Below are 57,671 nucleotides of genomic sequence, written 5' to 3' on the forward strand. Positions count from 1 at the left end.
TTAACGAACGAAATGAACCATGTATAACAACAAAAGATCAGCGATATACCTGCCAATAGCCTTTGCCCTGGTGCTTGTAGCCGGAATTTTCCTGGGCGCTTCCCTGGTAAAGGTCAATTCAACCGATCAGAACCTGATTCAACGTATCCACAACCGAAATTTTGACCCGGTTGACAATGTCATCACATACATTCAACAGGAATACGTTGATTCGGTGGATGTATACAAACTCAGACAATCGGCCATTACGGGCATGCTTTCCGATCTGGACCCTCACTCAAGTTTTATCACAGCCGAAGAGTTTAACGAGGTAAACGATCCGCTGCTGGGTAGTTTTGACGGCATAGGGGTGCAGTTCAGGATGGAGAACGATACGGTTTACATCATCAACGCCATTGCCGGCGGCCCTTCCGAAAAAGCCGGAATTCTGGCCGGCGACCGCATAGTAAATGTTGACGGGGAGGTGATCGCCGGGGTGAAGATGTCGACGAATGAAGTGATGAAGCGCCTGAAAGGCGAACGGGGCACCCGGGTAAACGTCAGTGTTTTCCGGAGAGGGTTTAAGGAACTCATTCCATTTACGATAACGCGTGATGTCATCCCGACCTACAGCGTCGATATCTCATTTATGCCCGAGCCAGGTATCGGATATATCAAATTATCCAAATTTTCAGCCACCACAACCGAAGAGCTGACAAAGGCGCTTCTCGGATTGAAAAATGAGGGAATGGAAAGCCTGATTCTTGACCTGAGGGGGAATTCAGGAGGTTACCTTCAGACGGCCATCACGGTTTCGGATGAATTTCTGGGAGAAGGGAAGCTGATTGTTTATACGAGCGGGTATAACCGGCCGGCCCAGTATGCCCATGCAAGCGGGAAAGGAATATTTGAAAAGGGCAGCCTGGTTGTACTGATTGATGAAGGTTCGGCTTCATCCAGCGAAATTCTGGCCGGCGCCATTCAGGACAACGACCGGGGACTGATCATCGGTCGCCGCTCATTCGGAAAGGGGCTTGTACAGGAGCAGCTATCGCTTCCCGACGGCTCAGCCATCCGGCTGACGGTAGCACGTTACTACACGCCCACAGGAAGAAGCATTCAGAAACCCTATAAAAACGGTCACACGGAAGAGTACGAGGAAGAATTGTATAACCGGATGATCAGCGGGCAGCTTGAAAGCGCCGACAGCATCCACTTTAATGATTCTCTGAGATATACTACCCCCGGAGGTCGCGTGGTTTATGGTGGCGGCGGTATCATGCCGGATATCTTTATCCCGGTTGAGAAAAATGAGAATTACCGCTATTACAATGAACTGCTTGGCAAAGGGCTGGTTTACCAGTTCACCTTTGATTATACCGATAATAACAGGCCGGGATTAAAGAAATTCAGGACTTTTGAGGAGTTTGACCGGAATTTTAACATTACTCCGGATCTTTTTAACAGAATGATAAGATTTGCTTCAGAAAAAGGTGTTGAACCTGATCAAAAGGGCATTGCCTTTGTCCGTGAAGAACTGGAGAACCTGATGAAGGCGCTGATTGCCCGAAACCTTTTTGATGAAAAGGGATTCTATCCTGTTTATCTGCGTACGGATAAAACCTACCACAAAGCGGTTGAAGAGATCAGGAAACAACAACAGTAACGTCGGTCGCGACCCGGGGCCTGACTTTTCCGGGAGAAAATGATTTCAGTTCAGAAAAAATCGTCTTTGCTGAATGATTTTCAGCAGATGGCTTCAGCCGCAATTACTCTACGGTAACGCTTTTGGCGAGGTTCCGGGGCTGATCCACGTTGCATCCGCGCATCACCGCTATATGGTACGACAACAGCTGAAGCGGAATGGTTGCGATAAGGGGAACAAGCATCTCCTCGGTTTCGGGGACTTCAATGATGTGGTCTGCCAGGGCTTTCACGGTTTCGTCGCCTTCGGTGACAATGGCAATGATCTTGCCTTTCCGGGCTTTCACTTCCTGAATGTTCGACACCACCTTTTCATAGGTCCCCTTGTTGGTGGCAACCACAACCACCGGCATCTCTTCATCGATCAGCGCGATGGGCCCATGTTTCATTTCCGCGGCCGGATAACCTTCGGCATGGATATAGGAGATCTCTTTCAGTTTGAGCGCGCCCTCCATGGCAACAGGGAAGTTATAGCCCCTGCCCAGGTAAAGGGCGTTTCTTACATCCTTGAATACTGTGGCAATCTCTATGATTTTATCGTTAACTTTCAGGGTTTCCTCCACCTTGCCGGGAATGTCATCCAGTTCATGAAGAAGTTGGTTGAACCTCGATTTGGAGATTGTCCCTTTGCTGTCGGCAAGCATCAGCGCCATCAGCGTAAGCAGGGTAACCTGTGCGGTGAATGCCTTTGTGGAGGCAACGCCGATTTCGGGGCCTGCATGGGTATACGATCCTGCATGTGTGGCCCTGGCTATGGATGATCCGACTACATTGCAGACGCCGATGATGGTTGCACCTTTCGATTTTGCCAGTTCGATGGCGGCAAGGGTATCGGCGGTTTCACCTGACTGTGAGATGGCAATTACAACGTCGTCTTCGTAGATAACCGGATTCCGGTATCTGAACTCCGAAGCATATTCTACCTCAACGGGGATGCGTGCCAGCTCCTCAAAAAGATATTCCCCGACCAGTCCGGCATGCCACGAGGTGCCGCAGGCAATGATAATGATGCGTTTGGCATTCACCAGTTTCTGCTGATAGTCGATGATACCTCCCAGCAGCACAATGCCTTCACGGGCTTTCAGGCGGCCCCGCATACTGTCGCGGATCGACCGGGGCTGCTCGTAGATTTCCTTCAGCATAAAATGATCAAACCCTTCTTTCTCCAGCGCGCTGAGGTTGATCTCCAGGGTCTGGATATACGGGGTTTTCTCGATATTGGTAATGGTCTTGATTTTTATCTCCTTATTGCGGTGAAGTATGGCAATTTCTTCGTCGTTCAGGTAAACCACCTCGCGGGTATACTCCACAATAGGTGTGGCATCCGAAGCAACAAAAAATTCATTTTCACCGATACCGACAACCAGCGGGCTTCCCTTGCGGGCGGCGATCAGCGTATCAGGGTCATTTTTATCAATGATTACAATGGCATAAGCGCCTACTACCTGGTTAAGCGCGATCTGAACAGCTTCGGCCAGACTTACTTTTTCATTGATTTCAATGTCTTCTATCAGGTGAATCAGCACTTCGGTGTCTGTTTCACTCTCAAAACGGAATCCCCTGTTTATCAGTTCATTTTTAAGCGGAGCATAGTTTTCTATAATTCCATTGTGAATGATGGCCAGATTCCTGGAATAGGAAAAATGGGGATGGGCATTCACATCGTTCGGCTCTCCGTGTGTCGCCCAGCGGGTATGGGCGATACCTATATTCCCCGAAAGGTCTTTATCTTTAACAGCTTCTTCCAAAGCTGCTACTTTACCTTTACACTTATATAACTTAAGATCACTGTTGAGCACAGCAACCCCGGCACTGTCGTATCCGCGGTATTCAAGCCGGTGTAATCCCTTGATCAGAATCGGATATGCCTGCCTCGGGCCAATATAAGCAACTATTCCACACATAATTCCTGTTTTAATTTCATTAAATCATAACGACCTGGTCAATGATACTTAATCAAATTGTTCATCGAAAGTAATCTGTTGAAACATTGATCATAAAGAGACCGGATCAGGTATCACTTTCGACGGTTTCTATTTATAAACAGCGTTTGGTCCCTGTGGTTTTACTAAGAACACCCTGGCCATTCTTTTTGCATGCGTTCAGGGATGCATGCTTCTGGTTAACGGAAGCAGGTACAAAGGTACTGCTTTAAAAAGAACAAATTCAGAAACCGGCCCTGAAATCTGTATACGAATGAGTAATTAAGAAATTTTAAAATGTAGCGTATTACTCAACAAGGGTATAATAGATCACGAGTTTAACCCGGTTGTTGCTACTGGCCGGGCCTTTGATAACCGCCCGGTTTGCGGTAAGGGAGGAACCGGCAATCACCATCATCAATCCGTGATCTTCCGCTTCCGGGTATCGCATTCTGTCCTGTACATATTTGGTGAGCCTGAAGCGGTATTCACTGTTGTTGATATATTTACCTCCGAAATAGGCCGAACCTATGTTTTCGTCGGGCAAAACAACATACGCCCCGGTGCTGCTCAGCGCCCTGATGGCAAGCTGTGTGGGCGGAGGCAGGCTGGATCCGGGATCGTCATTGGTAAATATCAGCAATGCTTCATTTACTGCAATCCGTGCGTTTTCCGGGATATTTTTAAGGTAAGGAATTCTCAGTTTTACTTTTGTTCCCGCCATTGCCTGCAGAAAAATACGGTTAGCTCCTGCTGTGGTATCTCCGGCGAGTTGCTGAAGAAGTTCCGGATCAGCCCCCGAATAATTAAAATGTTCGTAATTATTGAAACGGGCACAGGAGGCGTTGATGGGAAGCCTGATGGAGGTTGTGTCGGTATCGTTGTGATAATGGATGGTTATCCTGGAAAGGTCATCCACCAGGTCGAATGAGAGAATGGAGCCTGTTGCGGTAGTGGTGAAAGGATCCACGGTGATGTGCAGGCCTTTAAAAACCTCAAGGAAATAAGCATTTGACGAAAGGGTTTCTTCGCCGGCAGTCATGATCTTTTCAGCAAATGCCTGGGTGAGCGTGATCCGCAGGTGCGGGGCAACAAAGGCACCATCGACCGAATCTGCCTCTACCAGATTGGGAACAAAAACAGCTTCGCCGATCTGCTGGGGAATCACCGGAACGGTATTATGAGAGTAATAAGAGGAATCAACATTGATAGAGTCGGCAAGCTCGAAAACCCTTACCGTGTGTTGCGACAAAGAATCGCCGTAAATTCCTGAATATTTCAGGGTAAGCACAATGGAATCTGCAACGGGATTTTCCCCAAAGGTAACATTGTTTGTCGGCAAACGGAATTGTGTATAAATTGATGCCAGCACATTCCCGAATACAGGATCATTCATATAGCCCAAAAGGTTTGCCGACAGCTCGTCTGTGCGCAGCGAATCTTCCCTTACCGTATAGGCGATAATGGTTGAAGTGTCGGTAAAGCTCAGGTTGAGATAATCGCTGTCGGGTAAAAGATCTATCCCGATCAGGTCGGGTTCTTTGTTGCAGGAGGTGATTGACAGCGCGAAAATTATGGCCAGAATGGCCCGGTTGAAGCTGAGTTTGTGCACGTTAAAATCTGATTGAAGAAGTATTGACAAGCAATGCAAGATTAAGGTTTATTCAGATGCTGCAGGCTGGCTGCTTATGATTTTATCATAAAAAATGTTATAAGCGTCAATAAACCTGTCAAGCGGCTGATACGGCAGCATTGGTTTCCCGGTCTCGTTGATGTAATCAAGCAGCTCGGCATTAACGGTTTCACTGCCGACGATAACACCGTCAGAAAAATCGATGGCCGTTTTCATTACATTAACGTAAGTGGGCTTCTTATAGTGTTTGAGATCTTTGTTTGTTATTCCGTCAAGCTTGATTTTATTGCCCGAATCCTTGTTCCAGGCTTCTTCAAAATCATCGTCGTAGATTGACATCACCACCCTGGTGTCGCTGAATAGCGGGTTATCACGGTAGGCGCGCTTGATGTAGAGCGGCACAAGGCTGGTCATCCAGCCGTGGCAGTGGATAAGATCAGGGGCCCAGCCAAGCTTCTTAACGGTCTCTATCACCCCGCGAGAAAAAAATACGGCACGCTCGTCATTGTCTTTGTAAAACTTGTTGTTCTTGTCGCGGAACATGAACTTCCGCTGAAAATAATCCTCATTATCAATAAAATAAATCTGCATCCTGGCCGATTGTATGGATGCAACCTTAATGATAAGCGGATGGTCTGTATCGTCAATGATCAGGTTCATACCCGAAAGACGGATTACTTCATGCAGCTGATTTCTGCGTTCGTTGATATGCCCGAACCTGGGCATAAATGTGCGGATTTCGCGTCCCCTCTCCTGAATTCCCTGAGGAAGATGCCTGCCGATATAACCCATCTGACTGTCTCTCAGATAAGGTATAATTTCCTGAGAAACAAACAGTATCCTCGCTTTTTCCATAATAGAACCTGTTATTGTCGAAATAATGTGCAAAATTAGCAAATTAAATCCAATCTTTTATTTTTAACTTATTATTATTCACTTGTTAATCAGCGCAAAACAAGACTACAGCCATGATACTTAACGTTTATCTCAATTTTTATTGATTGATTTTCAGTTAGATATTAATTTATCTTCCCTGGCTGCCTGAATTTTATAATACTACATTTTGTATATGATTAGCGCAATCGTTTGCGAATCCCAGGCGCTTATTTATAATGATTCTAAGTTAATGGGTTGATAATGATTTATATAGGCATTGATTTTTCTTTACAGTTTTTAACCTGACAGCACAAATAGTTATAAATTTGCCGCGCCTGATTTGATTCAGGACAGGATAAATGATTTATCCGGTTTTACTAAAAGAGCTTTAATCACTGATAATTCTACTCAGATGCACAAAATAGAAGTTCACCCGATTCTCGAGATCAAGGAATCAGAAAAAGTAACTTTCACCTTTGAAGGAAAGCAAATCACCGGGGAAAAGGGATTTACCATTGCTGCCGCCCTTCATCAGGCCGGATATCCGGTGCATAGCCATAGTCTTAAGAACCGGGAAAGAAGTCTCGAATGTGGTATCGGAAAATGCGGTGCCTGCGAAATGCTGGTCGACGGACAAATCAGGCGTATTTGTATCACCCTGGTCGATAATGTTAAGCAGGTAAGTGAAATCCCGCATGATTTCAGTCCGGCCATGGTGGAGCCGGATAAGAAAAACCCGACCCGCGTATTCAAAACCGTCGTTGCCATCATTGGTGCAGGGCCTGCCGGACTTGCCGCCCGCGAAGAGCTGAACAGACACGGAGTGGACAATATCGTTATCGATAACAACGACCGGATAGGCGGACAGTTTCTGATGCAAACCCACCAATTCTTCTTTTTTGAAAAGGAAAAAAAGTTCGGCGGCATGCGCGGGTTCGATATTGCCCAAACTCTTGCCGGAGAAGATCATTCGGGTATTTTCCTGAATTCCACCGTTTGGGACCTGCTCGAAGGGAAACGCATCGCGGTGAAAAACATCAAAACGGATGAAATTTATTATGTCGATGCTGAATATATGGTTGTTGCCACCGGCGCCGTCCCGTTTATGCCTGCCTTTGAGAATGATGACTTACCGGGTGTTTACACCGCCGCGGTCGTGCAGAAGATGATGAACACCGAGTTTACCCTTCTCGGGAAGAATATCCTTACTGTAGGGGCCGGAAATATCGGCTATCTTACTTCCTATCAGCTGATGCAGGCTGGTGCCAATGTTAAGGCCATTATTGAAGCGCAGCCTTTCGAAGGCGGGTTCCCTGTTCAGGCAAACAGGGTGCGCCGGCTGGGAATTCCGGTGATCTTGTCGCATATTCTGCTTAAAGCCATCCCCAACGAAAACCACGACGGAATTACCGGGGCGGTGGTTGCCGAATGTAAGGACTTTCAACCTGTTCCGGGAACCGAAAAAGTAATAGAAGGCATTGATGCCATCAATATCTGTACCGGTCTGGTACCCGACGATCAACTACTGATCAAGGGCAATGAGGTTTTCGGCAGGGCCTGCTTTGGTGCAGGTGATGCCATTCGCATCGGAGAGGGAACCAGCGCCGTACTCAGGGGCAAACAGGTGGCCTTTGAAATCATGAATGAGATCGGAACCAGGTTCAGTTACGATGAGTTTCTGAATATTTCCAAGGAGTATATCGATTCTCAGCAGCATCCGGTAAGGGTGATTGAAAAACCTTTTGAACCTTCGCCTGAACGTCTGGCAGCCAAGCCTTTTGTGCAGATCGACTGCCTTTACGGATTTGCCTGTAATCCCTGCGAATTTGCCTGTCCGCATGGCGCCATCACAAAAACCTCTACCAGCACTGTTCCGAAGATTGACTTTGATAAGTGCATAGGTTGTATGGATTGTGTTTATCAGTGTCCCGGCCTGGCCATTTTCGGCTATAATACCGCCAAGGACTGGTTGTTTCTGCCCATTGAGTATCATGCAGAGGAGAAATCTGAAGTATTTCTTGTGGACAATAACGGGAAAATTCTGGGCGAAGGAATCATTGAAAAGATACTGAAGAAACCAAACAAGACCAATATCGCCAGGGTGAAGGCCACCACCATTCACGGAAATGATCTGATCGGCGTGCGGGGATTTATTGTCAGGGAAAAATATCCTGAACCTGTTACCATGACCCCTGTTGAATACAGGAAGGAGGAGGAAATGTATGTTTGTCACTGCGATGACGTTACCTTGGGCGAAATCCTTGAAACCATCGGCGACCGGAAGTTTATCTCGGTGGATGAGGTGAAACATACCACCCGTCTGGGAATGGGTGCATGCCGCGGGAAACGGTGCATACGGAGGCTGAAACAAACGCTGAGGAATTATGATATTTCGATCGTTGGCGACGCCACCCCCCGCGGGCCTTTATCCAACCAGCTTTCGATGGGAGAGCTTTATCCGCGGGATGTTCATGAAGAGGTGTTTATCAGTGGTAACGGAAAGAAACCGAAGATTGTCAAAGTTAAATCGCTGGTCGCCGGCGGCGGTATCGGCGGATCGGCCCTTTTCAGGTATCTGGCTGAAGCCGGCGAGCAACCGGTACTGGTCAATTCGGGCAGAGGGGCGTCGTGGCGGAATATTGCCGGAGGACGGCCGGCATTCAGTCTTCCCGAAATTGCCGACATCGCCCGGCATAACCTCGAAATTTTCAAAGATCTTCAGAAGATCCATGATGTGAATTTCAGGCAGATCAATTATGTGAATTTTGCCCATGATGAGGCAACCTATAAAGCCCTTGAATCGGCACGCGCCTGGTCCGACGCTTACATGGTTGAACCGAAAGACTATGCAAAAGAGATCTCTTCTTTCATCAACCCGGGACTTGATACATACATAGGAGCGCAGATAACCCGTGATTGCTGGCAGGCCACCCCCGGTCGCGTCATTGACCTGATCCGCCGGATCGGTATCCGCAATGGAGGCACCGTAAAGGAAGACTGCAAACTGATCGCGGTGCATCGCGACGGAGACACCTATAAAGTACTGGTGCAGGATCATGACAAACAATACATTGAATATCATACACAGGTTTTTGTTAACGCCCTGGGTCCTGAGGCGGCTAAGTTTGCCAATATGCTGGGCATTGAAACTGGCCTTTATCCCGTGAAACATCAGGCCTTTATCACCCGCAGGCTCCCCATGATGGGGTTGCACGGCAGTCCGCTGGATATGATCATCGACCGCAGAAAGTATAAGGGATTTGTTGCGGTATATGGTCAGCAGCTTGCCGAAACCGGTCAGATTATCGGTTGCGCTTCCCCTGCGGTTGATCCGATGGAAACAGACAAGAATTTGAAGATCAATTCGCAACAATTCCTTGAAATTGCCTCGGAGGTATTTGTCAACTGGTTCCCCAATCTCGCGTCGGTCGGCTTCCAGGCAGTCTGGGCCGGTTATTATGTTGAACCGCGCATGATTATTGATCCGGAGCTTGGTTTGTTTGTCGGATTAAGGGGGCAGGGTTTCATGCTTGGACAATACCTTGCCAAAATTTATGTGGATAAACTATTGGGGAGGCCGGTGCCTGATTATATGAAGCGGCTTGCCATGACCGGCGACGGCTTACCCGAGAAGGCCTTTAAGTAATTGCCGGATTCACGCACTATCCGGTTTTACCGGGGATTAGGTTGCGGCTGAGGAAGATAGCCGGGATTTTTTATTTGGTTATCATAATTTTAATTTCTACTTTTGCACCCCTTAAACCTGAAACAATTTAAGCAGTGGATTACCTGAAACAATTTGTAATTCCATTTGTTGGTTTAAATGCTGGAAACCACAGGTTTAGCTACGTCATTGACGATAAGTTCTTTGGATCGTTCGACTATGGGGAGATCAGGGAAGCCAGTGTTCAGGTGGACCTTGAACTGAATAAAATGGAGCGGATGCTTGTCCTCAATTTTCAGATGAAAGGAACCATCAGGGTGACCTGCAGCCGTTGTCTTGATGAATTTGATCTGCCTGTTGAGGGTAAGGAAGAATACTTTATCAGGTTTGGTCAGGCTTACTCGGAAGAAGATGACAATGTGCTCATCATTCCTGAAAATGAGACGCATATTGATATCTCATCGCTGATCTTTGATTACCTTCATCTGATGGTTCCTTACAGGGTGGTTCATCCCGTGAACGAACAGGGTGAAAGTACCTGTAATCCTGATATCCTGAAAAGGTTGAACGAGCTGTCATCCCATGGTGAAACGGATAGCCCCTGGGATAAGTTGAAAGACTTGAATTTTGAATAAATAATAACACTTAAAAAAAACCGAAATGCCAAATCCAAAACATAGGTTTTCAAAAACCAGGACAGCAAAGAGAAGGACGCATTACAAAGCAGTAGCTCCTACGATTACCATTTGTTCAAATTGCGGAGCCTCTGTTCTGTACCATCGTGTTTGCAGCGAGTGCGGTTACTATAAAGGCAAGCTTGCCATTGAAAAAGCGGCCACAGCTTAAGCTTCCGCCTCTTGCAGTCACGCTTTTCTAACCAAAACAAAGTCAGATGAAAATCGGACTCGATGTTATGGGCGGTGATTTCGCCCCGGTTGCTACTATTGCCGGAGCATTACTAGCCCAGAAAGAATTATCGCCGTCTGATCGAATTGTGCTGATCGGGGAAACCGGAATTATTTTGGGCGAACTTGAAAAGCACCATGCAGACCCGGGGCTTTTCGACATCGTTCATGCACATGATGTAATTGGCATGGGAGAACATCCCACGCATGCCATTGTGCGCAAGCCGGAATCAAGCATCAGTATCGGGTTTAAAGAGCTTAAACACAAGCGGATTGATGCTTTTGCAAGTGCCGGCAGCAGCGGGGCGATGCTCGTAGGTGCCATCTACAGCGTTAACAACATCCAGGGCGTGATCCGTCCCTGTACTTCCACTGTTTTGCCCCAGGAGAACGGAGGCCTCAGCCTGCTGCTTGACATTGGCACAAATCCCGATGCCAAGCCGGATGTAATGTATCAGTTTGGCCTGCTCGGGAGCATCATGGCCAGAAATGTATATAAGATCAATAATCCCAGGGTAGCCCTGCTGAATATTGGTCATGAGGAAGGTAAGGGAAATCTTTTGAGCCAGGCAACCTATCAGCTGATGAAAGAGGGCAAAGACTTTAACTTTACCGGAAATATTGAAAGCAGGGATCTCTTCAAATCCAAGGCTGATGTAATAGTCTGTGATGGATTCACCGGTAATATACTACTGAAAAACATCGAAGGAATGTTCAGGATGATGATGAAGCGTGGGATTACCGATGATTACTTCACCCGTTTCAATTATGAAAATTACGGCGGAACGCCGGTTCTTGGTATCAATTCCACAGTAATTGTCGGGCACGGTATTTCGAATGATGTCGCCATCAAAAACATGTTGTTGCTTGCCCGGGATGTTTACCATGCCAGGCTTTCACAAAAAATCAAGCGGGCGCTTTCCAGGGTAACTGTTGTTGTTAGAGATTAAATTAATATTTAACTGAACTGCCGATGACTAAAATAAGAGCTGCGATTACCGGAGTGGGTGGTTACGTTCCTGATTATATCCTGACAAATGATGAACTCAGCCGGATGGTAGACACCTCCGACGAGTGGATCATGACCCGCATCGGCATCAAAGAGCGCCGGATACTGAAGGGTGAAGGTAAAGGCACTTCAGATATGGGTGCAGAAGCTGTGAAGGAATTGCTCCGCAAAACCAACACAAAACCCGAAGAAGTTGATATGCTTATCTGTGGTGTGGTTACACCCGACATGCTGTTCCCTGCAACTGCAAATATTATCGCCGACAAGACCGATATCCGGAATGCCTTCGGATATGACATGAATGCCGGTTGCTCCAGTTTTCTTTACGCACTGACTGCCGCTTCAAAGTTTGTTGAATCGGGATCTCATAAAAAGGTTATTGTGGTTGGCGCCGACAAGATGTCGTCAATTGTGGATTACACCGACCGGGCCACCTGTCCGATATTCGGCGATGGTGCTGCTGCGGTTATGCTTGAGCCGGTAGCGGAAGACTACGGTGTGATGGATGCCATGCTGCAGAGCGATGGTGTTGGCCGAATTCATCTGCACCAGAAAGCAGGTGGATCGGTTAAACCGCCCACCCACCAAACCATTGATGCCCGCGAACATTACATCTATCAGGAGGGACAGGCTGTTTTTAAATGGGCTGTTTCCAAAATGGCAGATGTGTCGGTGGATATGATGAAAAAACATGGGATTACTTCCGAAACCCTGAACTGGCTGGTTCCGCACCAGGCAAATATGCGCATCATCGAGGCCACGGCCCAACGCATGGGCATAAAAAGAGAGCAGGTAATGATCAACATTCAGCGTTACGGCAACACCACTTCTGCCACTTTGCCGCTCTGCCTCTGGGAATGGGAAAATCAGCTCAGAAGGGGAGATAACATTATCCTGGCTGCCTTTGGCGCGGGATTCACCTGGGGCGCAGTTTACGTGAAATGGGCCTACGACGGCGATAAGGTGGTCAAATAGCTGGATTTTATCCGGATTCCATCTGAAAATTTACAGGGCCTGTAATCCGTTACAGGCTTTTTTTATACTTTTAATTCAGCCGGGGCATACCTCCAATCCGATTCCGGTGTTTCACAGATACTCCCTTATGCATTCCCGAATGAAAATTGTACGTTTTACTTCCGGTCAGCATGAATTTACCGCCCTTTCTCGCCGGATCAGGTATCAGGTTTTTGTAAAGGAACAGCAGGTGCCCGAAGCGCTTGAATACGATGAATTTGAAAACTCCAGCCTCCATTACCTGGTTTTTGCTGACGGCAAGGCAATAGCTACCTGCCGGCGACGCGAAACATCAAAAGGCATTAAACTGGAGCGGTTTGCCGTGGTCAGTGAAGCCCGGGGCATGGGCGCCGGTGAATTGATGGTAAGGCATCTGCTTCAGGAAGTTTTACCCCTGAACAGGCCCGTTTACCTGCATGCACAGGTGCAGGTAGCCGGTTTTTACGGGAAATATGGATTTGTTGCGGAAGGTCCGCGTTTTGAAGAAGCTGGGATAGATCATTATCTGATGATTTACAAAAGGGAAGAGAATACATGAACAAATTGTTCACCTTCACAGAAACATGGGAAAGGGTTTCAGACAATTCCAACTTCCGACCATATGCCGTGATTATACCTGCTCACTGACCTGATACCGCATTTTTTAAGCATCTCTTCAGCCTGCCCGAACAACAGGCTGATTTCAGACGGTTGGTGAGCATCGCTGCTGATGGTTACCGGGATATTTCTTTCATGAATGATGCGCAGAATGGTCTCGCCGGGGAACAGGCTGTCGCTGCGGCCTTTGTAAATCCCGCGGGTATTTACCTCAACAATCACTTCCTTTTCGGCAATCAGCGCCAGGGTTTCATTTACCAGACTGGCATACCATTTTTCATCTTCCCTGAACCAGCGGCCCTGGTTGTGCATCTTGATTTTATCCAGGTGTCCGATGATCGCGAAGGATTCATTTTCCAGCATACTGTTGATCTGGTGCCAGTAAGCGGTCACGGCCTTCCGGATATCGCCGTTATAGAACTGTTTAAGCCCTTCATCATAGGTTTCACGCTTTGGCCCGTCGATAAACCACAGGTTATCCGGATAGCTGTTCCCTACCAGGTGAACGCTTCCGATAATGTAATCAAGGCCGAGCGATTGTTTCAGCTTTTCAAATCCGGTGCTGAGCGTTGGAATATAATCGGCTTCAAGTGCCAGCAGCACCTCGATCCGGTCACTGAAAGTTTCGCGCAGTTTCCTGATTTCCGAAGTGTAAGCAGCTTCAGAACCCGGCTTCAGCGCAAAAGTGTTTTCGAAAGGAAGCACGGAATGCTCCGAAAATCCGAGTGCGGAAAATCCCTGCCGTACAGCTTCTTCAATATACTCAACCGGCGCTGATGAACCATCAGAGTAATGGGTGTGGGTGTGGTAGTTATGTAAGGTGTTCATGTGTTTAGGTGTTCAGGTGTTCAGGTGTTCATGTGTTCGGGTGTTCGGGTATTTATGTGTTTAAGTGCTTCGCAATGTTGCAATGTGGAAATATGCAAATGTGCAAATATGGAAATGTGTAAATCCTTCCTCAAGCGGGACATGTCGTGAAAATGAAATCCAGGAATTATGATGCATAATTAGCGCTTATATTACAAAAGATCAATCTGTTTAGAAATTTAAAATCAGGTTTTAGAAATTCGGCAGGTTCAGGTGTTCGGGTGCTCGGGTGCTTCGCAATGTTTCCATATGAAAATGTGGTTATGTGTAAATGTAAACCAAAGATTTCAATGTGAAATGTTGCTTATATACCTGAAAAACAATCTGTTTAGAAATTAAAAATTTGAACTTGGAAATTCCGCAGGGCCGGGTGTTCATGTGCTCTTGTGTTCAGGTGAGCAGCACCTTTTGATAAATTACCGTCCCTCGCCCCTCGTCCCTCGCCACTTTAAACGAAATCCAAAATCCAAAATCCGCAATTTTACCCTGAGCGCAGTCGAAGGGCCGCAATCCGCAATCCCACGTTCCTGCACGCTTTCCGGATTCAAAGTTTTTCAGTTTGTACCTGGAACAAGGGGTGACCGGCATCTACCACCAGGTAAACCTTATCTCCCCGCCTGAGGGTTTCGGTAACCGGTACCGAGCAATGATCGCCTTTTACCGCCTGTCCTATGGGCTTCAGTTCCACCCTGATCTCATCCGCTTTACCTTCATATGCGCCTGTAGTGGGTCCTATCACCAGGAAACTGTCTCCCACGCTCAGTGAGTGGGTTTCAATCTTGATTTCAGCAACATTCAGCTTTGCAAAAAAATTGACAACCTTACCAATGTAAACCTTTTTTTGTGTTGCCTGAGAGCCATAACGCTCCGACCATTCCCCTGTTTTTTCGCCGAGGTAGTAGCCGCTCCAGAATCCACGGTTGTAAACCTTGTTTACTTCAGCAGTCCACTTTTCAACGTTTTCGCGGGTATATTGCCTGTTTTTCCAGGCCTCCACCGCTTCATGATAGGTCCGGGTGACGGTTTTCACATATTCCGCAGAGCGGCCGCGGCCTTCTATCTTCAGCACGGTTACCCCGGCATCGAGCAAACGGTCGAGGATGGGCAGGGTCATCAGGTCTTTGGGCGACATGATGTATTTATTGTCAACTTCCAGCTCAATCTGGTTATCAACATCCTTAACATGGTAGGCCCTGCGGCAGGGTTGCATGCAGGCGCCCCGGTTGGCCGATGAATTGAAATTGTCGAGGCTGATGTAACATTTTCCCGAGACCGCCATACACAGCGCCCCGTGAACAAATACCTCAATCTGAACCAGTTCCCCTTTCGGACCTGTAATCAGCTCTTCACGGATGGCGCGGGTTATGCCCTCCATTTGCCCGATGTTCAATTCCCTGGCCAGCACCATCACATCGGCATATTTCGCATAGAATTTTACCGCTTCTGTATTGGTGATGTTGCATTGCGTAGAGATATGAATTTCCACCCCCTGGCTCCGGGCATAATCCAGCACGGAAAGGTCGGAAGCAATGATTGCACTGACGCCGCTTTTTTTGGCCAGGTCCACCATTTCGCGCATCAGGGGCAATTCCTCGTCGTAAATAATTGTGTTGAGGGTAAGGTAGGATTTCACCCCGTGTTCCCGGCAGATTTCAGTGATACGGCGGATATCGTCGGGCGAAAAATTGCTTGAGGAGCGTGCACGCATATTCAGCTGCCCCGCTCCGAAATATACCGACCCGGCTCCGCCCTGTATGGCTGCCATCAGCGCATCAAACGACCCGGCCGGCGACATAATTTCTATTTCCTGCATCCGGATTTTTTTTGCAAAGGTAGTTTAAATCCATATCTGACAGAAGGTTCCCTTGCTCCGGCAACCTGAAGGTACTGTGCTGATTGATGCGTAGCTGTCAGAAAGCGGATTTCCGGACATGCCCGGGGAGCCCTTTCCGGATAATTCATCATTAGCTGATCACGGGTTCATACAGCGAATAAAATGCTTAATCACCATTGTCCGGATAAAATGAAGAAAGAATTTGCCACAAATACACGAAGACACTAAGTATCACTAAATGAGAAAAATAAATTTGTGCAACCTGGTGCCTTTGTGCCACTTCGGCAGGCTCAGTGCATCGCTTAGTGGCGAAATATTTAAAAGTAAGTTGTATGCTGTTACAATCTTCTGAAACCAACACCTATATAGCATTCCGGTCAAATTATAATAATTTCCCCGGACAACAATGAATGCTTGATTAGTCCATTGAAAAGTCAGTCGGATTGGAATTACAAAAAAAGTCCTATAATTGCACCACGACACGCTTACTTTTAGGCTTTAAGCACATTAACAATTACTACCCGGGGTCAGTTCCTGAATGAAATGATACTGATCCGGCACTAAACCAGCTTAGAGAAGAACTTTGATGGACAATCCCCGCGTTTTTACTGATGTACCGGCAGAGGAGTTCGCAGCAATCCAATCGCTTGCGGGTATATTACAATTCAGGCATTTTTTCATTTTTATTGCCGATCGTTCGGGATCTGCAGTCAGCATCAGGGAGCTGCTTTTTCAGTATCCCGGCGGTCCTGCCTCACCGGTACCGGATGCCGGACATTTGTCGCAGGCTGTCTTTAAAGCCCTGCATGGCCCGGTAATCAATGGAAACAAAGCAGTATCCTTAAGCCTGACCGGACATTTCAGGATGCCTTTTGGCGATAGGGTATACACGGCATTGATATATCCACTGGAAGAACAGGCATCGCTGCTTTTCCTGTTTGATAACGGGGAACAGGGGATCCACGGACAGTCGCTTGAACTGTTGAGCGCTGTGTGCCGGTTGGTTTCGGTGTCGGTAAGCAACAGGGTCAGCAATTCTGCCCTGCTTTTCGAAAAAACAAAGTACAAGCACCTGTTTGCATCGGCTCCGGAAGCGATCGTAATGGTCGACGGTGAAAACAGGATACTGGATGTCAATCCTGAATTTGAACGCCTGTTTCAGTTTAAGGGACATGAAGTGCTGGGGAAAAAACTTGATGAGATGATCTCGCCCGGTCTGATGCTGGATGAAGCACTGGAACTAACACGTTCCAACTGGGAAGGCCGGAAGGTGATGGTGGAAAGTAAAAGGATGAAGAAGGATGGTTCCTGGTTTGATGTATCCATTTTGGGAGTCCCTTTCAACAATAGCTACGGTCATCAGCGGATTTTCGGAATATACAGGGATATCAGTGAGCGGGTCAGGGCCGGGGAATTGCTGAAGAACAGAATAGACTTTATAGAATACATGAGCCGGCTTTCGTCCGAACTGATCAATACGGATATCGGGAACATTGATAACATTATCGAAGGTGCCCTTGAAAAGGTCGCCCTTTTCACAAAGGCGGAACGAGCCTATCTGGTAGGGCTTTCCGACGATGAAGAATACATCCGCATCACACACGAGTGGGATGATGACATCAGGCAGTCGCACCGTTCAGGGCAATCTTCCATCTTAGTCAGGGATTTAAAGGAGTACTTTAGCAGGCTCAGGGCCGGCGAAATATTTCAGCTTTCCAGGGAAGAGGCCGGTATTGCTGAAGGAACAGAAGAACTCCCGTTTTTTTTCGATTTGCTGAACATTGAATCCTTGATCAATATTCCGCTCTTTGTCGGAAGGGAATTTATGGGTTACATCGGGTTCGATACCTATAGCCGGCCGATTCAGTGGGATGAGCAAAGTGTCAATATTTTCAGTTTAACCGGTCAGATCCTGGTGAATGCACTGTCGAGGAAACGGACCGAGGAGAAGCTGAAAAATGCGCTGATGAGCGCGGAGGCTTCGGATAAGCTGAAATCGGCTTTTCTGGCAGGGATATCCCATGAGGTAAGGACCCCGATGAATCATATCATGGGATTTATTGATGTCATTAACGAGGGAGATCCCGGCCCTGATGAACGCAGAGAATACCTGCAAATCATGAAAAACAGCGGCACGCATCTGCTCAGGCTGATTGATGATGTAATTGAACTTGCCATGATTGATTCCGGCCAGGTTCATTTAAGGGAAAATATCTGTGAGCTGGGCCGGTTTATGCAGTCGCTGAAGGTTGAGTTCGAGAATATCCGCAACTCAATGGGCAAAGCAACGGTTGAAATGAAACTTGAAACGCCTGATCAGTATCCCGACCTTGTTGTTCAGACCGATGAATTCAAAGTCAGGCAGATTCTCTGGAACCTCTTGTCGAATGCAATTAAATTTACGCCTGCCGGTACGGTAACTTTCGGATTCAACATTACAAATGACAAAAAGCGGATTGAGTTCTTTGTAAAAGATACCGGAATCGGAATTGATGCTGAATTCCATAAAGTGATATTTGAGCGGTTCCACCGCCTGGATTCCGGGATTTCACGCCAGTATGGCGGTGTAGGACTGGGCCTGCCGATCAGCCAGGGACTTGCGTCTCTCTTTGGTGAGCGGATACAGATAGATTCAGTTCCCGGTCAGGGAACTACTTTCCGGTTCAGAATTCCGCTGAAATTGTATAAACCGGAAAGTACCGGTGGTGTTTCAGTGAATGAAATCCGGAAGGTTTATAACTGGAAAGACAAGACCATACTTATGGTTGAAGACGATCCGGTAAATATGCGTTTTCTGACGGTTTTGCTCACCCGTACGGAAGCAAACCTGCTCTATGCTTCAGATGGCAGGGAGGCCGTTGAAATGATCGCAGAAAATGAAGTGGATCTTGTGCTTATGGATATGCAACTCCCGGTGATGAATGGTTACGAAGCTACCCGGAGGATCAGGGAGATAAAACCGGCTTTGCCTGTAATAGCGCAAACAGCCAATGTGCTTGCTGAAGACAGGGAAGAATGTATCGAGGCCGGCTGTAATGATTATATCCCCAAGCCCATTGATAAAAATGTGCTCTACCGGAAAGTGAACGGTCTGTTGTTCAACCCGGGCGTTGAATCAGCGGATTGAAAGGGATCAGTTGTCGCCGGCAACCCATTCGGCATAGGAGGTTACCGTTTCACGAAGCCTGAGGCTATGCAGGTTTACACCTTCGGGCAGTGAGTTTTTAAGTCTGTCAGCAAAATCCGATAACAGGTTTTCGCTGGTAGGCTGGTAATCAACCAGGATCAGCCTGCCCACAAAATCTTTCATTCCGCTGAATTCTTCCGGGGCTGTAGCCCTGTGAAGCACCAGGGAATGGTCAAATTCATCTACAATCTTTCCGCGGACAATCTCTTTCAGTTGCCTGAAATCCATGACCATGCCATAGTGGGGTGAGGCCGGATCCCTGATCGGTTCTCCCTTTATGGTGACATACAACTCATAGGAATGACCGTGAATATGGCGGCATGGCCCGTCATAGCCGGGCAGTGCATGTGCCATCTCGAATTTGAACTCTTTAGTCAGACGGATAACAGACATGGCTGAAACAACTTATTTGATGATTTTGGCATAGGCCGGCAACTTGCCGGGCTCCTCTATTGCAATGAAATATATCCCGCGGTTAAGCATCGAAGTGTTGACATTTACGTTAAATCCGTCAGCGGTATAATCTGTGGTATATTGTTTACCGGTGATATCCGTAATGGTAATAGTAACAAACTGAGGCTGGTAAAATCCATTGTGGTCAACTACGCAGAAATTCTCAGCCGGTACCGGATATACCCTGATTTGCCGGTTTATTTTATCAGCATAAATTCCGGTAGGGTCACCCCAGATCTGCAGGGCAAACTCAGGGTGATCGATAAACGGATTGCGGTTCTGCTGGTAAGCATAAACGGCATTGTTTCTCTCCGTTTCCTTGGTACTAACCGGATCGTTTTGGTGCCATTCCAGCATCATGGCCAGCGCCCAGGGCCTGAGCTGCGCCCCTATGGTCATATCGCTGCCGGGCCAGTTGCTGTCCTCGTTGTAATAACGCACCGACATATAGAAATAGGTTCTGGCAAAGTCCCCTTTATATTCACTGATGGGCTCAAAAACCACCCCTGAATATCCAGGATAGGAGCAATTACCGAGTTTACTTCCGTTACCTGAAGTATATGTCGGCGATGAAACAGTGCCAAAGGGATAATTGCTGCGTTTGTTGTTTACCCAGCCATCGGTCGGATAGATATGAAACAGGTCGGAGTTCATCGGTGCCTGATCATCAAACCAGCTCTTGGGCCATGAATGTTCACGGTTGTAGCAGTCGCACTCACTGTTGTAATTTCCGCACTGATCAGCGCCAAAGGTCCATGAGCAATTGGAATACATGTCCCATACCTGACCATTGGGCTTGTCGTCCGTTGTCTCGAAAGCGGTCCACAGCCCGGAATAGCTGATTACATTGTGATTGTCAATAATACTGTGCAACGCAGCCTGCAGTGCTGTACCGGTTAACCCGGAAGCATTGTTGTAGTAACCTGCCGGAGGCTGGGCAACAGCGGCGCCAAACAGGGGAAGCAGAAAAATGAAAAGAGCTTTTTTCATGAAGTTTAGAATAATAAGAGAATAAACATGCGCAATGAAAGTATCATAATTACCACCCCTGAGGCTAAAACCATATACCTTACACCGGGCCTCAGGCCTTTCCTGGCGCCAAAGCTTAAACCGGCGTAAGATCCGAGCACTGAAATCAGAAAAAATACGGCCAATGCTGCATAACTGACGGCAATACCCAGTCCGGCTCCCGCTCCGGCCAGAAAAACGCTGAAACTTCCCGCAACCGACCAAAGCAAAAGTGTGGTGAAATTATCAACCAGTATTATCTTCTCTTCAGGGTTAAAGCGGAAAGTTTCCATGGATATTTTCAGCCCTGTAATAAAAATCAGGATAAGGCCGAAAATGATCTTGTTGTCATTAATAAACGGGCTGATGGCTGCTCCGGCAAAAAATCCGGCCATCATCACCAGTGACCTGATCAAAGCCAGGACAACAGGCATTGCCGCCGGTAAAGGTTCGTCAAGTTTCCTGTGCAACGCACCGGTATACCACGATCCTGCAAAGCCTTCTGCCGATAATGCTGCAACAAGAATAAAGATTTCTGCCTGTGTCAAGATGACCCTGATTTGAGCCTGCAAAAGTAATAAAAAATGGGTCAGGTCTGATGGCTGCCGGCAATCTCCTTGTTTCAGATTATCAGCGGTGTAGTACCGTATGGAACCCAAAGATTTCGTGCAGAATATTTTCACAATCGTGAGAGGGGAAGGTTCCTTTAATTGATTAAATTTGTTGTAGATCAATTATAAGCTATGCGAAAGACCAAGATTGTTGCAACCCTCGGGCCGGCGTCCATTGCAGAACCCGTCCTGCGCAGCCTGATGCTGGCAGGTGTAAATGTATTCAGGCTGAACTTTTCACATGGCTCACACGAGGTTCATGCTGCTTCGCTGGAAACCATTGAAAAGCTTAATGCCGAACTCGGGCTTCATGTTGCTGTGCTGGCAGATCTTTCAGGGCCTAAAATAAGGACGGGGGAGGTTGAGTATGATGCGATGGAACTCATGGTTGGCGATGAGGTGACAATCACCTGCAAGGGGGAGCTTTGCCGCAACGGATTGATCAGTGTGAATTACACTGATTTTGCCCGCGATGTAAGGGCAGGAGAAGATATCCTGCTCGACGACGGCAAACTGTTGCTCAGGGCGGTTGAAAGTGATGGTGAAAATACTGTGCGGGCAAAAGTTGTTCAGGGCGGGATTTTAAGTTCCCGGAAAGGGGTTAATTTACCCCGGACCAATCTCAGCCTGCCCAGCCTTTCCGAAAAGGATCTTTCGGACCTGGATTTTGTTATGAAGCACAATATTCATTGGGTAGCGCTTTCGTTCGTGCGCTCTGCCGCTGATATTGAGGAATTGCGTCGCCGGATTGCAGGGTATCCCGAAGCCCGTTCGCTCCGGATTGTGGCAAAAATTGAAAAGCCGGAAGCCGTTGAGAATGCTGAGGCGATAATCCGGGCTTCCGATGCCGTTATGATCGCCCGTGGTGACCTGGGGGTGGAAATTCCCCAGGAGCAGGTTCCCATTGTGCAAAAGAAGTTCGTACGCATGTGCATTGCTGCCTCCAAACCCATTATTATAGCCACACAGATGATGGAAGGCATGATCAACAGCATGCGTCCTACAAGGGCAGAAGTCAGCGATGTTGCCAATTCGGTACTCGACGGCGCCGATGCGCTTATGCTCAGCGGGGAGACCTCCGTGGGCAAATATCCTGTTCAGACGGTGGAAACCATGAACAGGATCATTTCTGATGTGGAATCCGGCGGTATGTATTTCCCTGAAATAAAATATGAAGAAGCTCCGCCTGAGCGAAGGATATCGGATGCGGTTATTATGGCGGCTGCAGATCTTGCCGGAAAAGTTAATGCCAGGGCCCTTATAGCCATGACGCACACCGGTTACTCTGCTTTCAGGCTTGCCAGCCATCGCAAGGGCGCAGGGATATATATCTTTTCGAATAACCGCCGGTTGCTTTGCGCCCTCAGCCTGGTCTGGGGTATAGAGGGGCTTTACATTGAAAAATATACCAGTACCGATGCCGCCATGCTTGATATGCGGAAAGCGCTGATTGCAAGAGGCTGCATTACACAGGGCAATTACATTATTTATGTTTCAAGTATCCCTATCGGAACGCCCGGAAAAACCAATATGCTGAAACTCAGTATTGTCTGAGGACTACTTAACTGCACAGGCGATGGAGGCCACGCTGATGCTGATGCCCGGCACCTGCATCAGGGCATGCCCCGCTGCTTCAAGGGTCGAGCCCGTAGTAATCACATCATCAACCAGTAACACATGTTTGCCGGCCTGTCTGCCCGCATCTGTAAGCCTGAAAATCTCCTTTACATTCTCCCACCGTCTGAATCTCGATTTCCTGGTCTGGGTTTCAGATGCATGTGAGCGGATCAGGGTGCTGGTATCCAATTCTATCTCCATGGATGTGGCCAGGCCGCGCGCGAACCATTCAGCCTGATTGTACCCCCTTTTTTGCAGCTTTCGCGGGTGCAAAGGCACCGGAATTACAGCAGAAATCCCTCCGAAAAGCGGTGATTTGAGCAATTCATTGCCATAAAGTTTCCCGATGTATTCACCGATTTCTTTAAAGCCCTTATACTTAAGCTGATGCACCAGGTGCTGTACTTTACTCCCTTTGGTAAAATAATAGCAGGAAGCTGCTGAAGTAAAATTGATCTTTCCCCAGAATTGTCTGGCCACAGGATTGTCATCCATCAGGTGAAAATTCGTTTTTGGCAGATGATAAAGACAGGAAAAGCAAAGGATGTTTTCCTTTTTGTAAAGTATATTTCCGCATGACATGCAAACCCGGGGATAAATGAGGGAGATAAGGTCTTCGGCAAAACCGGTTATAATTTTCATCTGTATAATGTATTATCTATAGCGAATCCAAACCCGGTAAAATTTATAAACGGCATGCAAGGGCAAGGCCCGGTATTCAATGATATTGGTGCAAATCTTCAGTTTTTCAGGACTACCTTTTTCTAATTATGCAGATGGGCCCTGGTTGAGATAAATGTTAGAATAATTTTCAGTTATTGGTGATGAATGATTATCTGACTTCCGGTATTGTCAATGGGTTACAATTCCTGAGAAACGTACGGAATGTAATTTCTCCGTGGCAGCAATCAATTGACTGGTGGCACATATATAACAGAAGGTTAAAAATAATGAAATTATGGCAAAACCGGATGCCTGCGCATAAAAATATTTCAAAAAAAAGGCTTCCGGTCCGGAAGCCTTTTGAACTATTTCTGTTTCAGATCAGAAGAACATCAAACGATTGTCTTCTATCTCTGCCTTGCGTTTCAAAGCTTCAGTGGCTTCACGCTGGGCGCGGGTACGGAAAGCGTTCTGCAGCATGCGTTTTTCCGTGGTAAAATCGTCTTTGGGAGGAGCGGCGACAAGTTCGTCGTTCACGACAATAAATACGGCCTGGTTTCCTTTTACCGGTTTCGACATCTGACCTGCATCCAGGGTGAAGAGTACGCCGATTACTTCATCTTCCTTTCCATAACCGGGAAGGTTTGAGGCGGCAAAGGCAATTTCATTGGTATCGGCTTTCATCCCGAGCGCGCGGTAGCCTTTGTCAAGGTCGGCAAGGGTCTTGATCTCTTTGTTGATCTCAGCGATCAAAGTCTCCGCTTTCTTATCCCGTTTTACAAGGGGTTCTATAAATTCCCTGAGCTGCTCAAGAGTCGGTACGCCCTTTTCACGGATTTCTTTCAGGTTGGCAACGAGGTATCTGTCGTCAAGGTCAAAAACGGGGGAGATGTCACCAATTTCCCTTTTGCTGTCGAATGACCACCTGACCACTTCACGGGCCTGCTGAATGCCGGGGATGGAGTTCTGATCCTTGCTGATGCGCTCGGCCAGGCGTTTGGTGTAGCCTTTTTCCTCAAGCAGTTTGTTGAACCCTTCGGCATCCTTTGATTCGATGGCAAACTGACTGGCCTGGGTATATACATCCTGCATGGTCTTTGAGCTGGGTTCAATGGCCAGTTTTACCATGGCAACACGCACTTTTTTCACCGGAGCCGTCTTGCCGGTAATTTTAATCACATGATAGCCAAACTGTGTCTCAACTACGGTGATGTCACCGGTTTTTCCGTTCAGCACGGCATTGTTGAATGCAGGAACCATGGCGCCATCAGCAAACCAGTTCAGGTCACCTTTTGTCTTAGCGGCGGTCTGGTCGTCATTCATGGTTTCTGCCAGTTCATCAAATTTGGCGGCACTTGCCTTTACCACATTCAGGATGCTGTCGGCTTTGGCTTTAGCCTGTTCTTTTGTTAAGGTAGTTGCCGGATTAACGTTGGTTCCTTTGTAAGTAACCAGGATATGGCTGGCCTTCAAAGAGTCGGGGCGCGACTGTACATCTACCAGTCTTGCCATGTTATAGACATTGTTTTCGATATACGGGCCGAATGTTGTGCCAACAGGTGAATTAAACATCAGGGAGTCAAGCTGATAGGGCAAGGATCCCTTTTTCATCCAGGTACTGTCGTAACGCTCATCGGAAGTCGCGTTCACAAACGAAACCACATTTTCGGTGGTGGTTAATTCATCGTAAAGTTTTCTGGCCTGCTCGGTGACCTTGTCGCGGTCTTCCTGTGAAGGCAGGATCTCAAAGGCTACATATTCAATATCCCTTGATGCTTCCTGCTGGTATTTGTGTTTATTTTCCTTGTAAAATTTCTCAAAATCTGCGTCTGTAACTGTTACCACGCTGTCGGCAATACTGGTGTAAGAAGCGCCGTAGTAGCGGGCCCTGGCTTTGGTGTTGCGTGCATCATAGTCGCGTTTGGCAAAAGCGGCGGGTACATAGAAACCTCTTGCAATCAGGTTGCGGTATTTGGTATTCAGCCGGTCTTCCTTGATGGCTTTTTCGATGGTAAGATAGCGCTGTTTCATCTGCGGATCAACGTTATCGAGGTTCTGAAGGAAACTGATGACGTTGGCAGGATCGAAAGCGCCGGTTTCGGGGTCGCGGAAACTCTGCTGAATGTAAGTATGCGGATTTTTTCCCCTGATCTGATCGTCAAGTTCCTGGGTGGATACAGTCAGGCCAAGCTGATCAACTTCTTCAAGCAACAGGGCTTCGTTAATTACCTGTTCCCAGGTGGATTGCCTGATCTGGAACTGCTCGTCGGGAGTCAGGTTTTCATTGCCTGTATTCAGTTTCCTGGCTTCAATGTTTTCATCCACACGCTGGTTAAAATCAGTAGCCAGTATCTGTTCTCCGTTTATTTTGCCAATGGTGTTGATGCCACGCCTGGGGCTGCGGTTCGACAAAAGGTCACCCAGTACAAAAGCAGCCAGCGCCACACCGATGATGATAACGAGTAATCCTGAACGTTTACGAATATCTCCGATTAAAGCCATTTTTTAAGTTTTTTATAAGAGGGTGCAAATTTACAATAAAAGTTTAAGGATAAAAATTATTTTGTCCATTGGCTAAAATTATGTAAATAAACAGTATAGCCTTATCCGGGCTGGTAAAATCAAAAAGGGCTTCAGTATGTATCAGGCGGGGTTAACTTTGAGCAAAACCTCTTCGATGCGGGTTTCGGAGGCACGCATAATGGTAAAGAGGAAATTGCCGGCACGAATCTCCTCGTTTTCGGCCGGAATGCTTTCGTGGTACGAAATGATAAATCCGGCAAGTGTTTCATAATCATCCGATTCCGGAAGGCCCAGGCGGTATTTCTGGTTCAGGTAATCAATTTCATGACGGCCCGAGAAGAGGTAGGTATTCTCGTCGATCTGTCTTTCGGCCAGCTCCTCAACATCATATTCATCGTCAATTTCACCGAAAATCTCCTCGATAATATCTTCAATGGTCAGCATGCCTGCAGTACCGCCGAATTCATCCACCACAAGCGCCACACTCCTGCGCTCGCCCATAAACTTATTCAACAGGGTGCTTGCAGGCATGGTTTCCGGAACAATCATCACAGGTTTTGTGATTTCCCTTATGGATGCCGGTTTTCTGAAAAGATCATAAGAGTGGGTGTAGCCGATGATATTATCGATGCTATCCTGGTAGATAAGCACTTTGGAGTGCCCCGACTCAATAAACAATTCATTCAGTTTGTCAATGGATTCATTCTGGTTCAGCGCGATGATCTCATTACGGGGGACCATGCATTCACGCAGTTTGATATTTCCCAGATCCCTCGCATTCTGAAACATCTGTATTTCCTGATAATCGTCGCTCTCCTCAGGCTTGCTGGCGGTGGATTCGCTCAGAAAGTGGTCGAGGTCAACCACTCCGAATGCATAGTCAGGCTGGGTGATATTCACCTTGAAGAGATATTTGAGTATCAGTTCTGAAAGCCCGATGAAAAAGAAGATGACCGGATAAAAGAGAATATAGAACAGGTAAATGGGGATGGCAAAAAAACTCAGTATGCTGTTCGGATTGATCCTGAAAAGAACTTTTGGCAGGAACTCTGCAAACAGTAAAATAATCAGGGTCGATACAAGCGTCTGTGCGATCAGCAGCACTGCATCTGCCCCGGCTACTGAGGGGAGGAGCTGCCTTATCGGTTGTTCAAGGATACGGGCAATATAGATACCATAAATTACAAGGGCAATGTTGTTCCCGAGGAGCAGTGCACCGATAAAACGTGAAGGTTTTTTAACGAATTTGGAGAGTATCCTGGCCGGAAGAAAATCCTTGTTTTTGTCAACCTCTATCTTCAGCTTGTTTGCTGTAACAAAAGCTATCTCCATACCGGAGAAAAATGCCGAGAAAAGAATTGTAATTACAACAGGAATGAGTAATTCCATCTGGATTATAAAACAGTTTTATGCAAAGTTAGTAATTATTGGAAGTATTTCCTCATCAGTCTATTGGTCTTCATTGATATACATCTCTCCCCTGGGCTTTTTGATTGTCCAGCTGTAGAATTTTTCATCTGCTTCCATGCCCTCACCATAAAGGATTTTATCAGGGGTGGTAATGGAAACCATCTTATCCGAGTTCACCCTTTTCGTCTGCTGGTTCCAGATAAGATGTTCCGTATTCAGTTTTTCATTTTTAAGGTAATTGGTCACCACCACATTGCGCCGGGCTTCCATTGTTTTGGCCATTTCGTTGTTAATGCCGTAATCGGCGGTGATTTCCGTCCTGACCTTTTCCGGATTCAGCGAATCGTAAAAAATTACCCTGAATCCTTCCGGAAACCTGATCACGGCGCCTTCGGGGGACTCGTAGCGACGGAGCACGGGGGCGGTGAGGGTATATTTGATCCTGCCTTGTTCGCTTTCCGAGATGCTTACTTCTTTTGCGTACATTGTTGCGCTGGTGTCAGGCTGATTGAGCCGGGCGATTTCACCCGGGTCGTTTTTACAGCCAAAAAGCGCTGCCACCAGGATGAAGGTGGCAACGCTTCCGGGCGTAATTTTAATAAGGGTTTTACCTGAAAAGGATTTCACAAATCAAGACTTATTTGGCTGCCCTGATGGTAGTGGATTCGTTAATCCAGCATCCGACTGTATAGGAACCACCTTCGTTCAGGTCGCGGAAGAACAGGTCGCTGGCCGGCGGGAAGTGTCTTGAGTACTGGCCGATCTTATTGTTTGCTTCTGCTTCGACCGAAGGATCAACGCTGCGGGCTTTCACATATTTATCCACTGCAGCCCAGAATACGGTTTTTCCACCCATGTCATCCTCTGTACACATTGAGGAACTGGCAGCATAGAGATCGCCGATAAGGATGTAGGCTTTGCCGTAGTTGGGATCAAGCTGCAGTATTTTCTGCGCGTTGGCACGGGCCTGTGAATAATTGCGCTGGTTGAAATTGATGTTGGCCAGCAGGTTCAGCGCCTTGATCTTGTCGGTATTGTCTTCGAAAAGATTGGCGGCCTCCTGCATATATTCAGCGGCTTTGGAGATGTTGTTCTTCTCCAGGTTCAGGCTGCCCATCAGGTAAGCCGACTGGGCGCTGGGCTGCAGTTTATGCAGCTTTTCTGTGGCCTTGAAGAATAATTCCGAATCGGTGCACTTTTTGCGTTCAAGCACATTGGTGATCTTGCTCAGCAATTCAATATCATCCGGTTTCTCGGTGAATTTTTTATCATAAATACTGATCAGATCCGGGCAGGTTGCAAACGGTTCGAAGGTTGATTCGACGTTGGCCTTAATGTTTTCCCAGTTGGCCAGTTTTTTGGGATTGTCCTGATTCAGTTTGAGGTTATGATCAATGATCTCACTGATCTGATCGTAGCCGTCAACAATGGCTGATTTATCCATTTTCTGAAGGTCAACCATGGAGATGATGGCCCTGAAGTAATAGACCAGCACAGCGCCTTCCGACTTCTTCCCTGCCAGTTCTACCGACTTCTTCAGCACAGGATAAATCTGTTCTGTTTTATCTGTACGGTAAGTGAAAAGATCGATGCCTTTACGGCCGAGCACATAGCCTTCGCGGTTGAAATACCGTATACGCTGGTCATAAACCATCATCAGGGTATCGATCAGTTTTTCGCGCAAAGCAGGATCTTTGCATTCATCAACCTTAGTGCTGATGATTTTGGCACCATCGATGTAAGTATTCTGGCTGGCAATGGGGCAGTTGAAAAACACCCAGCGCCAGTGCGGCAAGGCATCTTTATAATTTTTCTGCTTATAAAACTCCCGGTATAATGACAGGTGCATTACACAGGTGGCTGAATCAGCACCGTATTTCGGACCGGCAGCTGTTGCCTTTTCTTCAGAATCATCATCGGTCTGCGCCCTGGATACCCCGGTAAAACCAAGGCTGATCATCAGGAGGAAGATTAATGCTTTTACACCCTTTTTCATGACATCGTAATTTTTATTGTTAATCATATTTCCTGATAATGAACCACCGTTCAAAGATGGAAAGACCCAAGGTGAAACGGACAAAGTTCTCTTTTATCAGATTTTCAGTTGTTGTACCCCTTGTCCCGATCTCCGCAGCAAGGTTGATTGTGGATCTGGTACGCGGGAGTGGTAGTCCAAATCCAAAACTTATGCCAAACTCATCAATCCGTTGATTTCTCAGTTCCAGGAAACTGTTTGAATACCTGAAACCTGCACGGTAAGTAATACGTTGAAAATAGTTTGAGACTGTTGAGACGGAAGGAGTGTACTGCCCCCCGACAGAGAACCTCATACTGTTTTTCAACGAGTCCGGTTGATCAAAGTAACGATATTTTTCCCACAATTGCAACTGGTAATCAGCCCCGACAAGCCATTTATCGGTTTTTGCCAGCGAAAATCCGAACCCTATATTGGCAGGAAGCAGAATATCCCCCTTCACGGAAGGTTCGTTCAGTACGGTATCAATCACATTGTCCACGCCTGCACTGGTAATAAAATAGCGGTATCCCAATCGGTTCTCGGTAGCACTGATTTTACTGTTGTTTCCGGCGACCAGTCCGGCACCCAGCTGAATCCCGTTACTGAAATTGTATTTGTAATACAGACCGTAATTCAGCATCAGGTCATGTATTTTGGTGGATGTCGAGATTTTATAATTCATCCTGTATGCTGAATCAGGGAAAGTGGTCGCGCTGAATTTCTCTATGGTTCCGAAAAGATAAGTCAGGTTAAATCCGGCGCTCAGCCTGCGGGTGATTGAGATGCTGTTTCCCCAGTAAAACTTGTTGATTCCTCCGCTACCCTCGTACTCACGGGAATAACTTCCCAAAACATCGTCAACCTGCTTGTCAATCATTTGATACCCGGTTCCGCTGTAAGGCAGCAGGCCGAGGCTGCTTCTCCACCAGCGGGTTACCGGAAACCCGAACAAGAGGTATCCCAGAGAGGTAAAATTGGCCGTTTGACTCAGGTTCTGTGTGATCAGTTTCGATTGCCGGGTGTAAGCCCCGATGTCAAATACAAATGACAGGGTGTCAAACGAAGTGTAGGTCGCAGGGTTGGCAGTATTGACAAAGAATGGAGAACTTACCCCATAGGATATTCCGCCCATTGCCATGTTATAAACACTGCTGTTGGGCATCAGGTCGCCAATGCCAAAGCGGGAATACGGGGAACTGATCCGGTTCTGCCCTGAGGCCTGAATGATGCAGAGGAGTAAAATCAGTGTCTGCAGCAGTGTAATAGCGCGTTTACTTTTCAAGATTGTAGTCGAGTATTTGTTTCAATCCGGTAATCACCAGATTGGGGGTTGCAAAGATGTTATTTTTCAGTTTTTTTTCAAAATAAAACATATCCCCTCCTGAAAGAATTATTTTTAGTTGGGGATACAGATGTAAGTATTCTTCAATGATACCGTCTGTTTCAGCCCTGATGCCATTGATTACTCCGGACAAAATAGATTCATCAGTTGTCCGCCCTGTCAGGTAATTGATTTCTACAGGGTTCAATAACGGTAAACGTTTTGTAAAATTATGCAGTGCCCTGAAACGGGTGGTGAGTCCCGGAGATATTGCCCCACCCTTGTATTCGCCCTGCCCGTTGATGAAATCAAAGGTTATGGCAGTGCCCATATCTATTACCAGCAGGTCGGAGCCCGGAAAAAGGTGCCTCGCGCCGGCAACCAATGCAATCCTGTCCCTCCCGAGCGTCTCGGGTGAAAGGTAGTGGTTTGTGAATGGCAGCGGGGTATCGTAGTCAAGGTTGATCCACCTGAAATTGCCCAGGGCCTTCATGTAAGGTCCGGGATCTCCCGCAACGGAACTGATAATGGCGCCCGACGGGATGAACTGTTCCGGAAGCAGCGCCTTAAGTTTTTCAGGATCCGGGTTTTCTGCTGTTTCGAGTAAAACTACGCGCCCGCCTTCATAAACAGCCAGTTTTGCCCTGGTATTGCCAAGATCAACGATGAGTCTGAAGGAATTGTCCTGAAGGCCTGAATTCATGCTGTTTTTTTGGTGATCAGCACAATGGGTGCCGCGCTCGTCGCAAAATATGGTGACGGGTTGCAAAATTACCTGATTTTCAGGCGAGGGAGAGAATTTTTTTTAAAATATTTGTTAAATTGAATATTTCTTGCTTACCTTTGCAGCCTCAAAACGGGGTATCGTAGCTCAGTAGGTAGAGCAACGGACTGAAAATCCGTGTGTCGCTGGTTCGATCCCGGCCGATACCACCGAAAGAAACCGGCGAAAGCCGGTTTTTTTGTTTAACGCGGTTTCTTTCTTGCCCCATCCCCTGGTGTTTCAGACAGCGCAAGCCACAATTGGTTATTGAGTAATGCCAGGTAAAGCGTTACTTTTTTTCAGGTCCTTTAAATCAGCACTGCTGGTGCCGAAGCCGTTGAAAATGGTGGAGAAGTGAAATACCGGATCTGTTTATTGTAACATTAAGCAAATCAGTCAGCCAGAATCAGTATTTTGTTGTTTTGTACCTGAAGGGTCCCCCCGTTGATTTCCAGGTATCGGATATTCTTGTCAGGGTCCACAATTTTAATCTTTCCCTTTTTCAGTGTTGCAATCATAGGCGCATGGTTGTGCATGATCTCAAATGATCCTGATTTACCAGGCAGTTGCACCAGGGTAACTTCGGCGTTGAAGAGGGTGGTTTCGGGGGTAATGATTTCGAGTTTCATAAACAGCAGCTTGCAGAAGCGAATTTATTTGGCTTCCATCATTTTCTTACCCTTTTCAATCGCTTCTTCAATGGTTCCGACCAGGTTAAAGGCCGCTTCGGGATATTCGTCCATCTCCCCGTCAAGGATCATTTTAAAGCCCTTGATGGTATCTTCAATGGCAACAAAAGTTCCCGGGATTCCGGTGAACTGGGTGGCCACATGGAAAGGCTGCGAAAGGAACCGCTGAACACGGCGGGCGCGGGAAACCACGAGTTTATCTTCATCCGAAAGTTCGTCCATTCCCAGGATGGCAATGATATCCTGGAGTTCCTTGTACCGCTGAAGGATTTCCTTCACCCTGAGGGCGGTGCGGTAATGATCTTCGCCAACAACATCGGGCGAAAGGATGCGTGAGGTGGAATCGAGGGGGTCAACGGCAGGATAGATACCCAACTCGGCGATTTTACGGCTGAGTACGGTGGTGGCGTCAAGGTGGGCAAAGGTGGTGGCCGGTGCCGGGTCGGTAAGGTCATCAGCAGGCACGTAAACCGCCTGCACCGAGGTGATGGAACCGCGTTTGGTAGAGGTAATGCGCTCCTGCATAATGCCCATTTCGGTTGCCAAGGTGGGCTGGTATCCCACCGCCGAAGGCATGCGGCCTAAAAGTGCTGACACTTCAGAACCTGCCTGGGTAAAGCGGAAAATATTATCTACAAAGAAAAGGATGTCGCGGCCGCCGGTTTTTTCATCTCCGTCGCGGAAATATTCAGCCATGGTAAGTCCCGACAAGGCAACCCTTGCGCGGGCTCCGGGAGGCTCATTCATCTGTCCGAACACCAGTGTCGCCTGCGATTTCATCAGTTCCTCGCGGTCAACCTTGCTGAGGTCCCATCCGCCTTTTTCCATATCTTCAAGGAATGCGTCACCATAACGGATAACGCCCGATTCAATCATTTCACGGAGCAGGTCGTTACCCTCCCGGGTACGTTCGCCTACGCCCGAAAAGACCGAAAGGCCTGAATAACGTTTGGCAATGTTGTTGATCAGCTCCATGATAATCACGGTTTTACCAACGCCGGCGCCACCGAACAAACCGATTTTTCCACCCTTTGCATAAGGTTCTATCAGGTCGATCACCTTGATGCCGGTATAAAGCACCTCACTCTGGGTGGTAAGGTTCTCAAACTTCGGGGGTTCACGGTGGATGGCATAGGTCTCCTGTCCGGAAACCGCGCCAAGTCCATCAATCGGCGCACCGATTACATTGAAAAGCCTGCCTTTCACATCTTCACCCACCGGCATTGAGATGGGCTGTCCCTTCGAAACCACCTTCATCCCGCGGTGCAGGCCGTCGGTTGAGTCCATGGCAATGGTCCTGATGGTGCTTTCTCCGATATCCTGCTGACATTCCAGCACGATCACGTGCCCTGTGTCGCTGGTGACTTCAAGGGCATCGTAAATATTCGGTAAAACGGATTTCTGATCAAAGGACACATCCACTACGGGGCCAATAATCTGTGATATTCTGCCAATTACGGGTTCGGCCATGATTTGTTTATTGAAATATTGAAAGTGAGCAAATTTAACAAACAATCGATTTATACAAATGTTCAGGGATAAATTATCCGGGACTCAACACCGGAAATGTCCCGGCTTTGATTCAGGCCAATCTCAGGGAATACCGGTTACGGACGGGAAGATGCGCGCGTTTATAATTTTTGGAAGGTGGTAACGTTTTAATTTTTTGTATTTTGGCTGCCCGGTCTCAGATAATGACGAGGTTTATTTTCCTGATCAGGCCGGTACTACAGAAATTTTATCAATAAATCATCATATCTATGCGAAAAAACAGTTTGAATGCCTTGCTTGTTGTGGCGGGGCTATTGTTGGCAGGCCCCCTTTTGGCCTGTACGAATTTCCTGGTGACCAAAGGTGCCAGTGCCGATGGTTCTACCATGATTACCTATGCTGCTGACTCACATGTGCTTTACGGAGAGCTGTATTTCAGACCGGCAGCAGATTATCCCGAAGGTACCATGCTTGATGTATATGAATGGGATACAGGTAAATATCTCGGGAAGATAAAACAGGCAAAGCATACCTGGTCCGTTGTAGGTAATATAAACGAGCATCAGGTGGCCATCGGTGAAACCACCTATGGCGGATTGCCTGAACTGGTTGATACTACCGGAATCATTGATTACGGCAGCCTGATGTATATCACCCTCCAAAGGGCAAAAACCGCACGTGAAGCCATCCGCATTATGGGCGAACTGGTTGCCGAATATGGTTACTACAGTTCGGGAGAATCCTTCTCGATTTCCGATCCCAATGAAGTGTGGATCCTTGAGATGATCGGCAAGGGGTCGCCTCAGGTGGTAAAGGACAAAAGAGGGCGCACCCGTACCGTTCATAATAAAGGAGCCGTGTGGGTAGCCATGCGCATTCCTGACGGGTACATCTCGGGCCATGCCAACCAGGCACGTATCACCACTTTCCCGCTGAATGACCCGGAAAATTGCATCTACTCACCGGATGTTATCAGTTTCGCTAGAGAGAAGGGCTATTATACAGGCGCCGATCAGGATTTCAGTTTCTCTGACACTTATGCGCCCCTCGACTTCGGAGCCGCCCGCTTTTGTGAAGCAAGGGTCTGGGCCGGTTTCAACCAGGTGAGCAGCGGAATGGATAAATACGCGGATTATGCCAAAGGACATGACCTGAAGAACCGCATGCCGCTCTGGGTTAAACCCGACAGAAAACTTACCGTAAGAGATGTGATCGGTATGATGCGGGATTATTATCAGGGAACTGAACTGGATATGACAAAGGATGTCGGGGCCGGGCCTTATCAGTCGATCGTCCGCTGGAGACCGATGACCTGGAAAGTGGACGGGGAAACCTATTTCCACGAAAGGGCCATCTCTACCCAGCAGACCGGCTTTTCCTTTGTTGCCCAATCGCGCGGATGGCTGCCCGATCCCGTTGGCGGCATTCTTTGGTTCAGTGTCGACGATACTTACAGCACCGTATATGTACCGATGTATTGCGGAATTACGCAAGTGCCTGAAACATACGCTGTTGGCAATGGCAGCATGATGGAGTTTTCCGACAATTCCGCTTTCTGGGTTTTCAACCAGGTTTCGAACCTTGCCTATACACGCTACAAAGACATGATTGCAGACATTCAGAAGGTGCAGTCGGCGCTCGAAGGTAAATTCATCTCCTATACGGATGTGGTCGACAAAGCGGCGGTTGAATTGTATCAGAAAGATCCTGCCAAGGCACGTGAATTCCTCACGGATTATTCCGTAAATCAGGGAAACAGCACGGTGATGCGCTGGAAAGAACTTTACCGCTACCTTTTTACCAAATATCTCGATGGAAATGTAAAAGTTAAGGACGGAAACAATCAGAATCCGAAAGTTAAATTCCCGGGTTATGATGAGTCCTATTACCGTATGATCATCGAGAAAACCGGTGATAAGTTCAAATACCAGGGGGGAAGCCATTAATAAATAAAGGTACCGCCGATTTATCTGAAAAGGGGGATATTTCCTATAAGGATTTATCCCCCTGTTGTTTATCGTGTTTAACCCATAAAATAAAATATGCGGAATCTCTTTAAAATCTGTAATTTTGCACACGGTTTTACGTTCCTTAATAAGGAATCAACTTCAAGGATGATCTGCAATAAAACTGCTGAAATATGGACAGTATGAATGATATCAACGTTGGCAACAAAAGCCGCAACAAATCATTGATCATTATCGTTATACTTCTTGCCGCGCTGGCATTGCTGACCTGGCTTTATCTTTCGACCCGTTCGCGCCTGGGTTCATTGCTCGAGGAAAAAGAAAAGCAAAGGGTTGAATTGCAGCATGAACTTGACTCCCTCATCACAGAACACAACAATATTAAGTTGGAGTACGGGACTTTCTCTGATTCACTGGTGGCCAAGGATAGCATTATTCAGGCGAACGCATTGGAAATCAGGAAACTGCTTGATACCCAGTATGAGTTCTACAAAGTCAAGAAGAAACTCGATCGGTTACGCTCGATTTCTCAGGGTTACCTGAAGCAGATAGATTCGCTCTATACGGTAAACCAGGAACTGAAAGCCGAAAATGAACAAATCCGTTCGAGCTATCAGATGGAACAGCAAAAGAGCAGCTCGTTGCTGAAGGACAAGGAAGCCCTTACCGAAAAAGTGACCATGGCCGCTGTGCTCAGGGCCTACAAGATAACAGCGTCGGGAGTTCGCGGCAGTGGCGACAAGGAACGTATAACCGATAAGGCCAAGCGCGTGGAAAAGATCAAGGTTTGCTTTACCCTTGGCGAAAATCCCCTGCTTTCGGCCGGGGCCAAAGATATCTACGTCCGCATCGCGCGGCCCGACAAAATAATCCTTGCCAGGGGCCGGGGTGATGATTATTCGTTTAGTTATAAAGGGGAAATCCTCCAATATACCATGCGCGAAACTGTAAATTACCAGAACCAGGCCATGGATATCTGCACATACTGGATTAACCGCTCCGCAAAAGAAAACCTTCCCGAAGGAGTATATGTGGTTTCGGTTTATGCTGAAGACTTCGAGATCGGTCAAACCAGTTTTGAACTCAAATAGAAATTTCTGCATACTTATCAGTTTCTCAGATGCCGGCTGTTTTGTCCGGCATTTTTTTTGATCCCGGATTCAATCAACCTCCCTGAAGCCGGCAGGCCAGATCAAGCGGTAAGCTGGTCGTGCATTGATTTCAAAGTTTTCGGAGAGGTTGGCACCGGAAGACAACATCCGGCAGCATATTTTACCTACCTGTCTTTGCCATGCAAGGAGTATGTTATCCGTTCAGACTTTCATAGTCTTGCTATTGTTTAATCAGGGCTTTTCAAGATCGCGCCCATCCATGGCAATTTACCCTTCTTTAAAATGCCCGGTCCCGTTCATCCCTTGTTTCCATCCGTTCATCTGATAAAATATTGTATTCACCGATAATAAGTTTAACAGTTTTTCGGGCTGAAATACTTTTGTTCCGGAAAACAACAGGACGAACGAACAATCTACACGCGGAAACGTTTAATGACACTTATGTTTCCTGACAATTCCAAAACCATTGATGCCATGGATGATAAACTGCTCACGATTATTGATGCTTCCGGGATGCTTTTCCGTAAATACGGAATCCGCAGCATTTCGATGGACGATATATCAAGGGAGCTGGGCATGTCAAAAAAGACGTTGTATCAATATGTTGACAACAAACCCGATCTGATTGAAAAACTGCTCAGAAGGCAGGTTGAGTGCAGCAATGCGTGTGTTGTAGATTCTGCCGGAAGCATGAATGCAATTGATATTCTGTTGCATGTAAGCGTGAAGATCAGCGAAGAAATCAGGGAGATGAACCCGGTGATTGCTTTTGATCTTGAGAAATACTATCCGGCATTGTACAGGGCTTTTGTGCAGGCCAAGCGCGATCATGTTTACCTCAAAATCAAGGAGAATCTTGAGCAGGGGGTAATGGAAGGCATCTATCGCGATGACCTCAATGCCGACCTGGTTGCAAAACTGTATGTTCAGAAACTGATAGATGTTCATGATCCTGAGTTTTTGTCTTCTGTTGATTTTTCACAGGAAAAGGTCTTTCAGGTAATGTTCGACAACCACATCCGGGGCATTGCCAATGCTGATGGACTGGCCTACTACGAAAAGAAGAAAAGTGAAATGGGTCTTTAACTATATAAACCACAACAACTCAAGCCTGTGAAATGAAAAAGATGAAGATAAAAACCTCTGTTATTTTACTAATGGGGTTACTGCTGATGTCAGGAATTCCGGCAACAGCGCAGCAAACGGTCACCCTGAGCCTGAAGCAGGCCCGTGAGATCGCCGCGGAGCGGGCCTTTACCGTGAGGCAGTCAGACGCGGATGTTGAAACAGCCAGACAGCAGGTAAAGGAGCTGACGGCTACCGGTCTGCCTCAGGTAAACGCAAGTGTCGGATACAACGACAACATTGGCCTTCCTGTCCAATTGGTACCCGGTGATTTTTTCGGGCAGCCGGGGCAGGATATAGAAGTGCAGTTTGGCACGAAATACAGCGGAAATGCCGGCCTAAGTGTAAATCAGCTGATCTTCAGCGGTTCCTATCTGGTTGGATTGCAGGCTGCACGCACTTTTCTTGCAAAAAGCGAAGAAGAGCGTAAAAAAAGCGTGGTGGATATAAAGAAGACGGTTTCGGAAGCCTATTTTCTGGTTCTTGCCACCCAGGAAGGGATCAGGATACTGGATTCTACCCTGGCCATTACAGAGAAACTGGCCGGCGAAACCAGGATTATATACGAAAACGGACTTACGGAAGAAACCGAATACGATCAGCTTCAGCTGATGGTTTCCGAACTTCAGGTAAACAGGGCCAATGCCCTGAATCAACTTTCGGTTGCGCGGAGTTTTCTGAAATATCACCTTGGGCTTCCGGGAAACAGCGAAGTAATACTTACCCAGACCATGGGTGAACTTATTGACGAAATGGCTCCGGCCGCCTTGCTCGACAGGTCATTTACTCCGGGCGGCAATATTGACTTCCGCATACTGAAAAAGCAACAGGAACTGGCCTATCTGGACCTCAGAAGACAAAAGAGCCTTTACCTGCCTTCCGTTTCGGCATTCCTGAATTACCAGACCCAGGCGCAGCGGGCAGAATGGGATTTCTTTGATCCGCTGGGCAAATGGTACTCAAGTTCGGTCTGGGGGATAAATATGAACATCCCCATTTTCAGCAGCGGGGAGCGGATGGCTAAAGTCAGGCAGGCCAGGGTTCAGGTGGAAAAAACACATATTGCCGAGGAGCAGGTGGGCAGCAGCCTCAGAATTCAACACGAGAATGCGGGAAGCGAATTGCGGAACGCCCTGCTTACCTATGGTACAACAAAGCAGAACCGCGAACTCTCGGGGAAAATATACCTGCGTACAAGTATTAAATTTCAGGAAGGGATGGCCGGCAGCCTCGATCTGATGAATGCCCACAATCAATACCTGAATTCACAATCACAATACATCAGCGCTTCTCTCAATGTGCTTAACAGAAGCGTGGCGATGGAAAGCCTGCTTGAAAATCCGGAATAGAAAAGCAAAAACCCTGAAATATCCATGAAAACAAAAATCTTCAAAATATTACCTCAAATGAAAAAAGTCATTTCACTCATCGCCATTGCAGGCATGCTGGTAGTATCATCCTGCAGACAGGATAATAGTCCTGAGGCCCTGCGGAAACAACTCGATGCCTATCACAAAGAATCGAAGGAAATCGATATCAGGATCAAAGAACTGGAAAAACAACTGGCAGGGCTGGAGAATGGCAGTGATAAAGTCAATCGTATCCCCGTTGTGCTTGAGGAGGTTGCTCCCGGCTTGTTTGAACATTATGTCGAAGCCGGCGGGAATGTTGAAGCGGTGCGCGAAGCCTTTATCAGTCCGGAAATCAGTGGACAGATTACAACGATATATGTGAAGGAAGGCGACAAGGTTCAGAAAGGTCAGCTACTGGCTCAGCTCAACACACAGGTTACCCGTAAGTCGATAGAGGAGGTTCAGACCTCCCTGAAACTGGCCACCGATCTTTTTCAGCGTCAGCAGCGGTTATGGGATCAGAAAATCGGCTCAGAGATGCAGTACCTGGAAGCGAAAAATAACAAGGAAAGCCTTGAAAACCGCCTTGCAACCCTCAACGCTCAACTGGATATGGCGAGGGTGGTATCACCGGTTTCAGGGGTGGTTGAGCGGGTTGCACAGAAAAACGGAGAGCTGGCCATGCCCGGCATGACCATGATCCATGTGATCAATCTTGACGAGCTCTTTGTTAAAGCAAATGTCTCTGAAGCGCTGCTGCCCTTCATCAGGAAAGGTGATGAAATAGTGCTGAAGTTCCCCTCATATCCTGAAGTTTCCAGAAAACTCAGGGTCGACAGGATTGGCAGCAACATCAATCCCGGCAACAGGACATTTGAAGTGCAGGTGAAGTTTGACAATACTGACGGAACCATCAAGCCCAATATGATGGCCTCACTGCTGATCAACGATTACCGGAACGAACAGGCATTGATTATCCCTTCGCGCCTTATCAAGGAAGACCTGAAGGGCAAATACATCTATACCGCGAAAAGCAACAGCCCTGATTTCGTCGCGCAGAAGGTTTACATACAGGCCGGAAGAAGCTTTCTTGGCCGTACCGAAGTCATCTCGGGACTCAAAGAGGGTGATAAGATCATTCAGGACGGATTTAACCGGGTAAGTGACGGGGTATATCTTTCTGTTGACTCAGTAAAAACGGCAAAATAATACTACAATGTCAGAACAAAACAGTAAACCCAGGAATTTCGGACTGACTACCTGGGCGCTCAGAAATAAGAATACGGTATTCCTGCTGATGTCAATTCTGATGTTTTTCGGGATATACTCCTACACTTCGCTGCCCAAGGAACTTTTTCCCGATATCGTGATCCCGACGGTAATGGTTCAGACCATATATCCCGGGAACCCGCCGGTGGATATTGAGAACCTTATTACCCGTCATCTGGAGAAGGAAATCGAGTCTGTTGACGGCATCAAAGAACTATCCTCCACTTCAAGCCAGGATGTATCAAATATTTTTGTTGAATTCAACACGGATGTGGATATCAAAACCGCGCTTCAGGATGTTAAGGACGCTGTTGATAAGGCAAAAAATGACCTTCCGTCGGATTTGCTGGAGGATCCCATGGTTACGGATATCGACTTTACCGAGTTTCCCATTATAAACATCAACCTCTCGGGCGATTACAGCATCAATGAATTGAAATCCTATGCCGAATATCTGGAAGATGAAATAGAAACATTTCAGGAGGTTTCAAAGGTTGAGATCAAAGGTGTAACGGAAAAGGAAATTAAGGTACAGGTGGATCAGCACAAGCTGGATGCCATGGAATTGAGTTTCGGGGATATAGAAAGCGCGATAAAGAATGAGAATGTTTCCATGTCGGGCGGCGATGTCAGGGTAGGCCGCGATCGTCGTGCTTTAAGGATAGCCGGGGAGTTCACTTCGGTGGAGGAAATTGCCGGTATCATCATCAAGCATGAGGATGGCAACATTGTATATCTGCGCGATGTGGCCGATATAAGTTTTGGCTTTGAGGACCCTGACAGTTATGCAAGGCTGAACAGGCAGCCGGTCGTTTCGCTGCAGGTAGTGAAAAAGGGCGGTGAAAACCTGCTGAATGCAACGAAAAAGGTTTTCGAACTGCTCGACGATGCCAGGGCTTCCAAAGCCATTCCCCAGGACCTTGTCATTACCATTACCAACGACCAGTCGGAGGAGATCCGCAACCAGCTGAGCAACCTCGAGAACAGTATGATCATGGGAATTATATTCGTGATCGGTATCCTGTTTTTCTTCCTGGGAACCCGGAATTCACTCTTTGTGGCATTATCCATTCCGCTTTCCATGTTTATCTCATTCATGGTCATGGGCCTGATGGACTTCCGGATCAATATGATGGTGCTTTTCTCCCTGATCCTTGCCCTGGGTATGCTCGTCGACAACGCCATCGTGGTTATTGAAAACTTCCACCGTTTTACCGATGAATTGGGTTTAAAGCCTTTTGAAGCTGCCCGCAGGGCTGTAGGAGAAATTGCGGTACCCGTCATCACCTCAACGGCCACTACCCTGGCCGCATTTTTTCCGCTGATTTTCTGGGATTCCATCATGGGTGAGTTTATGAAGTATCTTCCGCTGACCCTGATCATTACACTTACTGCTTCCCTGTTTTCGGCCCTGGTAATTATACCGGTGGTAGCAATGGTTTTCTATAAAAAAGAGGACATTAACGACCGACCCGAGGTACGCAGGACGCTCATTGTGGCCGGTGCCATGACCGGTGTTGCCATTCCGCTTTACATTGCAGGCTTAAATATGCCGGCAAACCTGCTGGTATTGTTCGCCCTGATCGGAATAGCCAATTTGTTGTTTCTCAACCGCCTTGCACGCTGGTTTCAGACAGTGCTGCTGGTGTGGGTCGAGAACTTGTATGCAAAAACACTGGCATTTGCCCTGAAACGGAGGAATGCCCTTTGGGTATTCACCGGCAGTTTTGTATTGATGTTCCTGACGATGGGCTTTTACTTCGGCAGCAATCCCAAAGTTATCTTCTTCCCTTCCGGAGAACCGAAGTATATCAACATTCTGGCTGAACTTCCCCTGGGAACTGATATTGATTTTACCGATTCACTGATGAATGTAATTGAGAATGATGTTGACAGGATTCTGGCGCCGGAAAAAAAGATCATTAAATCAGTGCTCACCAATGTGGGTAGTGGTGCTGTTGGCGAAAATGAAGGTTTTTCAGGCAGGGGGGGAGGCCCCAACCGCGGACTGATAACGGTAACTTTCCTCGATTATAAGGACAGGGCTGGCATTCATACCGACGAACTGCTGAAGCGCTTGTCAGACAGCCTGCTGGGGGTATATCCGGGTGTGGTTATGACCATAGAGAAGCAGAATGAAGGGCCTCCGGTCGGGAAAGCCATCAACATTGAAATCGCAGGAAGGGATTTCAACAAACTGCTTGATGTTACCGATGAGGCCATCAACAGGATGAACGCCTCCCGCATTCCCGGCATTGAGGGTCTGCAGATTGACCTTGATCTGGGTCAGCCTGAGATGAATGTGACCATTGACCGTGAAAAGGCCCGCCGCTTCGGTCTATCAACCGGGCAGATCGCTTCAACCATACGTACGGCTGTATTCGGCAGCGAAGTTTCAAAATTTAAACTGGGAGAGGATGATTATCCGATACAACTCAGGATGAAAGATGAATACCGTTACAATGTGGCTTCAGTCCTTAACCAGCGCATTACCTTCCGCGACCAGGCTTCCGGAAAAATCGTACAGGTGCCGGTGTCCGCGGTGGCCGATGTTTCACTCAGTTCTACCTATGGTTCGGTTTTGCGCAAGGACCGGAACAGAGTGATCACCATCTGGTCGAATGTGATCGAAGGGTACAATGCCACTGAGATCAACGATCAGTTGAAACCTATTCTGGCCGATATGGATTTCCCCGAAGGGTACAACTACCGTTTTACAGGCGAACAGGAAGAGCAGGCGGAATCCATGGCATTCCTCGTCAGGGCGCTGCTGATTGCTGTAGCCGTTATTCTGCTGATCCTGGTGGGACAATTCAACTCTGTGGTAAAGCCATTCATCATCCTCATCAGTGTGCTGCTGAGCACCATCGGGGTTTTCGGCGGTTTGGCCACCTTCGGAATGAACTTCGTGGTGATCATGACAGGTGTCGGTATCGTATCTCTCGCCGGTGTGGTGGTGAATAACGCCATCGTACTGATTGATTATATCGGCTTGCTGAAAGCCAACAAGAAAACGGAAATGGGCATTGCCCTCAGCGATGATCTCCCGGTAAAGGAATCCATCGCCTGCGTGATCCAGGCCGGCAGAACCCGACTCCGTCCGGTATTGCTTACCGCTGTAACTACCATTCTCGGACTTATACCGCTGGCCGTAGGATTGAACATAGATTTTGAGGGCCTTTTCGCAAGATTTGACCCGGACATTTATTTCGGAGGCGACAACGCAATTTTCTGGGGGCCGCTCTCCTGGACGGTCATCTTCGGGCTTACCTTTGCCACTTTTCTTACCCTCGTGGTCGTGCCGGCCATGTATCATCTCTTTTATATGGTCCGGCTTAAAGTAAGGGCTTTCGCTGGCAGAAAAGCTTAGTTTTGTCAGTTTTTACTTTAAACGGGATGCATTGGTCATCCCGTTTTTCCGTTTTTATAAGCCGGCGCCGGGGAAGGCTGATTAAAATCCTGACCCATACAATAAAATCTGCAAATTTTTTGTTGATATATGTAAATAGTAACATGTGAAGCGGCCTGAGCTCCCGCTTCTGAAAACCTGAAATTATGTTCAATACCACCCGGATGGGGAAACGCAGGTCATACCTTGCATGGATACTGGTATTTTTGCAGTTTTTGCTGATCGGACTGATACTGCTGACCAGTCCTGTCACCAATCTGAAGTTGTGGGTCATTGGGTTTATCCTTGCCGGCATCGCGTTGGGGCTTTATGCCATTTATACCATCAGAATCGGAAATTTTAACATCAGCCCTCATGTTAAACCACACGGAAGGATGGTTGCCCACGGGCCTTACCGGCTAATGCGCCATCCGATGTACACGGCCATATTACTGACCATCTGGCCAATGGTAGCCGGGCATTTCAGCTATATCAGGCTGGCGTTCGCCATTGCCCTGACCATCGTGCTTGTTGTGAAACTCCACATCGAGGAAGATTACCTGAAAAAAGCCTTTATTCCTTACCGGGAGTATACCCGGAGCACCTTCAGGCTGATTCCCTTTATCTGGTAAAAAGCGGAGCGGTGTGGCGGGTCGCTTAAACCGCCCGCCAGCCGCCTTTCCCGGATAAAGATTCTATCCGATTTATGGATTAAGCAAATGTTTTCTCCCTGATGCGCAGGAAGAACTGTTCGATCAGTTTCGACAGCAGGGTGCCTGCAATAATTGTAACTGCCAGATAAAGCACCCCTCCGGTTTTAAGGTTCAGCACTTTTTCGATGAAATCGCTGAGCAGCAGGTGCCACACGTAGATAGAGTAAGAGTAAATACCGATGGATGAGATCATCCGGATCAGCCAGCCGGCCGGCCTGAACTTGCCGATGGCCGCAGTCAGGTCACCTTTGGCAGCATAGGCGGTGAAGACGGCAAATCCTAAGTGAATAACGTTAAATCCCAGGGTGTTGAAAAACATGCTCCCTGCCCTGACAAAAAACAGGGGGCTGATCAGCGCGAAACCGGCAATCAGCAAAACGGGCTTATACTTATGGGTAAATGCGTGAAAGCCTTCAGTAAAATGAAACAGGTACGACAGCAGAACGCCCAGCAGCAAACCATCCATCCGCAGGTGAGTGTAGTAGATTTCCAGGTAGGGCTCGTGACGGTGGACGAAGAAGTAATGCATCCGCAACAGCGTAACAAGCAGAATGGAAGATATGAGTATTCCGGTCATCAGCCTGCGGTTATCAAGCCATTTTGCCCGCAGCATCAGAAAAACGAAAAGGGAGAGCAGCAGGTAAAAGTGCTCTTCAATGGCCAGCGACCAGGTGTGCATAAAGCAGCCCTGAAGATAATTCTGCAGGAAAAGGACTTCCGCCAGCATGTCCTTCATTGGGAACGTATGGCCGTTGATCCATGCATTGAAGAGAAAGGCGGTTATCAGGAATACATAAAACGTGGGATAGATTTTAAATCCCCTTCTGATCAGAAAGCGTCCGATCCTGACCCTGCCATACTTTTTGAATTCCGAAAAGAGCAGACCTGAAACCAGGAAACCGCTGAGCACAAAAAACAGGTCAACGCCTGCCCAGCCGGCACGGGCAAAGTTATTGTACCAGGCCGAATGCCTGAAAAGTACTCCCAGTATGGCGAGGCCGCGAAGAAAATCAAGATCGGGAATGCGTTTGCCCGCCATGCGCCGGTTTCATTGGTATGGTATTGCAGATAACCCTTAAATACTGATTATTTCAGTCTATTGCCAGGCCGATTCAAACTGCTGCAGAAAACGTACATCGTTTTCGGAGAACATGCGCAGGTCTTTTACATTGAAAACCAGGTTGGTGATGCGTTCGATGCCGATGCCGAAGGCGAAGCCTGAATAGACTTCCGGGTCGATGCCGCAGTTTTTCAGCACATTGGGATTCACCATGCCACAGCCGAGGATTTCCACCCAGCCGGTGTATTTGCAGAAGCCGCAACCTTTACCGCCGCAAAGGTTGCATGAAATATCCATTTCGGCCGATGGCTCGGTAAACGGGAAGTAAGACGGCCTCAACCGGATACGGGTATCGGGGCTGAACATCTCTTTGGCAAAATAGAGCAGGGTCTGGCGCAGGTCGGCAAAGCTTACATTCTTATCCACATACAATCCTTCCACCTGGTGGAAGAAGCAGTGGGCGCGGGCCGAGATGGCCTCGTTGCGGTAAACCCTTCCGGGGAAGGTCATACGGATGGGCGGCCGGGTATTTTCCATCACCCTCACCTGAACGCTCGAGGTGTGCGTGCGCAGCACCACATCAGGGTCCTTTTCAACAAAAAAGGTGTCCTGCATATCGCGGGCCGGGTGTTCCGGGGCAAAGTTCAGGGCTGAGAAGTTGTGCCAGTCGTCTTCAATCTCCGGCCCTTCGGCCACGGTATACCCGATGCGCGAAAAGATGTCGAGGATGCGGTTGCGGATAATCATCAAAGGGTGACGCGAACCAGCATCGCGGAAATTCACCGGCAGGGTAAGATCCTGCTCCGGAGTTGAAGCAGCATGCTGTTCTTCAAGACTTTCGCGCAGGCTGTCGATTTTCTGCTGGATTTTGCCCTTCAGCTCATTCAGCAACACCCCCATTTCGCGGCGCTCCTCTGCAGCCACGTTTTTAAAGTCGGCGAACAGATCATTCAGTATGCCCTTTTTCCCTGAATATTTGATCCTGAACTGTTCCAGTTCATCTTTTGTTTTGGCTGTAAATAGATCAATTTCAGCCAGGTATTGATTGATTTTTTCTTTCATTCAGTAAAATATTTGCCGTTAAGGCATCGGGGTATGAAGGTTCACGAAGTAAGCGGAACCGGCCGGAAATAAATTATTTGATTACAGTGATTTTCATTTTCACATCTTTTACCGGCTTGTCACCGGGGCCGGTCTGCACGGCGGCGATTTTATCCACCACTTCAAGGCCGGAGATTACTTCGCCGAATACGGTGTAATCATCGTCGAGGTGAGGGGTTCCGCCAACGGTTTTGTAGGCGGCGCGCCTTTCGGGGCTGATTACCCTGTTGGTCTGTTTCTGGTACATATCCAGTTGCTGATCGTTCAGTTTCTGACCCTGGACAATGTAAAACTGCGAGCCGGAAGAGGCTTTCTTGGGGTTTACCTGATCGGGTTTACGGGCTGCTGCCAGCGCTCCCTTTTTATGGAAATATTTCGGAACAAATTCGGCGGGAACGGTATAACCGGGGTCGTTCATCTTGCTTTCCTGTCCGCCGCCCTGAATCATAAACCGGTTGATCACCCGGTGAAAGATGGATCCGTTGTACCAGCCCTGCTTCACCAGTTTCAGGAAGTTGTCGCGGTGCTGCGGGGTTTCGTTGTACAGAATGGCGGTCATATTACCGTATTCGGTTTCTATAAGTACTTTCGTTTGTTTTTGCGCGCCGGCTGCGGATTTTGGGGACTGAGCCATACACAGGGCAACTGAAAGCAAGGTGAAAGAAACAAGTAAACTCAGTTTTTTCATGGTTGTGATTTTTTACGGGTAATAATTTTAACGGTCATTGGAATATCCTGCAGTGGGCGGTCGTTTCCGTCCCTTTTTTCCGTGGCAATGGCATCAACAACTTCCATGCCGCTGACGACTTCGCCAAAGATGGTGTACCTGCCGTCGAGGTGGGGAGCGCCGCCCACAGTGGTGTAAGCTTCACGTGCGGCTTCGGAAAGCCTGAATACTTTATCGCCGGTAAACTCCCTGTCGATCATCTGGTTAAGGGTGTCGAGCAGAAACCGGAAATGGGCGGTATCGCTTTTTGCATCGGGCGAGAAGAACTGATTTCTCAGCGTCAGATTTTCAGGCCGGTCCATGATATCGACAAATATCCGCTGTTTGGCCAGGGAGTTTTGCTCCTTTTCGAGCATATCGAGCTTTTCTCCAGTAAACACTTTTCCCTGAACGATGTAGAATTGTGAACCGGAAGAGAGTCGGGCCGGATTGACCTTATCCTCTTCGCGGGCCGCAGCCAGCACCCCCCTGCGGTGGAAATGCGCGGGGGTGATTTCGGCAGGAATGCTGTATCCGGGGCCGCCGTTGCCCAGCTCAATGCCCGGTGCGGCACCCTTCGAGTCGGGATCGCCGCCCTGTATCATAAAGCCGTCAATCACCCGGTGAAACAGGGTACTGTCGTAAAAACCCGCGCGGGCAAGCTTCAGAAAGTTATCGCGGTGTTTGGGGGTGTCGTCGAACAGCCGCAGGGTAATGTCGCCTTTGGGGGTCGATATCACTACCAGCTCTTCCTGCCCGGCCGGCTGCGCAGATGCCCCGGGCGCAGCCACAAACAGCGCAAACATCAGCGAAATAAGCATATAACAAGACTTATGAAGCATATTTCTTCAATTCAGGAAGTTGCAAAACTACAAAAAAGTGAGGTAACTGCTGCAGCGCAATTTGCATGTCACAACCGTAAGGCTATTTCCCGCGGGCTTTGGTGAAACATTCCCTGCAAAGCGGTTCATAACTCTCGGTTTCGCCGAGCATCACCAGTTTTTCATCGGCGGTCTTGCGGTGGGAGTAATGGGCCAGATTGCCGCACTGCATGCAGATGGCGTGCACCTTGGTCACATATTCGGCGGTGGCCATCAGATCGGGAATGGGCCCGAAAGGCTTTCCGGTGAAGTCCATATCGAGACCGGCAACGATTACCCTGATGCCGCTTCCTGCCAGTTTATTGCAGACGGAAACCAGTTCATCATCAAAAAACTGGGCTTCATCAATACCCACAACATCCACATTATTGGCATAAATCAGGATTTGGGAAGAGGCCTGCACAGGTGTGGAGGTGATGGAATTTTCGTTGTGTGATACCACATTGGTTTCATCGTAGCGGGTATCAATCGAGGGTTTAAAAATTTCCACCCGTTGTTTTGCGATCCTTGCCCGGTTCAGGCGTCGGATCAGCTCCTCCGTTTTGCCCGAAAACATGGAGCCGCAGATGATCTCAATCCAGCCCCGGCGATGCGATGGGTTTATGGCGCTTTCTAAAAACATTCAGTGCTTGTTCATTTTTCTATTACCTTTATCCACGCAAAACGGCATGAATCAGGGATTATGGACTTTTATGCTTCCGCGCATAACCGGCGGCCGTTCACGTACAAAAATACCATGATTCGGCGTTTTACTTCCTGATTTTTTATTTTTTTACTAACATGAACGATTTAAAGATTGAGATCAGCAACTTACTGAAGGAGCTGAACGGACGATTTGAAAAAATCAATGCTTCAGGCGAAGCGGTGCCTGCCATAGAGGCGGATATTGTGCTTTCCTTATTGCGTCAGCTTTATGTAAAAACGGAGCAGTTAAAGGATCCGTTGGTCCGTGAGGTGGTGGTGAAGGCGGAACCCGTTCAGTACCAGTCTCCGGTGGCCGAAACCCCTGTAAAAGTTCCGGAATTTACCCCTCCGGCTCCGCCGCATATCCCGGAACCGCCCCGCATGGAGGTGGAGCCTCCCCGGTATCAGACCCCGGAACAACCTGTTCCTGCTGTCCCCGAGCAACCGGTAGTTGCCGCAGTGCCTCCGGCAGAATTCTTTCATGTACCGGCGCCTGAGCCTCCGGTCCCGGCTGCACCCACCCAGTCACCCAGGCGCCCTGAAGGCCTGCCCGACCTGTTTGGCTCAGCCACCGATGATAAGCATAAAACCATTGTCCCCTCGGTGAATGAACGCATACAATCAGGCAAGAACGACCTTACCCTCTCTGATAAAATGAGCCTGAAACCCATTGCCGACCTGAAGGCCACCATCGGTATCAACGAAAAGTTTCAGTTTGTGAATGAGTTGTTCGACGGCTCCACCGAAATGTACAACCAGGCCATTGCCCTGCTCAACAACTGCTCCGGCCAGGCTGAAGCTACCTCGTTGTTTGCCGGACTGCAGCAGCGGAACGGCTGGGACCCGGAGAACCCGGTTTTCTTAAGACTTCTGGAATATGTAACAAGACGTTATATTACTTCAGGCTAGGCAATCATCCCGGCAGGTTAATGTAAGTGATCTTTATAGCTTAAAAATGAAAAGCGTACTCTTATTTCTTACCGGCATTTTATGCTGCCTGGCAGGTCCCGGAAACGGGGCCAAAGCACAGGAGGTGGATTATGCCAGATATGTCATGGATACCCTCTCTGCTCCGGGCCTTTATGGCCGGGGTTATGTGAATTTCGGCTCACTTCAGGCTTCCCAGTTTATCACAAGGCAGCTGTTCGATCTGGGAGTCCGGCCATTTACCGACAGTTATTCCCGTGAGTTTACCCTGCCGGTAAATACTTTTCCGGGAAGCATGATGCTGAATATCAGCGGCAGGGATCTGATGCCCGGGGTTGAATTTGTGGTGCGGGCCGACTGTCCTCCGGTGAACGGCGTATTTAAGATTGTTTTCCTTGATTCTGCTGATTTTGCAAATCAAAGGAAACTGGACAAGATCCTGCGTAAAGACTTGAAAAACAGTTTACTATCATTTGATAAAAGTTTGCTTGAAGGGGCAGCATCCCGACAGGCAGATTCCATGTTGCGTACCAATTACCCCGGTGCCGGGGGATACCTGATGGTGAATCAGGGCGAAAAGCTTATCTGGAGTGTATCTCCGGGCTTCAGGCAGCTGGACTATCCGGTTGTTGAAGTGCTGGGGGAGGCGCTTCCGCGAAAACCTGAAAATGCGGCTATCATTGTGGATGCGGAGTTTTATCCCGCTTACCGGGTGATGAATATTGCCGGTTATCTCGAAGGGAAGAAATTCCCGGATTCCATGCTGGTTTTCACCGCGCATTATGACCATCTGGGGATGATGGGAAGGAATGCGCGGTTTCCCGGTGCCAACGACAATGCCAGCGGGGTGGCCATGATGCTGGACCTCGCCCGTCACTTTGCCGATTCCGCCAACCGGCCTGACTACAGCCTCGCTTTTCTGGCTTTTGCCGGAGAGGAAATGGGCCTGAAAGGCTCGGAAAACTTCGTTGAAAATCCTGTATTTCCATTGGATCGGATTAAATTCCTCGTTAACCTGGATATGGTAGGGACCGGAAGCGAAGGCATTACGGTGGTGAACGGAACCATTTTTCCGGAGTATTACCGGCGGATGGTGCGCATCAACGCCGATAACGAGTATATCCTGAAAGTAGCCGAAAGGGGGGAAAGCTGCAACAGCGACCATTGCCCTTTTTACCGCAAGGGCGTGCCCTCCGTGTTCATTTACTCAATGGGCAAGGAACACAGGGAGTACCACACAATATACGACCTGTCGCAGCGGGTTCCCTTTTCGGAATATGAAGATATTTTCAGGCTGCTGCGCGATTTTATACTGACATTCTGAGCCTTATGTCCAAGCTATATCTGGTACCGACACCCCTGGGAAACCTGGAAGACATGACCCTCCGGGCCATCCGCGTGCTGAAGGAAGTGCAGCTGATCCTCGCCGAAGATACCCGTAAAACCGGCTTGTTGCTGAAGCACTTCGGCATCGGAACACGCATGCAGTCGCACCATATGCACAACGAACACCGCACGGCCGAAAGCATTGCCGCCCGTATTGCAGGTGGCGAATCCGTAGCTTTGGTCACCGATGCCGGCACACCGGGGATTTCTGATCCCGGGTTTTTTCTGGTGAGGACCTGCATTGGCATGGGTATAGAGGTGGAAACCCTCCCGGGAGCCACCGCTTTTGTCCCGGCGTTGGTCAACTCGGGCCTTCCCTGCGACCGGTTTTATTTCGAAGGATTTCTGCCCCATAAAAAGGGGCGGCAAACAAGAATTGCCTTCCTGGATGCTTTGGCTTGTACTTTTGTTTTGTATGAATCACCTTTCAGGCTGGTAAAAACACTTGAGCAACTGGCCGAAGTGATGGGCGGCGACCGGAGGGCCTGCGTATCCAGGGAACTCACGAAATTTTTCGAAGAAAACCGCCGCGGGTCATTGTCAGAGCTGGCAAAACACTATACGGAAAACCCTCCCAAAGGGGAAATCGTGATTACCGTTGGTGGTAAAGATCAGGTAGATGCTGCCATAGCGGAGGAGCAGCAGGACTGATTTCCCTTTTTTTGCCGGTTTGCAGTAACCTTTTTGTTTTCTGTCCGTCTTAAGGTTGTTTACGTTCGTTTCCGGACATTCGCCCTTTATTTCCGGACGTTGGTATTTCACAATTGGTTTTTAATCAACTAATAATCAATTCAATGCGATTTTGGCACGGAATTGGCTAAAAACCTGCTATCAAATATTCATTACGATGAAAATGAACATGCAGATACCATTGGTGATGGTTGTTAGTCCGGAAGGATGCAGGTCGATGTTTGCCGCTTCGGAATACCGCAGTTTCAGGGAAGAAATCAGCAGAACCATTTTTTATCCTGATTTTGCGCGCAGGAGTTACCTCGAGGGTGTGGTGAATGTTGAACTGATGACCGACAATAACGGGAATATTATGGTGAAGGAAACCAATGCCACCCATGCCGGGTTGCTTGATTATGTGATGGGACGCATCCATAGCCTGATGGTATCTGATCATGAATCCATGGGAAAGCAGTTCAGGCTGATGCTGAAATTTATGATGTATTGATGAAATAAAAGGAATGGTCCGGGCAGAATCTCCACAATTTTGCCTGTGATTATAAAAACATATCCAGGGTTTGTGCCGGATATGGAATTTTTTTCAGTGTGTGTGTGAAAGCCCGGGTTTCCGGGCTTTTTTGTTGAAAGGAAGTATAAATAAACTTTATAGAGCAATCCATTCCGCAAATGGTAGCTTTCAGGGCCATTATGTATCGGATTTCCGGTTAATTTAGCAAAAAAAAAGATATGTTTACCTACCCCTATCCCCGTCCGGCCGTTACCGTTGATGCCATTGTATTCCGGATGGGCAAAACAGCGCCGGAAGTGTTGCTGATCCGTAGAGGGCATCCCCCGTTTGAAGGGATGTGGGCAGCGCCGGGAGGTTTTCTGGATATGGAAGAAACGCCCGAAAAGGCGGTTGTCAGGGAACTGGAAGAAGAAACGGGCATCAATGGCGTGGCGCTTTTTCAGGTTCACACCTATGGCGCCGTGAATCGCGACCCCCGTCACCGGACGATATCCATTGCCTATGCGGGCATGCTCAGTGATACGGGCGCGCAGGCAAAAGCAGGCGATGATGCGGCTGCCGCGGAATGGCATCCGGTCGGTCAGCTTCCGCCCCTGGCTTTCGATCACGACAAAATAGTGGAAGACGCGATTGCCTTTGCCCGTGAAAGGGGATGGTTTTAGGTTCTCCTTACTTCAGCTCAGCAAGTATGGCTTTTACGATATTTTCGGCCCCGTTGGCAATATCCACAATGCTGGCATCGAGCATATAGCAGGGGGTGGTAAACACCGGGCGGTGCGGGTCGCGTACCACTTCACCATGGCCGGTATTCACGTGCGTGGCTCCGGCCTTTTCAACGCCGGCGGCGGTTGCAGGATCATTGCCAATGGTAATTTCAACATTCCCAAGTACCTTGGCCAGCAATACCGGTGAAATGCACAGGGCGCCTATGGGTTTTTTCATGGAAGTCATCTCCCGGATCACTTTTTCCACATCGGGGTTTACCTTGCAGGCGGGGCCGTCGAAAGCCCAGGTGCAGAGGTTTTTGGCCACCCCGAATCCCCCCGGGAAAAGCAATGCGTCAAATTCCCTGACATTGAGCTGTTTCAGGTCCCTGATCTTCCCGCGGGCAATACGGGCGGCTTCTACCAGTACATTGCGGGTTTCGTTCATCTCCTTTCCCGTAAGGTGATTGATCACATGGTGCTGGGGAATGTCAGGTGCAAATATTTCATAATCAGCGCCATGCTTTTTGATGGCCAGCAGGCTTAAGGTGGCTTCGTGAATCTCGGCGCCGTCGAAGACGCCATTTCCGGCAAGGACTACGGCAAATTTTTTCATGTTACAATGGGTTTATGATGTACAACAATGATCGTATGTGTAAGGTTGAAAACCCTTTCCGTGAAGCGGGATTCACGGGCCGGGTCAAGGGTTATTCAAATTCAAAAATAAGCATTCCGGACCAGATTACCGTTATATCCGGCAGGAATCCTTAACTTTATCCCATAATTCAGACAGTATGTGCGGCAGGTTTTCACTTACCACCGAAGAGCAGCGGCTCAATGAATTCTTCCGCCTTGCGGGAGGGGAGGAACCCTATGTGCCCAGGTACAACGGGGCGCCTACGCAGAGCCTCGCGGTGATAACCGGAGATGAACCTTCAAAACTCCGCTATTTCAGGTGGGGGCTGATCCCCTTTTGGGCGAAGGAGTTGCCCCGCAGCAGTCCGGTGATCAATGCCAGGGCAGAAAGTGTGGGTGAAAAGCCCATGTTCCGCAGGTTGATTGCCGGGCAACGTTGTCTGGTCCCCGCCGATGGTTTTTACGAGTGGGTGAGGGCCGGCAAAAAACAGCCTTTCCGTTTTGTGATGGCCGACGGCTCGCCCTTCGCCATGGCCGGCCTGTGGGATGCCTGGAAAAGTCCGGAAGGCAGCCTTATCCGGTCCTTTACCATCATTACCACCGAAGCCAATAAACTGATGGAGCCCATACACGACCGCATGCCCGTAATCCTGGAAAAGGAACATCATGAGGCCTGGATGGGCGAAAAAGATGAAAAGCTGCTGCGAAAACTGCTGCGGCCCCTCCCGGGCAATAAGATGCAGGTTTATAAGGTTTCTGACCTTGTCAATAAAGTATCCGCCGAAGGGCCTGAACTGATCCGGCCTGTCGGACAGAATGATCTTTTTTCGCTACCTTAGCCGGGGATTGGCAGAATAAATTTCCCCGTTATGTAATGCGGCACAGCTTTTGCGCGTTATTTTTTTCATAATTGTTTTTCAGCATGAACAGATTCAAGGTTTTTCTGATTCTCCTCCTTCTGACGCAGTTGTTGTTTTCGTGCAAAAAGTACGAGGAATACCCGCCCGAGCCGCAGATTGAGTTCCTGGATTTTCTGTTGCTGCGCGACGCCCAGGGCATTGATCAGCGCGGGGTGCTGCGGTTTTCATTTACCGACGGCGACGGCAACATCGGTCTGTATGACTATGACACCTTGCCGCCCTACGATTACAACCTGTTCGTCAGGTACTTCGAAAAGCAGAACGGTAGTTTTCAGGAAGTGTTTCTGGTGACCCCGCGGTATATCAACGACACCACCATTGTTTACGATACGGCCACCTTCAATGGGCGCATCCCCATCCTGACCCCGGCAGGGAAAAACAAGGCCATCAGCGGCGAGATTGAAGACACCCTGTTTATAAACAATCCGCTTTCAGCCTTCGACACCATCATGTTTGAGCTGTTTATCAGGGACCGCGACCTGAATGAAAGCAATGTGATACAAACCCCGCCCATTGTGGTGAAAAAGCAATAAACCCCGAAACCACCGGATTGCAGCCCATGAAGAGACGAACCGGCTTTTTCAGAAGATTGATCAGGATTTTGCTGCCGGCCGGTGGCATCACGTTTTTGCTGCTGATAGTGCTTGCCTTTACCACCCTGCCGTTTCATGCCTACTACCGCCTGGCTACCAAAGGCAGCAGAATGAGCGAAAAACCGGTAACCATAGTGATGCTGGCCGGTGCAGGTATCCCCAGCGAGAACGGGCTGATCAGGGCCTGGTACACGGCCTGGCTGGCAAAAGAATCTCCGGAAGCAAAGGTGATTGTGGCTGCGCCCGGCAAGCTGAACGACAGTACCGGCGATCCGCTTTCCATTGCCGGGGAGCTGATCCTCAGGGGCGTGAAGGGGGATAATATCCTCCACGAAACCGAAGGAAAAAACACCCGGGGACAGGCGCGCAACATCGCTGCCATGATCCCTGCATCAGAACGCAACCGGCCGCTGGCCATCGTTACCTCGCCCGAACATATCCGCAGGGCGGTGCTGAGTTTCCGAAAAGCCGGATTTACCAATGTCAGCGGCTTCCCGGCCTTTGAATCCTCCCTCGAGGCCGACCTTGTTTTCGACGACAGGGACCTGAAGGGAAACCGCCTGGCGCCACCCATAGGAGAAAACCTGCAGTTCCGCTACCAGTTCTGGAACCACCTGAAATATGAGGTGATCGTGCTCAGGGAGTATTTTGCGCTGGCTTATTATAAACTCAGGGGGTGGATATAGCCGGTGAAACCCTGTTATGACACAATCAAAGAATGTTTAATACATAACGATTTACCGACCCTAACAGATATTTTGATAATTGCAAAATCATTCGACCCCGCCGGGGTCGTATTTTTTCTATGCTGATGCCTTTCTACAGACATGTGACTCCTCCGGAGTCAAAGTCTTTATACAAGTTTATGGTTTTAAGCTGTATTTAAACCCCATTTTGCCTTTCGTTTCCGTTGCAGGCAGGGTGCATAAAGCCAATAAACTGAAACGGTTGTATGATATTTCCAGGACAAATCCACACATTACCGGAGATGCAGAATTCATAAGGATTTACTGACCCCAGCGGGGTCAAATGTTTATAGAAAAATGGAATGCAGAAATATTTATCGACCCCAGCGGGGTCGTACTATTTCTTCAATTGATCTCCTTCTATAGACATGTGACTCCTCCGGAGTCAGGGTCTTGATACAAGTTTAGGTGTTTTACCCGGATTAAGCTTCTCTTGAACCAATTATTCCCGCAGTAGGCAGGGTGCATAAGCCAATAATCTGAAATGGTTATATGACCCCAGCGGGGTCGCATGTATATCATGAAAATTAAAACCCGGGTGCAGATACCCGGGTTTTAACGTATTTCCTTAATAAACAGCTTGAAAATCAGTTTACAAACTGTTCGGCGTAGTATCTGGCCGTGAGCTTTTCTCCGGTGGCCTTTTCAATCATATCGTTCCAGTACCACTGTGCGCCGGGCCTGAAGACCTTATCGGTGAGGTATTGTCCGGTTTCCTTGCTTCCGTAGAAGCTCTGATACCTGAAATCATCCGAACCTATGATGTTGGCAGTGATGTAATGGTTGAGCTGTGATGCCAGGAGTTCGCCCAGCAGGTAGTTGTGGTAATAGCAGGGCACGGTGGCGATATGGATTTTGCTGGCCCAGTCGGGTTCGTTGCGTCCTTCGGGTTTACGGATCATCTGATATTTCTCAGCCAGGTTCCACCACAGGGCGTTCAGGTCCTGATCCGGATTTTCGTACATGGCTTTTTCGAAGCGGTACATCACCTGCGCCCAGCGGCTGAAGGTGAGCTGCTCGAGGCGGAGCACCCTGTAGGTATCTTCCGCGATGGTGGCGCGTTCTGTGGAATCGATCAGCCCCATGTCCTGCATCCAGGCCGGGTTGGCGGCCATACGCCCGAAAATCATGGCAATAGCCTCAGTGGTAAATGTATGCGCCGGATTCCGCAGGCTGAACGGCAGGTCGCGGTCGATGTACTTATCGTAAACACCGTGGCCGAACTCATGCAGCATGGTGTTCATCCAGCTGTAGTTGGGCTTAATGTTGCAAAGCACACGTACATCCCCGGCATTGTCGATGTCGATGCAATAGGCATGCTGGTTCTTTCCCGGCTTTTCGTAGAGATCGCTGTTGTTCAGGATATCAGAAATATCGAGCCCGATGCTTTCATAGTATCCGGCCGTGAGCGCTTCAATGTTCTGATCCTTGTAGTATTTATCCATA

The 57,671-nt window shown here is 48.2% G+C and carries 48 protein-coding genes and 1 tRNA gene (1 of these 49 only partly in view); 25 read left to right on the forward strand and 24 right to left on the reverse strand.

The genetic code is table 11. The annotated features are described in order from the left end of the window. Positions 1–19: 19 nt before the first annotated feature. Positions 20–1,645, forward strand: coding sequence for a S41 family peptidase (locus TBC1_RS00165; RefSeq protein WP_062036779.1), 1,626 nt, complete (start codon positions 20–22; stop codon positions 1,643–1,645). 103 nt (positions 1,646–1,748) lie between these two features. On the opposite strand, the gene glmS is transcribed toward TBC1_RS00165, so the two are convergent. The 3 genes from glmS to TBC1_RS00180 all read right to left on the reverse strand — a co-directional run bounded on the left by glmS (position 1,749) and on the right by TBC1_RS00180 (position 6,093). After that, a complete protein-coding gene (gene glmS / locus TBC1_RS00170; protein ID WP_062036782.1) occupies positions 1,749–3,587 on the reverse strand; it encodes a glutamine--fructose-6-phosphate transaminase (isomerizing) in 1,839 nt (612 codons plus the stop codon). Positions 3,588–3,912: 325 nt separating this feature from the next. Further along, positions 3,913–5,217 (reverse strand): DUF4270 domain-containing protein, encoded by a 1,305-nt coding sequence (locus TBC1_RS00175; protein ID WP_236695620.1) that lies wholly within the window; start codon positions 5,215–5,217, stop codon positions 3,913–3,915. A 48-nt stretch (positions 5,218–5,265) separates the two neighbouring features. Then, positions 5,266–6,093: a glycogen/starch synthase gene (locus TBC1_RS00180; protein ID WP_062036788.1), complete on the reverse strand. Its 828-nt coding sequence runs from the start codon at positions 6,091–6,093 to the stop codon at positions 5,266–5,268. Between the two features lie 433 nt (positions 6,094–6,526). On the opposite strand from TBC1_RS00180, the gene TBC1_RS00185 reads away from it, so the two are divergent. The 6 genes from TBC1_RS00185 (at position 6,527) to TBC1_RS00205 (ending at position 13,244) form a co-directional block, all read left to right on the forward strand. Beyond that, positions 6,527–9,760: an FAD-dependent oxidoreductase gene (locus TBC1_RS00185; RefSeq protein ID WP_062036792.1), complete on the forward strand. Its 3,234-nt coding sequence runs from the start codon at positions 6,527–6,529 to the stop codon at positions 9,758–9,760. Positions 9,761–9,894: 134 nt separating this feature from the next. After that, positions 9,895–10,413, forward strand: a complete 519-nt coding sequence (locus TBC1_RS00190) for a YceD family protein (RefSeq protein ID WP_062036795.1) — start codon at positions 9,895–9,897, stop codon at positions 10,411–10,413. A gap of 25 nt (positions 10,414–10,438) precedes the next feature. Further along, entirely contained in the window at positions 10,439–10,624 is a 186-nt protein-coding gene (rpmF, locus tag TBC1_RS17360) for a 50S ribosomal protein L32 (protein ID WP_082189414.1), read from the forward strand. Positions 10,625–10,670: 46 nt separating this feature from the next. Further along, positions 10,671–11,633, forward strand: coding sequence for a phosphate acyltransferase PlsX (gene plsX, locus TBC1_RS00195; protein ID WP_062036798.1), 963 nt, complete (start codon positions 10,671–10,673; stop codon positions 11,631–11,633). Positions 11,634–11,656: 23 nt separating this feature from the next. Continuing rightward, positions 11,657–12,667 (forward strand): beta-ketoacyl-ACP synthase III, encoded by a 1,011-nt coding sequence (locus TBC1_RS00200; protein WP_062036801.1) that lies wholly within the window; start codon positions 11,657–11,659, stop codon positions 12,665–12,667. Between the two features lie 139 nt (positions 12,668–12,806). Beyond that, a complete protein-coding gene (locus TBC1_RS00205) occupies positions 12,807–13,244 on the forward strand; it encodes a GNAT family N-acetyltransferase (protein ID WP_062036804.1) in 438 nt (145 codons plus the stop codon). 38 nt (positions 13,245–13,282) lie between these two features. Here TBC1_RS00205 and TBC1_RS00210 read toward each other — a convergent pair whose 3' ends face one another. Together TBC1_RS00210 and TBC1_RS00215 are read right to left on the reverse strand one after the other, a co-directional pair. Then, positions 13,283–14,131 carry a histidinol-phosphatase gene (locus tag TBC1_RS00210; RefSeq protein WP_062036806.1) on the reverse strand — a complete coding sequence of 283 codons (849 nt, stop codon included), beginning with the start codon at positions 14,129–14,131 and terminating at the stop codon, positions 13,283–13,285. Positions 14,132–14,714: 583 nt separating this feature from the next. Then, the gene (locus TBC1_RS00215; protein ID WP_137305313.1) at positions 14,715–15,989 is read right to left on the reverse strand and encodes a peptidase U32 family protein; all 1,275 of its coding nucleotides are present in this window, start codon (positions 15,987–15,989) and stop codon (positions 14,715–14,717) included. 601 nt (positions 15,990–16,590) lie between these two features. Here TBC1_RS00215 and TBC1_RS00220 point away from each other — a divergent pair. Beyond that, positions 16,591–19,131, forward strand: coding sequence for a response regulator (locus tag TBC1_RS00220; protein ID WP_062036812.1), 2,541 nt, complete (start codon positions 16,591–16,593; stop codon positions 19,129–19,131). Between the two features lie 6 nt (positions 19,132–19,137). Here TBC1_RS00220 and TBC1_RS00225 read toward each other — a convergent pair whose 3' ends face one another. The 3 genes from TBC1_RS00225 to TBC1_RS00235 are packed head-to-tail and all read right to left on the reverse strand — an operon-like array spanning position 19,138 to position 21,200. Further along, entirely contained in the window at positions 19,138–19,584 is a 447-nt protein-coding gene (locus TBC1_RS00225) for a 6-pyruvoyl trahydropterin synthase family protein (protein WP_172668782.1), read from the reverse strand. 12 nt (positions 19,585–19,596) lie between these two features. After that, complete coding sequence (locus TBC1_RS00230; protein ID WP_062036815.1) at positions 19,597–20,634, reverse strand: endonuclease; 1,038 nt, start codon at positions 20,632–20,634, stop codon at positions 19,597–19,599. A 5-nt stretch (positions 20,635–20,639) separates the two neighbouring features. Next, the gene (locus TBC1_RS00235) at positions 20,640–21,200 is read right to left on the reverse strand and encodes a hypothetical protein (protein ID WP_137305316.1); all 561 of its coding nucleotides are present in this window, start codon (positions 21,198–21,200) and stop codon (positions 20,640–20,642) included. 195 nt (positions 21,201–21,395) lie between these two features. On the opposite strand from TBC1_RS00235, the gene pyk reads away from it, so the two are divergent. Then, a complete protein-coding gene (gene pyk / locus TBC1_RS00240; protein WP_062036821.1) occupies positions 21,396–22,817 on the forward strand; it encodes a pyruvate kinase in 1,422 nt (473 codons plus the stop codon). A gap of 3 nt (positions 22,818–22,820) precedes the next feature. Here the strand turns inward: pyk and TBC1_RS00245 are convergent, their stop codons facing one another. The 7 genes from TBC1_RS00245 to TBC1_RS00275 all read right to left on the reverse strand — a co-directional run bounded on the left by TBC1_RS00245 (position 22,821) and on the right by TBC1_RS00275 (position 31,517). Then, positions 22,821–23,522: a ComF family protein gene (locus TBC1_RS00245; protein ID WP_062036824.1), complete on the reverse strand. Its 702-nt coding sequence runs from the start codon at positions 23,520–23,522 to the stop codon at positions 22,821–22,823. Between the two features lie 402 nt (positions 23,523–23,924). Next, complete coding sequence (locus TBC1_RS00250; protein WP_062036826.1) at positions 23,925–26,045, reverse strand: peptidylprolyl isomerase; 2,121 nt, start codon at positions 26,043–26,045, stop codon at positions 23,925–23,927. 141 nt (positions 26,046–26,186) lie between these two features. Then, positions 26,187–27,455 carry a hemolysin family protein gene (locus TBC1_RS00255; RefSeq protein WP_062036829.1) on the reverse strand — a complete coding sequence of 423 codons (1,269 nt, stop codon included), beginning with the start codon at positions 27,453–27,455 and terminating at the stop codon, positions 26,187–26,189. 60 nt (positions 27,456–27,515) lie between these two features. After that, entirely contained in the window at positions 27,516–28,103 is a 588-nt protein-coding gene (gene lptC / locus TBC1_RS00260; protein WP_062036832.1) for an LPS export ABC transporter periplasmic protein LptC, read from the reverse strand. A 10-nt stretch (positions 28,104–28,113) separates the two neighbouring features. After that, entirely contained in the window at positions 28,114–29,472 is a 1,359-nt protein-coding gene (locus TBC1_RS00265; protein ID WP_172668783.1) for a tetratricopeptide repeat protein, read from the reverse strand. 19 nt (positions 29,473–29,491) lie between these two features. After that, entirely contained in the window at positions 29,492–30,775 is a 1,284-nt protein-coding gene (locus TBC1_RS00270) for a hypothetical protein (protein ID WP_062036838.1), read from the reverse strand. Further along, complete coding sequence (locus tag TBC1_RS00275; protein ID WP_137305318.1) at positions 30,765–31,517, reverse strand: type III pantothenate kinase; 753 nt, start codon at positions 31,515–31,517, stop codon at positions 30,765–30,767. The genes TBC1_RS00270 and TBC1_RS00275 overlap by 11 nt, the downstream gene beginning before the upstream one ends. A gap of 157 nt (positions 31,518–31,674) precedes the next feature. Here TBC1_RS00275 and TBC1_RS00280 point away from each other — a divergent pair. Continuing rightward, positions 31,675–31,747, forward strand: a tRNA-Phe gene (locus TBC1_RS00280). Between the two features lie 222 nt (positions 31,748–31,969). Here TBC1_RS00280 and atpC read toward each other — a convergent pair. Beyond that, positions 31,970–32,206, reverse strand: a complete 237-nt coding sequence (gene atpC / locus TBC1_RS00285) for an ATP synthase F1 subunit epsilon (protein ID WP_062036844.1) — start codon at positions 32,204–32,206, stop codon at positions 31,970–31,972. Positions 32,207–32,230: 24 nt separating this feature from the next. Further along, complete coding sequence (gene atpD, locus TBC1_RS00290; protein WP_062036847.1) at positions 32,231–33,736, reverse strand: F0F1 ATP synthase subunit beta; 1,506 nt, start codon at positions 33,734–33,736, stop codon at positions 32,231–32,233. A gap of 290 nt (positions 33,737–34,026) precedes the next feature. On the opposite strand from atpD, the gene TBC1_RS00295 reads away from it, so the two are divergent. From TBC1_RS00295 to TBC1_RS00325, 7 genes are all read left to right on the forward strand, one after another. Further along, complete coding sequence (locus TBC1_RS00295) at positions 34,027–35,703, forward strand: dipeptidase (protein ID WP_062036849.1); 1,677 nt, start codon at positions 34,027–34,029, stop codon at positions 35,701–35,703. Between the two features lie 194 nt (positions 35,704–35,897). Next, a complete protein-coding gene (locus tag TBC1_RS00300) occupies positions 35,898–36,815 on the forward strand; it encodes a hypothetical protein (RefSeq protein ID WP_062036851.1) in 918 nt (305 codons plus the stop codon). A gap of 462 nt (positions 36,816–37,277) precedes the next feature. Further along, positions 37,278–37,922, forward strand: a complete 645-nt coding sequence (locus TBC1_RS00305) for a TetR/AcrR family transcriptional regulator (protein WP_062036853.1) — start codon at positions 37,278–37,280, stop codon at positions 37,920–37,922. Between the two features lie 32 nt (positions 37,923–37,954). Continuing rightward, positions 37,955–39,310 (forward strand): TolC family protein, encoded by a 1,356-nt coding sequence (locus tag TBC1_RS00310; RefSeq protein ID WP_082189416.1) that lies wholly within the window; start codon positions 37,955–37,957, stop codon positions 39,308–39,310. Positions 39,311–39,367: 57 nt separating this feature from the next. After that, the gene (locus tag TBC1_RS00315) at positions 39,368–40,522 is read left to right on the forward strand and encodes an efflux RND transporter periplasmic adaptor subunit (protein ID WP_172668784.1); all 1,155 of its coding nucleotides are present in this window, start codon (positions 39,368–39,370) and stop codon (positions 40,520–40,522) included. A 7-nt stretch (positions 40,523–40,529) separates the two neighbouring features. After that, positions 40,530–43,952 carry an efflux RND transporter permease subunit gene (locus TBC1_RS00320; RefSeq protein WP_062036863.1) on the forward strand — a complete coding sequence of 1,141 codons (3,423 nt, stop codon included), beginning with the start codon at positions 40,530–40,532 and terminating at the stop codon, positions 43,950–43,952. Between the two features lie 185 nt (positions 43,953–44,137). Beyond that, entirely contained in the window at positions 44,138–44,602 is a 465-nt protein-coding gene (locus TBC1_RS00325; RefSeq protein WP_062036866.1) for a methyltransferase family protein, read from the forward strand. A gap of 79 nt (positions 44,603–44,681) precedes the next feature. Here the strand turns inward: TBC1_RS00325 and TBC1_RS00330 are convergent, their stop codons facing one another. From TBC1_RS00330 to TBC1_RS00350, 5 genes are all read right to left on the reverse strand, one after another. After that, on the reverse strand, positions 44,682–45,722 hold the full coding sequence (locus TBC1_RS00330; RefSeq protein ID WP_062036869.1) for an acyltransferase family protein: 1,041 nt from the start codon (positions 45,720–45,722) through the stop codon (positions 44,682–44,684). 57 nt (positions 45,723–45,779) lie between these two features. Next, positions 45,780–46,805, reverse strand: coding sequence for a phenylalanine--tRNA ligase subunit alpha (gene pheS, locus TBC1_RS00335; protein WP_062036872.1), 1,026 nt, complete (start codon positions 46,803–46,805; stop codon positions 45,780–45,782). Between the two features lie 73 nt (positions 46,806–46,878). Next, the gene (locus TBC1_RS00340; RefSeq protein ID WP_082189417.1) at positions 46,879–47,532 is read right to left on the reverse strand and encodes a peptidylprolyl isomerase; all 654 of its coding nucleotides are present in this window, start codon (positions 47,530–47,532) and stop codon (positions 46,879–46,881) included. Further along, the gene (locus tag TBC1_RS00345) at positions 47,529–48,371 is read right to left on the reverse strand and encodes a peptidylprolyl isomerase (protein WP_062036875.1); all 843 of its coding nucleotides are present in this window, start codon (positions 48,369–48,371) and stop codon (positions 47,529–47,531) included. The genes TBC1_RS00340 and TBC1_RS00345 overlap by 4 nt, the downstream gene beginning before the upstream one ends. A gap of 103 nt (positions 48,372–48,474) precedes the next feature. Beyond that, on the reverse strand, positions 48,475–49,053 hold the full coding sequence (locus TBC1_RS00350) for a thymidine kinase (RefSeq protein ID WP_062036878.1): 579 nt from the start codon (positions 49,051–49,053) through the stop codon (positions 48,475–48,477). Between the two features lie 158 nt (positions 49,054–49,211). Between TBC1_RS00350 and TBC1_RS00355 the strand changes: the two genes are divergently transcribed. From TBC1_RS00355 to TBC1_RS00375, 5 genes are all read left to right on the forward strand, one after another. After that, a complete protein-coding gene (locus tag TBC1_RS00355) occupies positions 49,212–50,024 on the forward strand; it encodes a hypothetical protein (protein WP_062036881.1) in 813 nt (270 codons plus the stop codon). Positions 50,025–50,070: 46 nt separating this feature from the next. Then, the gene (locus TBC1_RS00360; RefSeq protein WP_062036884.1) at positions 50,071–51,366 is read left to right on the forward strand and encodes a M28 family metallopeptidase; all 1,296 of its coding nucleotides are present in this window, start codon (positions 50,071–50,073) and stop codon (positions 51,364–51,366) included. 5 nt (positions 51,367–51,371) lie between these two features. Continuing rightward, positions 51,372–52,079: a 16S rRNA (cytidine(1402)-2'-O)-methyltransferase gene (gene rsmI / locus TBC1_RS00365; RefSeq protein ID WP_062036887.1), complete on the forward strand. Its 708-nt coding sequence runs from the start codon at positions 51,372–51,374 to the stop codon at positions 52,077–52,079. Positions 52,080–52,275: 196 nt separating this feature from the next. Beyond that, complete coding sequence (locus tag TBC1_RS00370; protein WP_062036890.1) at positions 52,276–52,605, forward strand: hypothetical protein; 330 nt, start codon at positions 52,276–52,278, stop codon at positions 52,603–52,605. A 239-nt stretch (positions 52,606–52,844) separates the two neighbouring features. Continuing rightward, a complete protein-coding gene (locus TBC1_RS00375; protein ID WP_062036893.1) occupies positions 52,845–53,288 on the forward strand; it encodes an NUDIX domain-containing protein in 444 nt (147 codons plus the stop codon). 7 nt (positions 53,289–53,295) lie between these two features. Here TBC1_RS00375 and elbB read toward each other — a convergent pair whose 3' ends face one another. Next, positions 53,296–53,946: an isoprenoid biosynthesis glyoxalase ElbB gene (elbB, locus tag TBC1_RS00380; RefSeq protein WP_062036896.1), complete on the reverse strand. Its 651-nt coding sequence runs from the start codon at positions 53,944–53,946 to the stop codon at positions 53,296–53,298. Between the two features lie 178 nt (positions 53,947–54,124). Between elbB and TBC1_RS00385 the strand changes: the two genes are divergently transcribed. From TBC1_RS00385 to TBC1_RS00395, 3 genes are all read left to right on the forward strand, one after another. Further along, positions 54,125–54,805, forward strand: a complete 681-nt coding sequence (locus TBC1_RS00385; RefSeq protein ID WP_062036898.1) for an SOS response-associated peptidase — start codon at positions 54,125–54,127, stop codon at positions 54,803–54,805. A gap of 83 nt (positions 54,806–54,888) precedes the next feature. Further along, positions 54,889–55,419: a hypothetical protein gene (locus TBC1_RS00390; RefSeq protein WP_062036901.1), complete on the forward strand. Its 531-nt coding sequence runs from the start codon at positions 54,889–54,891 to the stop codon at positions 55,417–55,419. A 26-nt stretch (positions 55,420–55,445) separates the two neighbouring features. Further along, a complete protein-coding gene (locus tag TBC1_RS00395) occupies positions 55,446–56,165 on the forward strand; it encodes a YdcF family protein (protein ID WP_062036904.1) in 720 nt (239 codons plus the stop codon). 647 nt (positions 56,166–56,812) lie between these two features. Here TBC1_RS00395 and TBC1_RS00400 read toward each other — a convergent pair. Next, positions 56,813–57,671 carry the 3' portion of a M2 family metallopeptidase gene (locus tag TBC1_RS00400; protein ID WP_062036907.1) on the reverse strand. Its footprint extends 830 nt past the window's final position, so only the last 859 of its 1,689 coding nucleotides appear in the window; its start codon lies off the right edge, out of view; the stop codon is at positions 56,813–56,815.

This window comes from Lentimicrobium saccharophilum, assembly GCF_001192835.1.
GTDB classification, from domain to species: Bacteria; Bacteroidota; Bacteroidia; order Bacteroidales; family Lentimicrobiaceae; genus Lentimicrobium; species Lentimicrobium saccharophilum.

What these genes read in the sequence shown, in the direction of transcription:
- TBC1_RS00180 (WP_062036788.1), bottom strand. Translation starts at nt 6,093, where the DNA reads ATGGAAAAAGCGAGGATACTGTTTGTTTCTCAGGAAATTATACCTTAT.
- TBC1_RS00200 (WP_062036801.1), top strand. Translation starts at nt 11,657, where the DNA reads ATGACTAAAATAAGAGCTGCGATTACCGGAGTGGGTGGTTACGTTCCT.
- TBC1_RS00250 (WP_062036826.1), bottom strand. Translation starts at nt 26,045, where the DNA reads ATGGCTTTAATCGGAGATATTCGTAAACGTTCAGGATTACTCGTTATC.
- TBC1_RS00255 (WP_062036829.1), bottom strand. Translation starts at nt 27,455, where the DNA reads ATGGAATTACTCATTCCTGTTGTAATTACAATTCTTTTCTCGGCATTT.
- TBC1_RS00315 (WP_172668784.1), top strand. Translation starts at nt 39,368, where the DNA reads ATGAAAAAAGTCATTTCACTCATCGCCATTGCAGGCATGCTGGTAGTA.
- elbB (WP_062036896.1), bottom strand. Translation starts at nt 53,946, where the DNA reads ATGAAAAAATTTGCCGTAGTCCTTGCCGGAAATGGCGTCTTCGACGGC.
- atpD (WP_062036847.1), bottom strand. Translation starts at nt 33,736, where the DNA reads ATGGCCGAACCCGTAATTGGCAGAATATCACAGATTATTGGCCCCGTA.
- TBC1_RS00275 (WP_137305318.1), bottom strand. Translation starts at nt 31,517, where the DNA reads ATGAATTCAGGCCTTCAGGACAATTCCTTCAGACTCATCGTTGATCTT.
- TBC1_RS00390 (WP_062036901.1), top strand. Translation starts at nt 54,889, where the DNA reads ATGAACAGATTCAAGGTTTTTCTGATTCTCCTCCTTCTGACGCAGTTG.
- rsmI (WP_062036887.1), top strand. Translation starts at nt 51,372, where the DNA reads ATGTCCAAGCTATATCTGGTACCGACACCCCTGGGAAACCTGGAAGAC.
- TBC1_RS00265 (WP_172668783.1), bottom strand. Translation starts at nt 29,472, where the DNA reads ATGAAAAAGGGTGTAAAAGCATTAATCTTCCTCCTGATGATCAGCCTT.
- TBC1_RS00310 (WP_082189416.1), top strand. Translation starts at nt 37,955, where the DNA reads ATGAAAAAGATGAAGATAAAAACCTCTGTTATTTTACTAATGGGGTTA.
- TBC1_RS00350 (WP_062036878.1), bottom strand. Translation starts at nt 49,053, where the DNA reads ATGTTTTTAGAAAGCGCCATAAACCCATCGCATCGCCGGGGCTGGATT.
- TBC1_RS00340 (WP_082189417.1), bottom strand. Translation starts at nt 47,532, where the DNA reads ATGAAAAAACTGAGTTTACTTGTTTCTTTCACCTTGCTTTCAGTTGCC.
- TBC1_RS00210 (WP_062036806.1), bottom strand. Translation starts at nt 14,131, where the DNA reads ATGAACACCTTACATAACTACCACACCCACACCCATTACTCTGATGGT.
- TBC1_RS00230 (WP_062036815.1), bottom strand. Translation starts at nt 20,634, where the DNA reads ATGAAAAAAGCTCTTTTCATTTTTCTGCTTCCCCTGTTTGGCGCCGCT.
- TBC1_RS00300 (WP_062036851.1), top strand. Translation starts at nt 35,898, where the DNA reads ATGGACAGTATGAATGATATCAACGTTGGCAACAAAAGCCGCAACAAA.
- plsX (WP_062036798.1), top strand. Translation starts at nt 10,671, where the DNA reads ATGAAAATCGGACTCGATGTTATGGGCGGTGATTTCGCCCCGGTTGCT.
- TBC1_RS00220 (WP_062036812.1), top strand. Translation starts at nt 16,591, where the DNA reads ATGGACAATCCCCGCGTTTTTACTGATGTACCGGCAGAGGAGTTCGCA.
- TBC1_RS00360 (WP_062036884.1), top strand. Translation starts at nt 50,071, where the DNA reads ATGAAAAGCGTACTCTTATTTCTTACCGGCATTTTATGCTGCCTGGCA.
- TBC1_RS00245 (WP_062036824.1), bottom strand. Translation starts at nt 23,522, where the DNA reads ATGAAAATTATAACCGGTTTTGCCGAAGACCTTATCTCCCTCATTTAT.
- TBC1_RS00385 (WP_062036898.1), top strand. Translation starts at nt 54,125, where the DNA reads ATGTGCGGCAGGTTTTCACTTACCACCGAAGAGCAGCGGCTCAATGAA.
- TBC1_RS00330 (WP_062036869.1), bottom strand. Translation starts at nt 45,722, where the DNA reads ATGGCGGGCAAACGCATTCCCGATCTTGATTTTCTTCGCGGCCTCGCC.
- TBC1_RS00295 (WP_062036849.1), top strand. Translation starts at nt 34,027, where the DNA reads ATGCGAAAAAACAGTTTGAATGCCTTGCTTGTTGTGGCGGGGCTATTG.
- TBC1_RS00375 (WP_062036893.1), top strand. Translation starts at nt 52,845, where the DNA reads ATGTTTACCTACCCCTATCCCCGTCCGGCCGTTACCGTTGATGCCATT.
- TBC1_RS00205 (WP_062036804.1), top strand. Translation starts at nt 12,807, where the DNA reads ATGAAAATTGTACGTTTTACTTCCGGTCAGCATGAATTTACCGCCCTT.
- TBC1_RS00165 (WP_062036779.1), top strand. Translation starts at nt 20, where the DNA reads ATGTATAACAACAAAAGATCAGCGATATACCTGCCAATAGCCTTTGCC.
- TBC1_RS00225 (WP_172668782.1), bottom strand. Translation starts at nt 19,584, where the DNA reads ATGTCTGTTATCCGTCTGACTAAAGAGTTCAAATTCGAGATGGCACAT.
- atpC (WP_062036844.1), bottom strand. Translation starts at nt 32,206, where the DNA reads ATGAAACTCGAAATCATTACCCCCGAAACCACCCTCTTCAACGCCGAA.
- TBC1_RS00185 (WP_062036792.1), top strand. Translation starts at nt 6,527, where the DNA reads ATGCACAAAATAGAAGTTCACCCGATTCTCGAGATCAAGGAATCAGAA.
- pyk (WP_062036821.1), top strand. Translation starts at nt 21,396, where the DNA reads ATGCGAAAGACCAAGATTGTTGCAACCCTCGGGCCGGCGTCCATTGCA.
- TBC1_RS00305 (WP_062036853.1), top strand. Translation starts at nt 37,278, where the DNA reads ATGTTTCCTGACAATTCCAAAACCATTGATGCCATGGATGATAAACTG.
- TBC1_RS00370 (WP_062036890.1), top strand. Translation starts at nt 52,276, where the DNA reads ATGAAAATGAACATGCAGATACCATTGGTGATGGTTGTTAGTCCGGAA.
- TBC1_RS00355 (WP_062036881.1), top strand. Translation starts at nt 49,212, where the DNA reads ATGAACGATTTAAAGATTGAGATCAGCAACTTACTGAAGGAGCTGAAC.
- pheS (WP_062036872.1), bottom strand. Translation starts at nt 46,805, where the DNA reads ATGAAAGAAAAAATCAATCAATACCTGGCTGAAATTGATCTATTTACA.
- TBC1_RS00320 (WP_062036863.1), top strand. Translation starts at nt 40,530, where the DNA reads ATGTCAGAACAAAACAGTAAACCCAGGAATTTCGGACTGACTACCTGG.
- TBC1_RS00325 (WP_062036866.1), top strand. Translation starts at nt 44,138, where the DNA reads ATGTTCAATACCACCCGGATGGGGAAACGCAGGTCATACCTTGCATGG.
- TBC1_RS00345 (WP_062036875.1), bottom strand. Translation starts at nt 48,371, where the DNA reads ATGCTTATTTCGCTGATGTTTGCGCTGTTTGTGGCTGCGCCCGGGGCA.
- glmS (WP_062036782.1), bottom strand. Translation starts at nt 3,587, where the DNA reads ATGTGTGGAATAGTTGCTTATATTGGCCCGAGGCAGGCATATCCGATT.
- rpmF (WP_082189414.1), top strand. Translation starts at nt 10,439, where the DNA reads ATGCCAAATCCAAAACATAGGTTTTCAAAAACCAGGACAGCAAAGAGA.
- TBC1_RS00395 (WP_062036904.1), top strand. Translation starts at nt 55,446, where the DNA reads ATGAAGAGACGAACCGGCTTTTTCAGAAGATTGATCAGGATTTTGCTG.